At 39.2% G+C, this 57,671-nt stretch carries 59 protein-coding genes, 1 tRNA gene, 1 pseudogene and 3 riboswitches (2 of these 64 cut by a window edge); of the genes and pseudogenes, 44 read left to right on the top strand and 17 right to left on the bottom strand.

Going from position 1 to position 57,671, the window contains the following annotated elements:
* Together CIL03_RS05540 and CIL03_RS05535 are read right to left on the bottom strand one after the other, a co-directional pair.
* Positions 1–21: the beginning of an ABC transporter ATP-binding protein gene (locus CIL03_RS05540; protein ID WP_094884310.1), read on the bottom strand. Its footprint begins 1,806 nt before the window's first position; only the first 21 of its 1,827 coding nucleotides appear in the window; the start codon lies at positions 19–21; the stop codon falls past the left edge of the window.
* Positions 11–1,741 carry an ABC transporter ATP-binding protein gene (locus CIL03_RS05535; protein ID WP_094884309.1) on the bottom strand — a complete coding sequence of 577 codons (1,731 nt, stop codon included), beginning with the start codon at positions 1,739–1,741 and terminating at the stop codon, positions 11–13. Before CIL03_RS05535 ends, CIL03_RS05540 begins: the two co-directional genes overlap by 11 nt.
* A gap of 288 nt (positions 1,742–2,029) precedes the next feature.
* Between CIL03_RS05535 and CIL03_RS05530 the strand changes: the two genes are divergently transcribed.
* From CIL03_RS05530 to CIL03_RS05515, 6 genes are all read left to right on the top strand, one after another.
* Positions 2,030–2,102, top strand: a tRNA-Val gene (locus CIL03_RS05530).
* Positions 2,103–2,296: 194 nt separating this feature from the next.
* On the top strand, positions 2,297–2,461 hold the full coding sequence (locus tag CIL03_RS19765; protein WP_165767898.1) for a hypothetical protein: 165 nt from the start codon (positions 2,297–2,299) through the stop codon (positions 2,459–2,461).
* 49 nt (positions 2,462–2,510) lie between these two features.
* On the top strand, positions 2,511–3,536 hold the full coding sequence (locus CIL03_RS05525; RefSeq protein ID WP_240507999.1) for a DUF2332 domain-containing protein: 1,026 nt from the start codon (positions 2,511–2,513) through the stop codon (positions 3,534–3,536).
* A 141-nt stretch (positions 3,537–3,677) separates the two neighbouring features.
* Positions 3,678–3,965, top strand: coding sequence for a transporter associated domain-containing protein (locus tag CIL03_RS20050; protein ID WP_240507998.1), 288 nt, complete (start codon positions 3,678–3,680; stop codon positions 3,963–3,965).
* Positions 3,917–4,036 carry a transporter associated domain-containing protein gene (locus CIL03_RS20045; protein ID WP_338061873.1) on the top strand — a complete coding sequence of 40 codons (120 nt, stop codon included), beginning with the start codon at positions 3,917–3,919 and terminating at the stop codon, positions 4,034–4,036. Before CIL03_RS20050 ends, CIL03_RS20045 begins: the two co-directional genes overlap by 49 nt.
* Before the next feature lie 94 nt (positions 4,037–4,130).
* Complete coding sequence (locus CIL03_RS05515) at positions 4,131–4,805, top strand: serine/threonine protein kinase (RefSeq protein ID WP_094884307.1); 675 nt, start codon at positions 4,131–4,133, stop codon at positions 4,803–4,805.
* Positions 4,806–4,966: 161 nt separating this feature from the next.
* Here the strand turns inward: CIL03_RS05515 and CIL03_RS20365 are convergent.
* Positions 4,967–5,077, bottom strand: a pseudogene (locus CIL03_RS20365) (hypothetical protein); the annotation flags it as partial.
* A gap of 80 nt (positions 5,078–5,157) precedes the next feature.
* On the bottom strand, positions 5,158–5,826 hold the full coding sequence (locus tag CIL03_RS05505; RefSeq protein WP_094884306.1) for an RluA family pseudouridine synthase: 669 nt from the start codon (positions 5,824–5,826) through the stop codon (positions 5,158–5,160).
* 281 nt (positions 5,827–6,107) lie between these two features.
* Here CIL03_RS05505 and CIL03_RS05500 point away from each other — a divergent pair, with 281 nt between their 5' ends.
* From CIL03_RS05500 to CIL03_RS05470, 7 genes are all read left to right on the top strand, one after another.
* Positions 6,108–6,479, top strand: coding sequence for a hypothetical protein (locus CIL03_RS05500; protein WP_094884305.1), 372 nt, complete (start codon positions 6,108–6,110; stop codon positions 6,477–6,479).
* Positions 6,466–6,990 (top strand): RNA polymerase sigma factor, encoded by a 525-nt coding sequence (locus CIL03_RS05495; protein WP_094884304.1) that lies wholly within the window; start codon positions 6,466–6,468, stop codon positions 6,988–6,990. Before CIL03_RS05500 ends, CIL03_RS05495 begins: the two co-directional genes overlap by 14 nt.
* Entirely contained in the window at positions 6,987–7,223 is a 237-nt protein-coding gene (locus CIL03_RS05490; RefSeq protein WP_094884303.1) for a hypothetical protein, read from the top strand. The genes CIL03_RS05495 and CIL03_RS05490 overlap by 4 nt, the downstream gene beginning before the upstream one ends.
* Before the next feature lie 137 nt (positions 7,224–7,360).
* Positions 7,361–7,723 carry a DUF1801 domain-containing protein gene (locus tag CIL03_RS05485; RefSeq protein WP_094884302.1) on the top strand — a complete coding sequence of 121 codons (363 nt, stop codon included), beginning with the start codon at positions 7,361–7,363 and terminating at the stop codon, positions 7,721–7,723.
* A 368-nt stretch (positions 7,724–8,091) separates the two neighbouring features.
* On the top strand, positions 8,092–8,613 hold the full coding sequence (ectA, locus tag CIL03_RS05480; protein ID WP_094884301.1) for a diaminobutyrate acetyltransferase: 522 nt from the start codon (positions 8,092–8,094) through the stop codon (positions 8,611–8,613).
* A 43-nt stretch (positions 8,614–8,656) separates the two neighbouring features.
* The gene (gene ectB, locus CIL03_RS05475; RefSeq protein WP_094884487.1) at positions 8,657–9,901 is read left to right on the top strand and encodes a diaminobutyrate--2-oxoglutarate transaminase; all 1,245 of its coding nucleotides are present in this window, start codon (positions 8,657–8,659) and stop codon (positions 9,899–9,901) included.
* Between the two features lie 52 nt (positions 9,902–9,953).
* Positions 9,954–10,340 (top strand): ectoine synthase, encoded by a 387-nt coding sequence (locus CIL03_RS05470; protein WP_094884300.1) that lies wholly within the window; start codon positions 9,954–9,956, stop codon positions 10,338–10,340.
* Between the two features lie 208 nt (positions 10,341–10,548).
* On the opposite strand, the gene CIL03_RS05465 is transcribed toward CIL03_RS05470, so the two are convergent.
* A complete protein-coding gene (locus CIL03_RS05465; RefSeq protein ID WP_094884299.1) occupies positions 10,549–11,001 on the bottom strand; it encodes an OsmC family protein in 453 nt (150 codons plus the stop codon).
* Between the two features lie 84 nt (positions 11,002–11,085).
* A riboswitch (SAM riboswitch) is annotated at positions 11,086–11,209 on the bottom strand.
* Between the two features lie 315 nt (positions 11,210–11,524).
* Here CIL03_RS05465 and CIL03_RS20330 point away from each other — a divergent pair.
* The 4 genes from CIL03_RS20330 to CIL03_RS05445 all read left to right on the top strand — a co-directional run bounded on the left by CIL03_RS20330 (position 11,525) and on the right by CIL03_RS05445 (position 14,434).
* Complete coding sequence (locus CIL03_RS20330) at positions 11,525–11,821, top strand: helix-turn-helix domain-containing protein (protein WP_094884298.1); 297 nt, start codon at positions 11,525–11,527, stop codon at positions 11,819–11,821.
* Positions 11,746–12,552, top strand: a complete 807-nt coding sequence (locus tag CIL03_RS05455; RefSeq protein WP_165767897.1) for an RNA-guided endonuclease InsQ/TnpB family protein — start codon at positions 11,746–11,748, stop codon at positions 12,550–12,552. The genes CIL03_RS20330 and CIL03_RS05455 overlap by 76 nt, the downstream gene beginning before the upstream one ends.
* Positions 12,533–12,649, top strand: a complete 117-nt coding sequence (locus CIL03_RS20360) for a zinc ribbon domain-containing protein (protein WP_094884485.1) — start codon at positions 12,533–12,535, stop codon at positions 12,647–12,649. The genes CIL03_RS05455 and CIL03_RS20360 overlap by 20 nt, the downstream gene beginning before the upstream one ends.
* 135 nt (positions 12,650–12,784) lie before the next feature.
* Positions 12,785–14,434, top strand: a complete 1,650-nt coding sequence (locus tag CIL03_RS05445) for an efflux RND transporter permease subunit (protein ID WP_094884296.1) — start codon at positions 12,785–12,787, stop codon at positions 14,432–14,434.
* Positions 14,435–14,617: 183 nt separating this feature from the next.
* On the opposite strand, the gene CIL03_RS05440 is transcribed toward CIL03_RS05445, so the two are convergent.
* The gene (locus CIL03_RS05440) at positions 14,618–15,037 is read right to left on the bottom strand and encodes a hypothetical protein (RefSeq protein WP_094884295.1); all 420 of its coding nucleotides are present in this window, start codon (positions 15,035–15,037) and stop codon (positions 14,618–14,620) included.
* Positions 15,038–15,255: 218 nt separating this feature from the next.
* On the opposite strand from CIL03_RS05440, the gene CIL03_RS05435 reads away from it, so the two are divergent.
* Both CIL03_RS05435 and CIL03_RS05430 read left to right on the top strand, forming a co-directional pair.
* Positions 15,256–16,098, top strand: coding sequence for an aldo/keto reductase (locus tag CIL03_RS05435; RefSeq protein WP_094884294.1), 843 nt, complete (start codon positions 15,256–15,258; stop codon positions 16,096–16,098).
* Between the two features lie 242 nt (positions 16,099–16,340).
* Entirely contained in the window at positions 16,341–17,270 is a 930-nt protein-coding gene (locus tag CIL03_RS05430) for a thermonuclease family protein (RefSeq protein ID WP_240507997.1), read from the top strand.
* Positions 17,271–17,386: 116 nt separating this feature from the next.
* On the opposite strand, the gene CIL03_RS05425 is transcribed toward CIL03_RS05430, so the two are convergent.
* Positions 17,387–17,878, bottom strand: a complete 492-nt coding sequence (locus tag CIL03_RS05425; protein ID WP_094884293.1) for a helix-turn-helix domain-containing protein — start codon at positions 17,876–17,878, stop codon at positions 17,387–17,389.
* A gap of 171 nt (positions 17,879–18,049) precedes the next feature.
* On the opposite strand from CIL03_RS05425, the gene CIL03_RS05420 reads away from it, so the two are divergent.
* From CIL03_RS05420 to CIL03_RS05410, 3 genes are all read left to right on the top strand, one after another.
* Positions 18,050–18,484 carry a VWA domain-containing protein gene (locus CIL03_RS05420; protein WP_240507996.1) on the top strand — a complete coding sequence of 145 codons (435 nt, stop codon included), beginning with the start codon at positions 18,050–18,052 and terminating at the stop codon, positions 18,482–18,484.
* Between the two features lie 148 nt (positions 18,485–18,632).
* Positions 18,633–20,216: a BCCT family transporter gene (locus CIL03_RS05415; RefSeq protein WP_094884292.1), complete on the top strand. Its 1,584-nt coding sequence runs from the start codon at positions 18,633–18,635 to the stop codon at positions 20,214–20,216.
* Between the two features lie 156 nt (positions 20,217–20,372).
* Entirely contained in the window at positions 20,373–21,311 is a 939-nt protein-coding gene (locus CIL03_RS05410; protein WP_094884291.1) for a hypothetical protein, read from the top strand.
* 258 nt (positions 21,312–21,569) lie between these two features.
* On the opposite strand, the gene CIL03_RS05405 is transcribed toward CIL03_RS05410, so the two are convergent.
* Complete coding sequence (locus CIL03_RS05405) at positions 21,570–21,947, bottom strand: SLAP domain-containing protein (RefSeq protein WP_094884290.1); 378 nt, start codon at positions 21,945–21,947, stop codon at positions 21,570–21,572.
* 124 nt (positions 21,948–22,071) lie between these two features.
* Between CIL03_RS05405 and CIL03_RS05400 the strand changes: the two genes are divergently transcribed.
* Positions 22,072–22,740 carry a reverse transcriptase-like protein gene (locus CIL03_RS05400; RefSeq protein WP_094884289.1) on the top strand — a complete coding sequence of 223 codons (669 nt, stop codon included), beginning with the start codon at positions 22,072–22,074 and terminating at the stop codon, positions 22,738–22,740.
* A 236-nt stretch (positions 22,741–22,976) separates the two neighbouring features.
* Here CIL03_RS05400 and CIL03_RS05395 read toward each other — a convergent pair whose 3' ends face one another.
* Entirely contained in the window at positions 22,977–23,651 is a 675-nt protein-coding gene (locus CIL03_RS05395) for a uracil-DNA glycosylase (RefSeq protein ID WP_094884288.1), read from the bottom strand.
* 120 nt (positions 23,652–23,771) lie between these two features.
* On the opposite strand from CIL03_RS05395, the gene sspO reads away from it, so the two are divergent.
* Together sspO and dapA are read left to right on the top strand one after the other, a co-directional pair.
* Complete coding sequence (gene sspO / locus CIL03_RS05390) at positions 23,772–23,915, top strand: small acid-soluble spore protein O (protein ID WP_094884287.1); 144 nt, start codon at positions 23,772–23,774, stop codon at positions 23,913–23,915.
* A 96-nt stretch (positions 23,916–24,011) separates the two neighbouring features.
* Positions 24,012–24,190: riboswitch (Lysine riboswitch) on the top strand.
* 101 nt (positions 24,191–24,291) lie between these two features.
* Entirely contained in the window at positions 24,292–25,185 is an 894-nt protein-coding gene (dapA, locus tag CIL03_RS05385) for a 4-hydroxy-tetrahydrodipicolinate synthase (RefSeq protein WP_094884286.1), read from the top strand.
* A 51-nt stretch (positions 25,186–25,236) separates the two neighbouring features.
* On the opposite strand, the gene CIL03_RS05380 is transcribed toward dapA, so the two are convergent.
* Positions 25,237–25,809 carry a sigma-70 family RNA polymerase sigma factor gene (locus CIL03_RS05380; RefSeq protein ID WP_094884481.1) on the bottom strand — a complete coding sequence of 191 codons (573 nt, stop codon included), beginning with the start codon at positions 25,807–25,809 and terminating at the stop codon, positions 25,237–25,239.
* A 163-nt stretch (positions 25,810–25,972) separates the two neighbouring features.
* Between CIL03_RS05380 and CIL03_RS05375 the strand changes: the two genes are divergently transcribed.
* Complete coding sequence (locus tag CIL03_RS05375; RefSeq protein WP_094884285.1) at positions 25,973–26,188, top strand: hypothetical protein; 216 nt, start codon at positions 25,973–25,975, stop codon at positions 26,186–26,188.
* A gap of 2 nt (positions 26,189–26,190) precedes the next feature.
* On the top strand, positions 26,191–26,517 hold the full coding sequence (locus CIL03_RS05370) for a YolD-like family protein (RefSeq protein ID WP_094884284.1): 327 nt from the start codon (positions 26,191–26,193) through the stop codon (positions 26,515–26,517).
* A gap of 161 nt (positions 26,518–26,678) precedes the next feature.
* Here the strand turns inward: CIL03_RS05370 and CIL03_RS05365 are convergent, their stop codons facing one another.
* Complete coding sequence (locus tag CIL03_RS05365; RefSeq protein ID WP_094884283.1) at positions 26,679–28,169, bottom strand: glycine betaine uptake BCCT transporter; 1,491 nt, start codon at positions 28,167–28,169, stop codon at positions 26,679–26,681.
* Positions 28,170–28,419: 250 nt separating this feature from the next.
* Between CIL03_RS05365 and CIL03_RS05360 the strand changes: the two genes are divergently transcribed.
* The 7 genes from CIL03_RS05360 (at position 28,420) to CIL03_RS05330 (ending at position 37,642) form a co-directional block, all read left to right on the top strand.
* Positions 28,420–30,009, top strand: a complete 1,590-nt coding sequence (locus CIL03_RS05360; protein ID WP_094884282.1) for a spore germination protein — start codon at positions 28,420–28,422, stop codon at positions 30,007–30,009.
* Positions 30,010–30,065: 56 nt separating this feature from the next.
* A complete protein-coding gene (locus tag CIL03_RS05355; RefSeq protein WP_206207667.1) occupies positions 30,066–31,163 on the top strand; it encodes a GerAB/ArcD/ProY family transporter in 1,098 nt (365 codons plus the stop codon).
* A 43-nt stretch (positions 31,164–31,206) separates the two neighbouring features.
* Positions 31,207–32,394, top strand: coding sequence for a Ger(x)C family spore germination protein (locus tag CIL03_RS05350; RefSeq protein WP_094884281.1), 1,188 nt, complete (start codon positions 31,207–31,209; stop codon positions 32,392–32,394).
* Positions 32,391–32,606, top strand: coding sequence for a hypothetical protein (locus CIL03_RS05345; RefSeq protein ID WP_240507995.1), 216 nt, complete (start codon positions 32,391–32,393; stop codon positions 32,604–32,606). Before CIL03_RS05350 ends, CIL03_RS05345 begins: the two co-directional genes overlap by 4 nt.
* Positions 32,607–32,796: 190 nt before the next feature.
* Positions 32,797–35,559, top strand: coding sequence for a UPF0182 family membrane protein (locus tag CIL03_RS05340; protein WP_094884280.1), 2,763 nt, complete (start codon positions 32,797–32,799; stop codon positions 35,557–35,559).
* Positions 35,560–35,682: 123 nt separating this feature from the next.
* The gene (locus CIL03_RS05335) at positions 35,683–36,219 is read left to right on the top strand and encodes a DUF1572 domain-containing protein (RefSeq protein ID WP_094884279.1); all 537 of its coding nucleotides are present in this window, start codon (positions 35,683–35,685) and stop codon (positions 36,217–36,219) included.
* A 364-nt stretch (positions 36,220–36,583) separates the two neighbouring features.
* Positions 36,584–37,642, top strand: coding sequence for an FUSC family protein (locus CIL03_RS05330; protein WP_094884278.1), 1,059 nt, complete (start codon positions 36,584–36,586; stop codon positions 37,640–37,642).
* A 181-nt stretch (positions 37,643–37,823) separates the two neighbouring features.
* Here the strand turns inward: CIL03_RS05330 and CIL03_RS05325 are convergent, their stop codons facing one another.
* Complete coding sequence (locus tag CIL03_RS05325) at positions 37,824–39,200, bottom strand: sigma-54 interaction domain-containing protein (protein ID WP_094884277.1); 1,377 nt, start codon at positions 39,198–39,200, stop codon at positions 37,824–37,826.
* A gap of 275 nt (positions 39,201–39,475) precedes the next feature.
* Here CIL03_RS05325 and pruA point away from each other — a divergent pair, with 275 nt between their 5' ends.
* From pruA to CIL03_RS05295, 6 genes are all read left to right on the top strand, one after another.
* Positions 39,476–41,026, top strand: coding sequence for an L-glutamate gamma-semialdehyde dehydrogenase (pruA, locus tag CIL03_RS05320; RefSeq protein WP_094884276.1), 1,551 nt, complete (start codon positions 39,476–39,478; stop codon positions 41,024–41,026).
* A gap of 147 nt (positions 41,027–41,173) precedes the next feature.
* On the top strand, positions 41,174–42,181 hold the full coding sequence (locus CIL03_RS05315) for a proline dehydrogenase family protein (RefSeq protein WP_094884275.1): 1,008 nt from the start codon (positions 41,174–41,176) through the stop codon (positions 42,179–42,181).
* A gap of 157 nt (positions 42,182–42,338) precedes the next feature.
* A complete protein-coding gene (gene putP / locus CIL03_RS05310; protein ID WP_094884274.1) occupies positions 42,339–43,823 on the top strand; it encodes a sodium/proline symporter PutP in 1,485 nt (494 codons plus the stop codon).
* A gap of 388 nt (positions 43,824–44,211) precedes the next feature.
* Positions 44,212–44,319, top strand: a riboswitch (SAM riboswitch).
* Between the two features lie 151 nt (positions 44,320–44,470).
* Positions 44,471–45,010: an NADPH-dependent FMN reductase gene (gene ssuE / locus CIL03_RS05305; RefSeq protein ID WP_094884273.1), complete on the top strand. Its 540-nt coding sequence runs from the start codon at positions 44,471–44,473 to the stop codon at positions 45,008–45,010.
* A 108-nt stretch (positions 45,011–45,118) separates the two neighbouring features.
* On the top strand, positions 45,119–46,495 hold the full coding sequence (locus CIL03_RS05300; RefSeq protein ID WP_094884272.1) for an LLM class flavin-dependent oxidoreductase: 1,377 nt from the start codon (positions 45,119–45,121) through the stop codon (positions 46,493–46,495).
* 177 nt (positions 46,496–46,672) lie between these two features.
* Positions 46,673–47,593 (top strand): DUF4349 domain-containing protein, encoded by a 921-nt coding sequence (locus CIL03_RS05295; protein ID WP_094884271.1) that lies wholly within the window; start codon positions 46,673–46,675, stop codon positions 47,591–47,593.
* A gap of 56 nt (positions 47,594–47,649) precedes the next feature.
* Here CIL03_RS05295 and CIL03_RS19760 read toward each other — a convergent pair whose 3' ends face one another.
* A complete protein-coding gene (locus CIL03_RS19760) occupies positions 47,650–47,817 on the bottom strand; it encodes a hypothetical protein (RefSeq protein WP_165767896.1) in 168 nt (55 codons plus the stop codon).
* 281 nt (positions 47,818–48,098) lie between these two features.
* On the opposite strand from CIL03_RS19760, the gene CIL03_RS05290 reads away from it, so the two are divergent.
* The 3 genes from CIL03_RS05290 (at position 48,099) to CIL03_RS05280 (ending at position 50,165) form a co-directional block, all read left to right on the top strand.
* Complete coding sequence (locus tag CIL03_RS05290; RefSeq protein WP_094884270.1) at positions 48,099–49,004, top strand: hydroxymethylglutaryl-CoA lyase; 906 nt, start codon at positions 48,099–48,101, stop codon at positions 49,002–49,004.
* Between the two features lie 130 nt (positions 49,005–49,134).
* The gene (locus tag CIL03_RS05285) at positions 49,135–49,692 is read left to right on the top strand and encodes a helix-turn-helix domain-containing protein (RefSeq protein WP_276282401.1); all 558 of its coding nucleotides are present in this window, start codon (positions 49,135–49,137) and stop codon (positions 49,690–49,692) included.
* A 29-nt stretch (positions 49,693–49,721) separates the two neighbouring features.
* The gene (locus CIL03_RS05280; RefSeq protein WP_094884266.1) at positions 49,722–50,165 is read left to right on the top strand and encodes a VOC family protein; all 444 of its coding nucleotides are present in this window, start codon (positions 49,722–49,724) and stop codon (positions 50,163–50,165) included.
* 221 nt (positions 50,166–50,386) lie between these two features.
* On the opposite strand, the gene CIL03_RS05275 is transcribed toward CIL03_RS05280, so the two are convergent.
* The 4 genes from CIL03_RS05275 to CIL03_RS05260 all read right to left on the bottom strand — a co-directional run bounded on the left by CIL03_RS05275 (position 50,387) and on the right by CIL03_RS05260 (position 56,228).
* Positions 50,387–51,784: a purine-cytosine permease family protein gene (locus CIL03_RS05275; protein WP_094884264.1), complete on the bottom strand. Its 1,398-nt coding sequence runs from the start codon at positions 51,782–51,784 to the stop codon at positions 50,387–50,389.
* A gap of 392 nt (positions 51,785–52,176) precedes the next feature.
* A complete protein-coding gene (locus CIL03_RS05270) occupies positions 52,177–53,718 on the bottom strand; it encodes a multicopper oxidase family protein (protein WP_094884263.1) in 1,542 nt (513 codons plus the stop codon).
* Between the two features lie 352 nt (positions 53,719–54,070).
* Positions 54,071–55,621, bottom strand: coding sequence for a flotillin family protein (locus CIL03_RS05265; RefSeq protein ID WP_094884262.1), 1,551 nt, complete (start codon positions 55,619–55,621; stop codon positions 54,071–54,073).
* 64 nt (positions 55,622–55,685) lie between these two features.
* Complete coding sequence (locus tag CIL03_RS05260) at positions 55,686–56,228, bottom strand: NfeD family membrane protein (RefSeq protein WP_094884261.1); 543 nt, start codon at positions 56,226–56,228, stop codon at positions 55,686–55,688.
* A gap of 189 nt (positions 56,229–56,417) precedes the next feature.
* On the opposite strand from CIL03_RS05260, the gene CIL03_RS05255 reads away from it, so the two are divergent.
* Positions 56,418–57,671 carry the 5' portion of an elongation factor G gene (locus CIL03_RS05255; protein ID WP_094884259.1) on the top strand. Its footprint extends 699 nt past the window's final position, so the window shows 1,254 of its 1,953 coding nt (coding positions 1–1,254); the start codon lies at positions 56,418–56,420; the stop codon falls past the right edge of the window.

Genomic DNA, 57,671 nt, shown 5'->3' with positions numbered 1-57,671 from the left:
CTTCAGCGACTTATTTGGCATATGCATACTCCTTTCCAAACTGCGACTCGACAATTTGCTGGTAAAGTTCAGATTGCTTCAGCAGCTCTTTATGTGTCCCAACCGCAAGTACTTCTCCATCATCCATGAGCAGAATACGATCCGCATTAATGGCCGTGGAAATTTTTTGTGTAATTATCAGGGTCGTGCAATCATAATGCTGGATTGCATCAAGCAAACGGTCTTCTGTTGCTAAATCGAGTGCACTGGTACTATCGTCAAGCATTAAGACTTTCGGCTTGCGGATCAATGCACGGGCAATGGAAATCCGCTGTTTTTGACCGCCGGATAAGTTAACCCCTTTTTGGCCAACCTTTGTTTCATATTGATGTGACAGATCCATAATCGTGTCATGGATCTGTGCGTCTTTGGCAGACTGGATGATTTCCTCCGTTGTTGCACCATTTTTACCCCAGGCAATATTGTCGGTAATAGAACCTGTGAACAGCAGCGGACTCTGCGGTACATAGCCAATGCTGCCGCGAAGATTATCCAGTGTATAGGAAGCGATCGGTTTATCATCAACAAGAATTTTACCGCCGGTTGTATCATACAGGCGGGGAATCAGCTGGAATAAAGAGGTTTTACCTGCACCGGTTGCACCAATAATTGCAAGTTTTTCCCCAGGATTAATTGTAAATGAAATACCCTTTAAAACTGACTCGTTACTGCTTGGATAATTGAAAAATACATCCTTATATTCAATCTTGCCTTTTGTTATAGCGGATTTCTTATTCGCATCTTCACGGTAAGTCAAATCGACGTCTACAGTCAGTACTTCACTGATTCTTTCTGAAGATGCCTTTGTACGCGAGAATGCCAGGATAATGAAGGTGAACATAGAAATCGCCATCGATACACGAAGTGCATAATTTACAATTGTTACAACTTCACCAACTGATATATTTCCTGCAAGGGACTGGATATTTCCAAACCAGATAATAAAAATCAGACTCAGGTTCATGACAAACAGGAGAATTGGCATGGAAGCCTCTACAAAACGAAAGGTTGATCTTGTTATATTGGCAAGGTCGCTGTTTGCTTTAACGAAGCGACTTTCTTCATGGTCCCGTCTCAAAAATGCTTTGATCAGGCGCATTCCTGCAAGGTTTTCCTGCATGACACGGTTCACATTATCAACATTGCGCTGAACCTTATCAAACAATCTGGTGGCAATCTTTAGCACCCATAAAATGAATCCGATAAGCAGCGGAACCGTAACAAGGAATACGAGTGAAAGCTGCACATTCACAGCAAATGCCATAATGACCCCACCAAGCACGATCAATGGAGCCTTTACCATAATCCGGAGCCCCATGAAAATCGTATTCTGGATCTGCCGTACATCATTGGTAAATCTCGTGATTAGGGCAGAGGTAGGGTACTGATTCAAATTTTTAAAGGAAAATTCCTGGATCTTCTCAAATAATTTCTGCCGGATATCATACCCAAACGCAAAACTAACGTGTGATGAATAAAAGGAATTGAAAATCCCGGCGACAAATCCTGCAAATGCCAGGCCAATCATGATACTGCCCCACATGATGATATTATTTAAATCCTGATTGATTACCCCGTCATTGATCATCAACCCGAGAAAGAAAGGGAGCAGCAGTTCCACTGCCAGTTCAACCAGCATCAGACTATATGCAATGATAATAGGGAATTTATATGGTTTTAAAAAAGAAAAAACATTTCTCACAATGACCCTCCGCATGGCGTTAATAAATACAATTTTACTACTATTATAATGGTAAAGAGAAGTTTATTCCAGTCTTTACTTCGTGTTCCGAAATGAATTTTTGATGTGTTGGGGAGGTAGATTGTGTGGGGATTGGTTGTGGAGCGGATAGATGGTGTTTGGAATTGGACAAATGAGAGTTCAGACCGGACAACTAATGTTTTTCTCACGAAGCCAACTCTAGTATGCAATTTAATGTTGACATAAATTAGCTCTTTCTATATAGTTGAATTATCCTCAATTACATACGATTCCGTAGCTCAGCTGGGAGAGCGCATGCTTGACAGGCATGAGGTCGTTGGTTCGAGCCCAATCGGAATCATTAAAAATAAAGTCTGCATTCCTTGCAAGTCAAGGGGTGCAGACTTTTTAATGTTTTTATGTTTTTGTCGCCAGTCGATAATAAATAGTCTAATTCAAAATGAACAGTTTTATCTAAAGCAGGATAATCTGTAATTTACAAAGAATATAATATTATCAGTTCAAATTAGTGATTTGGAAAGGGAAGACAGCAGAATGAAGAAAAAGATTGGCTGGAAAAAAGGTGAAAGAGCAGGGGCTTCGGTGCAATACATAAAAGAGAAATATAAAATAGATTTGATTTCAACAACGAATCAGTTAGATATTATTAGTAGTGAATTAAAGGGCTTAATTTTGGATATAAGAAAATTGCTTACATAACAGAAAATGGTCAACATCTACTTTTAATGACTAGAAGGAAGGGATGTACGTGGATCTCCCCCAATTATCAAAAAGGTTTAAAGCATTTGCTGAAAAGGAATGTGCAGGTTCGAGTGAACTGTACGAACATTTATCCTTGAAGATAGCCGAAGATAACGAATTGCTTGAATTGAGTTCCTATGTCAGAGAAGGACAGCCTGTTCCCAACCTGCTTTTGGCCGCAATTCATTATCTTCTGCTAAAAGGAACTGTACACAAATTACGTGACTATTACCCAAATTTAACAGAGAGACCTAAATCTCTTAAAAATTCTTTCCCGAATTTCAAAGACTTTTGCTCTAGCCATAGGGACCAGATTATACCTATCCTGGGGGAAAAAATAGTACAAACAAATGAAGTCAAACGCTGTGGGTATCTATATCCAGTTTTCTCTTACATCTATGAAAAAGTACAAAAACCTTTGGCACTGATTGAAATCGGAACAAGTGCTGGGCTTCAGCTTTTATGGGATAAATATGCCTACTCTTATAATTCGGATGAAATATATGGAGATAAGCAGTCAACCGTTCATATTAAATCAGAAATTAAAGGAAAAAATAGGCAACTTTCAAAAAATATTCCTCTGGTAACTGACAGATATGGATTGGACTTGCATATTAATGATCTATCCAATGCAGAAGACAGTTTGTGGTTAAATTCTTTAATCTGGCCAGAACACAAAGAGAGACGAACATTATTCACAAAGGCTGCAGCATGTGTCCGAAATAATAGATATAAGCTACAATTCATTGAGGGGGATGGTGTAGAAAAACTGCCTGGCTTAGCTGAAGAAATACCAGACGCTTCGGCTATATGTATTTATCACACCCATGTTGCCAATCAGATGCCGCCAGGTGTAAAGCATAAACTATTAGCTAATGTTAAACGGATTTCTGAGAGAAGGGATGTCTTTCATATTTATAATAATATTTGGGATGGCTTTCTTCATCTCGACTCTTATATTAATGGCCGAGAAGATAATAAAGTAATTGCTGAGACTGATGGTCATGGAAGCTGGTTTAAATGGATGGTTTAGAACCAATGTTAAAAACCAAAACCAATTGAAATAGAATCAATAGGTTCTGGTTTTTTCTGCTTAATAATTGTCAAATGCTTCGTTTGCTTTCATTTCTTAGGATGCCCCACCGCCTGCAGTAATGAACATATTGCTATTGTATTGGATGAATATGGTGGAACAGAAAGTTTAGTTACCATTGAAGATGTTATTGAAGAAATCGTTGGGGAAATTTTTAGTGAAAGCAATGAACCTGGAGTTACAGAAGAAGAAATAAAAGAAATCGAACCAAATAAATATGAGTTAGAGGGGATTTATCACCTTTGGGAACTTGAAGAAGCCTTTAATACGGAATTTCCTACCGAAGATTTTGATACGGTCAAACGGTCAGTGGATTTCTTATTGACAAAATTGGGCATATTTCTGCTAAAAATGAACGTCCGGTTATAAACTATAATAATTTTATATTTGAGGTAACAGAGGTAGGAGATAATCGAATTGAAAAGGTAGTTTTCAACTAAATGGAAACGAAGATGAGAGCTAGGATTTAGAAAAATGGATTTTGCCATAATATTAGAAGACTGACTTTTTTTAATAAATAATGGGTGGGATTAAATGGAAAATGAATGGGATATAGTGGCTGATTCTCTGTCCAGAATTACTGTTTTTTCAAATGCAAATAACGAGCCTGTAACAATAAGTGGTAGCGCAGATGATTTGAAATGTATAGGTATGGGGACAGATGCGGCCGTTTTTCAATCTTTAAATGCCCCGGCTTTTGCATTTAAAAAATATGCAAAGGAAAAAGCAGCTAAAGTAAAAGTTGAAGCAAATGTTTATCAGTTATTAGAAGAATCACCTTTCTTTTCAACATGTTTTGCTTCTTACGAGGATTATCTCGTTTTAAGCTACGAGGAAGGGAAAACTCTTTTTGACTGCATTCTGCAAGGGATTCACATTCCAAAACAGGTTATAAATGATGTGGAGGATGCAAGAGAATATGTGCGTACTAAGGGGCTTAACCCTCGTGATATCCATTTGAAAAATATTTTACTGCAAAACGGAAGAGCAAAAATACTTGATGTCTCTGAATACGTACTGCCTGGTAATGATTTCAGATGGGAGCATCTAAAAAAAGGATATGAACAACACTATCATTTAATTGACAGTAATTCTGTGCCGTTTTGGTTAGTTGAAACGATACGAAAGTGGTATAACCAGCGGAATAAATATTTTTCTTCATATGAGGAGTTTATGAAAGTTGTTTTAAAGTTTCTGTACAAAAAGTAGGAGACCCGCCCCATTTCACTCAGTTGAAAAATACATAAATATATTATTACAAGCTAGCAGCAATTAAGTAATTCTAAGACTGAGGGAACTAAAACGTTAGATTGAAAATGGAGAACCACTGGGACTGGTTTCTTACACCAGTCCCATGGGCCAAACAAAATTCAGTTCTCTGAATAGGTGCGGACGCGTCCCCGTAGTTCATTGTTACCCCAAATTCCCCTGCGCAGGCCTTCCAATTGAACGATCTGGATATGGTCGACAAAGAGGTTGACATTCGGTCCTTTTTAAATATAAGTTATATCGTTGTTTTTATATAGGGAGTAATTGGTATAGGCTATAACTCCCTGATGATTCACCAAAGATTCCACGGATATTCATTTGGTGGCTGTGATTGTATTTTAATTTCTTCTTTTTTCGTAGGGTGTTCAAAAGCAAGCGTTTGTGACCATAGGGCAATTTGCTGTCCTGGCTGATTCACTTTACTGCCATATTTTTGATCGCCATAAAGTGGACAATTTCGTGAGGCCATCTGGACCCGTATTTGATGGGGCCGACCGGTATGAAGCCGGATTGACAGCAGACTTAAACCTTTTTTTATTCCAATCACTTCATATTCAAGTACTGCTTTCTTTGCATTTCTTTGATTAGGCTTTGCGGTATATACGATATTCTGCCGACGGTCTTTAACAAGGTAATCCTCCAGCACACCGCTTTTTTTCGCAGGCCTTCCCCGCACCACGGCTAAATATCTTTTCTCGACGTCATTTCTCCGGATGGAATCTGAAAGACGGGATGCCGATTTCGATGTTTTCGAAAATACCATCACACCTCCAACAGGTCGGTCCAATCGATGAACAAGCCCAAGATAGACATTGCCGGGTTTCTGATAGCGAATTTTTAAATCTTCCTTTAGATAAGTGAGTAAGTCCTGATCATTTGTTCGATCTTCTTGAACAGGAATATTCACTGGCTTTTCCACAAAAAGTAAATGATTGTCCTCATAGAGAATAGGGACGTTCATATAATAACTCCTTCCATGAGGGAAGCGACAAAGTTTCCACTCTAGTTTATGACACTCATATTAGATAATCACACTGTAATTTAATTTTCAACTAAAGCGGTTATATACTCGATTTTTTAACGGTGCAAGAATTAAGGATTCAAGCGGAGTAATTAAGAAGGATTTTCTTTTTAGATAACGAATTAGTATATGAGAATTTAAAACAAAAATAAAAATCAAGTGAACCTTTTCATCCGTTCAGTTGTATAAGAAGATAAAAGGATGAAAGGAGTCGGTGACAAATGGCTTTAGGCTGGTTAATCAGTACGATTGTAGGGGCTGTTCTTGGAACGACATTTGCATTGCTGATTATGACAATGAATAAAAAGGTTGTTCGGGACAAAAAAGGAGACATTAATTTTAGTAAATCAGATATTTATTTCCACTGGACGAGATGGGATTATGTAATCATAATAGCGGCTGTTTACACATTTTTGTGTATTTCAGGTCTTTTGTTATTTCTGCTTCGGGGCGATAATATTGACAGTCCATGGATCCAATTCTTCATTCATCAAACCTTTATATTTTCATTACTCACATCTGTTTGGTTCATTACAAGAATCGCGTTTGTTTTTAAAGGTATAAAAGAGCGGTGGTCCGATGAATTTAAATAAAGAAACGCTGTCTGCAGATGTTAATAAACGAGAGAATTATTCATTAGAACAATTATTTGCTGCTTATAAAACTCCAATCTATCAGTTTGTCTATCGGTATTGCCAGGATGAACAATTAAGTATTGATATCGTGCAGGATACTTTTGTCAGATTTCACAAATATCAGGAACACTTTGATGCGCAAAAGTCCGGTATGAAAACCTATTTATTCCGTATGGCTTATCAGCTCATGATAAATAGGCTGAAAAGACGAAGCCGCATGAAAAAAATACTGCCTTTCTTATACCAGCAAAGTCAACGAGAAGGATTATCACATGAGGATAGACTTACTGTTCAAGAAGCAATCCAGCAGCTTCCAGACGAACAGCGTGCGGTTATATTATTGACCTATTATCATGATTTGGCACAAAAGGATATTTCTAAAATTCTTGAGATCCCGATAGGTACTGTGAAATCACGGCTCCATGCTTCACATAAAAAATTAAAGGTTTCATTGGAGGGTAATGAATGAGTAGAAAAGAGATTCCAAATGAGCTTCAGAATAGGTTGGAGGAATTTCAGGTGGAAGTGCCGGAATTTCCGGCTAAAAAAAATAAGTCAGAACGAATAGCAAACTGGATTTATGCTCCTGCAAAGAATCCACTTGAAGTGTTGTCTATTAATGGGAATTCCATCACTCGACTTGTAGTGTACCCATTAATTTTTATATTTGCTTTTCTGGTTACACCTATTTTCCTTCTTTGAGGTTTACAGTAATAGAAACGGATGGTGAAAATGAAAAATTTATTCTTTGGAGAGTTATTATTACCCTGATGATTTTAATGCAATAATAAAGAAAAGCTGATAATGAACTAATTACATATGCAAAGGGGTGTCAGTAAATGGAACCAAATAAAAGTCAAAAAGTAGATCAGTATGTTGAAACATTACCAGAGAACATTCGGGAAATAACAACAAACTTGCGTGGCATTATCTTTGTGGCATCTGATAATATCATGGAAGAAATGAAGTGGGGGATGCCATCCTATAATAAAAGCGGTAATGTTTGTTACCTGCAGCCATCCAAAAAACACGTTAATTTAGGGTTTTATTCGGGAGCAAGTCTTAACGACAAAGATAATCTTCTTGAAGGCACAGGCAAAAAAATGCGTCATATTCGAATTAAAAAATTAGAAGAAATACAATCGGAAAAGTTTAAAGCATTAATTCAAGAAGCTATTGAACTGGAAGCTGAACAACATTAGTGCTCAATTATTATTATTTTTCCATAATAAATTGTTTAAATTAGTTCGTGATAGTAAAAGCCTTTAATTAGATATTCTATTGAAGAAGCCGTATCAGTCAAAAATGATACGGTTTCTTCTTGTCTTTACCCCGTGAATTTCACCAATTCTTATAAAAAACCAATTAATTCTTACTATTTGCTAGCTTTTAATAGACAATGGCATTCATATTGTTCTCATTCTGTCTCATCAAGAATAATCACGCTATTCCACACTTTATCCTTTTTGACGTAATTTATGCTTATGTTAATCTTATATAGTATGTTTATTTATTAATTTTCAATAAGTTACCAGGGGGTGAGAGAATCAACACTAGCGGAACCAGTGAAATGACATTACCAACTGATATAAAAACAGATTATCATTTTCGTAAGCCGACTAAAGAAGATGGAGCAGCTGTTTGGGAGCTGATTAAAGGTACAAATGTACTTGATCTTAATTCGTCCTATAGTTATCTAATGTGGTGTGAAATCTTTTCTGACACGTCTATTGTGGTAGAGAGAGAAGGGGACACGGTTGGATTTATTTCCGGGTTTATCAATCCGAATAGTCCGAATGCGCTATTCATATGGCAGGTTGCTGTAAATGCATCCGAGCGTGGAAGAGGCTTGGGAACCAGAATGTTGCGTCAGCTGCTGAATCGCAGAGCATGTGAAGACGTTCAATATGTGGAAGCTACGGTTTCTCCATCAAATAAACCGTCAAAGTCATTATTCAAAGGTCTTGCGAAAAAGCTTGACACCAATTGTCATATCAGTGATTACTTCACTTCAGAAGACTTTCCGAGTGAAGGACATGAAGATGAATTACTGTTTAAGATTGGACCAATTGAAGAAGAAAATAAAAGGTAAAAGGATGATTTAGTTGACAACGGCTGTATTGCACGATACGAAAATGAGAACCTTTGAAGAGCTTGAATCTGCTGTAAGGAGCTACAGTAGAGGCTGGCCGACTGTTTTTACGAAAGCAAAAGGCTATAAGCTATGGGATACTGATGAAAAAGAATACATTGATTTCTTTGCTGGGGCAGGTACATTAAATTACGGTCATAATGACAATGCTATGCAGCAAAAAATGATTGAATATATCCAAAGTGACGGCATTATTCATAGCCTCGATATGGGTACAACTCCAAGAAAGGATTTCCTTGAACGCTTCAAAGAAGTGATCTTAACACCACGTAATCTTGATTATAAAATTATGTTTCCAGGACCAACTGGCACGAATACAGTAGAAAGTGCACTTAAAATTGCAAGAAAGGTAACCGGACGTGAAACGGTAATCAGTTTTACGAATGCCTTTCATGGGATGACAATTGGTTCACTTTCTGTTACAGGTAATTCCTTTAAACGCCGTGGTGCTGGTATTCCACTTCATCACTCGGTTTCTATGCCATTTGATAATTATGTGGATGGGCATGATTCCATTGTATACCTGGAGCGGTTTTTGGAGGATAGCGGCAGTGGTGTTGCATTGCCAGCTGCAATTATTCTTGAAACTGTTCAAGGTGAAGGTGGTATTAATGCTGCTCGCATGGATTGGCTGAAAAAAGTAGAGGAGCTGTGCAAGCGATGGGATATTTTGCTGATTATTGATGATGTGCAGGCGGGAAATGGCCGTACTGGTACATTCTTCAGCTTTGAACCTGCTGGAATAGATCCAGATATCGTTTGCCTTTCCAAGTCTATTGGGGGTATTGGCCTGCCAATGGCTATTACGCTAATCAAACCGGAGCATGACATATGGGGACCAGGTGAGCACAATGGGACCTTCCGCGGAAATAATTTAGCATTTATCACTGCTGCCGAAGCTCTGAAAAATTGGGAAAATGATGAGTTCAGTAAAGCAGTACAAGAAAAAGGAGATTTCCTGAAAAAAGCTGTAGAAATGCTGATTGAAAAATACCCTGAATTAAACGGAGAAGCCAGGGGCAGAGGTTTAATGCAGGGAATTGCAATAGGGAAAGAAGGATTGGCTAGTGATATCTGTGCCGAAGCATTCAAACGTGGTCTGATTGTTGAAACTTCTGGTCCGGATGATGAAGTTGTTAAATTCCTGCCACCACTAATCATTGATGAAGAGGGTCTGGAAAAAGGATTGCAGTTATTAGAAGACAGCATTCAGCACGTCCTTAATTAATCATTAAATACATCAACTAAATATATAGGATAATCTGAGAGGGGAAATAGAAATGATCGTAAAATCATTAGAAGATATTGCTGGAACAGAGGACGAAACTTCTGCTGAAAATTGGGCGAGCCGTCGATTTATTTTGAAAAAGGATGGCGTTGGCTTTAGTATGAATGATACTATTATTAAAGCGGGAACAGATAATTTCTTTTGGTATAAAAACCATATTGAAGCTGTTTATTGCATCGAAGGTGAAGGAGAAATCGAAAAGGTGGAAACTGGTGATGTATACCAGATCAAACCTGGTACGATGTATCTTTTAAATGAAAATGACAAACACCGTCTTCGTGCCCGCACGCAAATGCGGATGGTATGTGTATTCAATCCGCCGCTTGTGGGAACTGAAACTCATAACGAAGAAGGTTATTACCCACTTTTAACTGAATAAAATGATAAAAAAAACACCTGATTGGAGGCTTTCACTCCTGTCAGGTGTTTTTTATTCAAAGAGGACGTTCAAAAACTCACCAAATTATAAGCGGGAATCTCGCCGAATGCTTGTTTCTGAGAAAGAGATGCACATGCGTCCTCAGTAATTTGCTCAATTTAGGTGAAAGCCGTATCAGTCAATGTAATACGGCCTTGTTGTCTCTTTTCTATCTAACTGGGTTCTCGATCACAAATCCTTCTGAAACAACTTCTACTGTGTTGGCAATTGTATCACCGACAGGACAGTGTTTTTCAATAAATGCCACAAATTCTTTCACTCTCTCTTCAGGTGCATTGGTCTCGATATGGTAGGTATAGCGGATGATTGAAAAGCCTGGACGGACATCGCTTTTGCCCAGAAATCCGTCAAGGTCCAGATCACCTTCCAACTCTACAGAAAACGCATCCAATTGGATATCGAATTTTTCCGCATAGGTACGTGCAACGATGGACTGGCAGGCGCCGAGACCGGAAAGAAGTACCTCTACTGGATTCATCCCTTTGTCTGTACCACCAAGATTTTCCGGTTCGTCAATGATCAGTCGATGCCCCCTTGTCTCTGTTTCCACTAATACATTTTCCTTAAGTGTTGCATTTGCCTTAACAGTTTGTACTGCCATTTGTAACCCTCTCCTTTTTATATGGTTACACAAAAAACCCTTCTCCATAGTAGGGAAGGGCGGTAATTTATATATCACGTCCCCTTCCCATCTTCGGAATGCATCCATTCCTCTGAAATTGGCACCGTGTCTCAAAAGGAAAGCTTCCTTTTCAGGACCGGTTGCCGAGAGTTCATAGGGTCAGTCCCTCCCTCTCTCTGGATAAGAAGTAGTTATTTATGTAATTATTATTAACCCTATCAGAATTTATGGAATTGTCAATGGCTTATTGGATAAATTATTTTTGGCCAGATTTGATAAAGAATCTTCAACTTTTATGGAGAATGTATGGACCTAAGCAGGAATGTATTTCGATCTTTGATAAGCAGACATACTTTTTAACAGCTTTTCGAAAGAAGTCTCCCTCTTCAAGCATGTGAAGGGTGTAACCCATGGTAAGGGGGAGATGAATTTCGATTTGCGGTCGCAAAATGCTTGATTATTACAAACGTTTGTTCTAAAATATAAGCAAGAGGTGAAGTTGATGCTGCTGAATCAAAAATATGAAATTTTTCCTTCAAACGAACAAAGGGAAACCTTGGATACCTGGCTTTCTTATTGCCGTCAAGCCTATAATTCAGCTCTTTTAGATAAACAACGGAAATACGAAGAAACCAAGGAATCGTACAGCCGATTTGCAATGCAAACCCAACTGAAACGGGATAAACTGTCCTGGACCTACCTAAAAGAGATGCCTCCCAGCCATTGCAGGAAGTTTTCCGTCGTCTTGACAATGCATTTATTAAATTCTTCCGAAAAGAAGCACGCTACCCGAAGCTAAAGAAATACAAAGACTACAACAGCATGACCTTCCCGCAATTCGGCCACAAACCAAACTCACATCATCGCTACGCAGCATCTTTTGCCACAAATGAAAATTTACAGCTTTCCAAATTAGGCCAAATACCAATACACTTACATCGTCCGATAGATGGAACCATCAAACAACTGATTATCAAACGGCAAGGAACACGCTGGTATGCTATTTTTTGTGTCGAGAGGCAAGTATGCCCAGCACCTATCAACAGAGACCTTGCAGTTGGAATCGATATTGGATTGAATAAATATGCCGTTTTATCTGATGGCAGCTATCGTGAAAACCCAAGATTTCTTCGTCAAACAGAAAAGAAATTGAAAAGAGCACAGCAGAAACTATCCCGTCTGAAGCGAGGATCGGCCAACTATATGAAACAAGTCACCAAAATTCACAAACTCCATGAAAAAGTATTCAATCAACGCAGAGATTTCCTACATAAATTTAGCTTCAACCTGGCCAAAGAGTATTCGGTTATTGCAGTGGAAGACTTGAATATTCGTCAATTGGTAAAAAACAAACGATTATCCAAATCTATTTCCGATGCAGGCTGGGGGATGTTTCGCAGTATGCTTTCCTATAAATGTGGAAGAAATGGCGGAATACTAATCAAAGTCAATCCAGAATTCACAACACAGGATTGTTCGAAATGCGGTAATCGTGTAAAAAAATTTATCGATTCGCACTCATATTTGTAAAGGTTGCGGAACGATCCTTGACCGTGACTATAACGCCAGCTTGAATATTCTGCGGAGGGGACTGGAACAATTGGACGAGTTGCAAATAATAATCTAGTATCAAAGTGACTGTAGGGCAAGGTTGTGTCCGATCAGTATAAACAAAGCCTGTGGAGATCGTGTAAGACATCTTGGAGACCCCAAGATGCATTGGTCTGTGAAACAGGAAGCCCCATCTTCAAGCATTTGAAAAATGATAAGGTGGGGTCATTCACTAAGTTCGGTGATCGTTGCGTTTACGCTGATACCAAGCCTTGCCGAGAAATTTATGAAGGTAAGAAAGCGGAAGAAGAAAAAGGGAATTGGCAATTGGGTTTTGGCAATCTATGAAGGGATGGTCGGCTGGATTATCGAGAAGAAAAGACGCAGCCTTGGAATAATTATGGTATTTGCTGCCTTATTCGTCCTTTCACTCGCACTTATCCCGAAAATTCCAATGAATACAATGCCGGAAATGTTCCAGCGGTATACAGAAATTTTGGTTGAGGTTGATAATGGAATAGCCTCTGATAAAAAAGAAGAATTAGCTATAATGATTGATCAAGAGCTTGGGTCGGTTGAGGATATTGCCTCTAATTATGTACTTGATCAGGGTGATTATTTAATCGCTATCATCAACATGACCAAGGGGGATGAAATTCAACGGGAGCAAAAAGAAGTAACGGAAGAGAGCATGAATAAATTGCGTGGTCTGCAGGATAGTGAACCGATTCGCAGTGTCCAGAGCGCGATGGCTGGAGCTGCTGGCTATCCGGTCCAGCTGCAAATTAGTGGTTCTGATTTTGAAGAGCTGGAGAAGATTACGGAGAATGTTGCGGAAAAGCTGAAGACAATTGACGGAATCGTCGCGGTTACAACAGATATGGACCATACATCAGAAGTGGAGAATATTTCTCTAAAAACAGATGCAATTGATGATGCGGGTCTTTCCCCAATGGAAATCAGGTCATGGCTGGAGCAGGCTATGTTAGAGATGCCACTTGGGGAATTGAGTACTGCTGATGAACAGAAAATTCCTATCAATGCGATATGGAATGATAAAATAGATACAAAACAAGCGATACTTGATTTGGAGATACCAACGTTGGATGGGGAAAAGAAGCTGTCTTCTTTTATGGAATTCGAGATGGAAAAGGTACCTGGAGAGATTTCACATAAGGGTGGAGAAAGATATGTATCTGTATTTGCGGATATAGAAGAAAAAGATTTGGGTACGATAAACCGCGAAGTGCAGGATATTGTTAAAGAAGTGGAGACACCTGCAGGTTATAACGTTGGATTTGGTGGGGATTTGGAAGTACAGCAGGAGCTGTTAACCGATTTGGCCTTTGTGTTTATCATCTCATTGTTTCTAGTATATTTTGTTATGGCCGTCCAATTCAATCATTTTGGCCAGCCATTGATAGTCATGGCTATTATTCCGGTAACATTAATTGGTGTGGTGCTTGGTCTTTTCATTACACAGATGGAACTTAACATCATGTCCGGAATGGGGATTATTATGCTGATTGGAATTGTGTTGAACAACGCAATTTTACTTCTTGATCGGACAAATCAGCTGCTCCGGGCAGGAAAGCCAGTGAAGCAAGCACTTATTGAATCAGGCACGGACAGGATTCGGCCAATTTTCATGACGACATTTACAACGGCTGGTGGGATGCTTCCATTGGCACTTGCATCTGGTCAATCAGCCAATTATCAGGCTCCGCTTTCCACTGTGATTATATCAGGATTGCTCTTTTCAACTTTGATTACGCTGGTGCTTATACCAGCAGTGTTTCGATTGTTTTCCAGGAAATCGAAAAAAGAGAAGAGATATGAGAGAGTAGAAGAAACAGCATAGGTTGGAGGAATGGGGATGACTCGTTTGGGTCGTCCTTTTGTTATGTGTTTTTGCTTGAACATCTCCTGCAGCTTCAAAAATTTAGTCGTGTTGCCATGATTTTGAGAAAGATATCTTCAATTTTCTAATCGTTTTCTGCAGTCATTGCTTTTTGTAAGGTTTGATGGACGGTTCTCACGTATTTCATACCCACTTTTTCACTAAAAGTCCAACAACGATTCCAAACAATGTATGGCCTGCTGTCCAGTAGAACCATGCTGCCACGTCGTTATAAGCGGGAGGTGTTCCGGTTAGGGCGCTGAGGAAAAACAGAACACCACCTCCGATCGTATAAGTCACTACATATGGCAGCACGTTTCGTTTCAAGGCGAGTGGCTTTAAGAAATAAAATAAGACGACGACACTGACAATGCAGGTGATGAAATGAAAAAGAAGTCCAGCTCCGAGAATTTCGTCCCACATTTTCAATAATGGAATATAATCCATGTTGTACAACAAAATGGATGCTGGATTTCCGGTTAACAGCCGGACAATTTTCAAGGAAACTGCAAGTACAGTGCCTGCTATGATGCCTATCAAAACCAGTTTGCTGAAATTCCACATTTTATCACCCGCTTTCGTGTATATTTTTGACTTTCCCTATGATTTTGAAAATAAACTGATTGAGAAGAGGTTGACCAATGGAGAAATATCCGTTCAACCGGTCAGATATCCGTCCGAGACTGAGAATATCCGTGTTCATCCGGGGAAGTCAATCTAATTGAATCCTTCATCCCTTCAATGATAACCTAATAACATCATAGTTGGAGGGGTGATTGTAATTGAATTTATCCATACCGGAAATTACGTTAAATGATGGAACTACACTTCCTGCGATTGGTTTTGGTACCTACAATTTAAATGGAAATGCAGGGGTGAATGCGTTGACGAGTGCAATTGATACTGGATATCGGTTGCTGGATACTGCTTATAATTATGAAAATGAAGGTACAGTAGGGGAGGCTGTCCGGAGGAGTTCCATTCCGAGGGAGCAGCTTAAGATTACATCCAAATTGCCTGGTCGCTATCAGGAATATGATCTTGCTGTAACTGCGATTCAGGAATCTTTATTTCGTGCAGGTTTGGATTATTATGATCTATATCTGATTCATTGGCCAAATCCGAAGCAGGACCATTATGCAGAAGCATGGCAGGCACTGATTGATGCACGAAAATGGGGACTTATCCGGTCTATCGGAGTTTGTAATTTCCTTCCGGAGCATTTGGAACGTCTTGAAAAGGAAACAGGTGTAAAACCAAGTATTAATCAAGTTGAGCTGCATCCATTTTTTAATCAGGAGGAGCGGCGGAAATGGCATCAGGAAAATGACATTCAGACACAATCCTGGAGTCCGCTTGTTAGGGCAAATGAGGTTATGGAGAATGAAACATTAACAAAAATGGCGGAACATCATCAAAAGACAGTTTCACAGGTTATTCTTCGCTGGCATCATCAGCTTGGATCGATTCCTATTCCAAAATCATCCTCCTCCAAACGCCAGCTGGAAAACATCTCTATTTTCGACTTTTTCCTGGATGAAACTGAAATGACTCAGATTTCAGCATTGTCCAGAGCAGATGGGAGAATGAAAGATCAGGATCCTGCTATATATGAAGAGTTTTAATTAAACAGTAAAACTGGGGCGGTTCCTTGCATCGAGGAATCGCCTCTATTTTTCTGGTATAATTACATTTATTCGGTCTCGAGTTAGTTTCGTTCGATCTGAAGCTAGTCTTAATTAATCAAAAACCTATTTTGTCCATTTTCGTGCTGAAATTTGCTAAACAACCTATTTTAAACACACTACAAAATCTCCTGCCAGCCTAGAGATTTACTATTTTCATATTTTTAGGAGGAAGACATCACGTGAAAAAACGATGGGAACAAGTTTCCAGGTCTTGCAGTAATACAACCTGGAAAAAAGTACGAATTAACCAATTTAACAGAAAGCTAGCATTACTTGTTTTTATTGCCTCAATTATTCTGACAGCCTGCACTGCTGAATCTGGAGGCAGTAATCAAGCTGAACAGGAAAATGACCAGAAGGCGGAAGAATCTACTGAAAATAATAAAGATAAAAACGCAGGTGTTACGAAAAAAGAAAAGCCTTCCAGCCAATCAAATGAAGCAGTTCATGCTGAAAGTGCACAGGTTGCAAGAGTAGTAGATGGCGACACCATTAAAGTGACGGTGAACGGAAAAGAAGAGACGGTTCGCATGCTGCTTGTGGATACACCGGAGACGAAGCACCCATCAAAGCCAGTGCAGCCATTCGGTCCGGAGGCGAGCAGTTTTGCAAAGAATAAGCTTTCAGGCAAACAGGTGGAACTCGAGTATGATGGACCAAAATATGATAAGTATGAGAGGCTGCTTGCGTATGTGTGGGTGGATGGAAAAATGTTCAACCAACTGCTCCTGGAAGAAGGGTTGGCACGCCTTGCCTATGTATATGATCCTCCTTATACTCATTTCAAGGAATATATGAAAGCTCAAAATCGTGCCAAAACTGCGGAAATGGGAATCTGGAGTAAAGATGGCTATGTAAGAGATGAAGGGTTTTACTATCAGAATAAATCTGTCTCAAATGGAAGCAGTTCATCTAGTGAAAAGAATACTGCAGATTCTGCATGCAGTGGGTTATTATATGATCCAAATGGGCCTGATCGGGATTGCAGTGATTTTGATACCCAGCAGCAGGCACAGGACTTTTTTGAAGCGGCCGGGGGTCCTGCAAATGATCCTCATCGATTGGATGGTAATGACAATGACGGAAAAGTATGTGAAACATTACCGTAAGCTGCTTCCCATATTCTATTACTAAGATGTGCCTTTTTCTCTATAAAAAAGAAAACCGTTAATTTTGGCAGTAATGCACTTTTCTTTGTACAATTCTCAAACACAGAAAAATCTCTTCACAGGCTGATTAATGGTTTCAAATCAAATTGATCCAATGCCTGATTCACATAATCAATATCATAAATTTCCTGTTCCAGGCAAAATTGAATAATCAAATCGAACGTATCATTATTTGATAAGGAGAAACCGGCAGAGTGTAAAAGCTTTTCGGTTTCTTTTTTATTGAGTTTCAGAGCAATGCTAAGTGAAACAGCGGATGACTTGCTTATCCTATAGGCAGGATTTGTTCGTATTTTAGAAAAATGCTTCCGGTCGATTCCGGCTTTTTTGTAAACATCAGAATCCGTATATCCTTTGTAATCAATGAAACGGAATAATACCTCAGCAAATGAAGCACTGCGTTTAGCGGAAATATAATTTTCCAGATCCTCCTCCTTCATTATATCGGGAGAAAATACAGCTTCGGCTTCTCTTAAACTGAATTCTGTTACCGTTATGTGTTTAGATACATAGTTTTTCAGTTCCTCAAGTATGCGTTTATCAAGCATAATTCTCCCTCCAATTTTGTCGCTTCACAGGTGACCATTTCCGAGCAAAAGTCAGTTATTATTATACCATGATCAATAGAAGGAGTGACATGGAGATGAAGAGGAAACGTACAGAAATTATCTTTTTGCTTGATCGAAGCGGTTCAATGTCAGGACTTGAGAGCGATACGATTGGCGGTTTTAACGGATTTATGGAACGGTGTGAATGCAGAGGATGTGCGGCTGACAGAAAAAGAATACTTTGTTAGGGGAGTGACTGCACTGCTGGATGCAATCGGCAAAACGATTCTTGATGCAGGCAGCAGAATATCTCAGGCAAGTGAAGAAGAAATGCCGGATGAGGTGCTGTTTGTTATAACAACTGATGGACTGGAAAATTCCAGCAGTGAATTTTCATATGATAAAGTGAAAAATTTGATTGATTCTTATCAAAAAAAGCATAATTGGAAGTTCATTTTTCTGGGAGCAAATATAGATGCTTCAGTGGAAGCGAATCGTATCGGCATTGATTCCGAGGATGCCTTTGCCTTTGAGGCTTCTTCGGTGGGAGTTGCAAAAATGTATGATATGGTGCATGAGGAAATAGGAAGACGAAAGGATTTCTGATCTTAAGAATTAAATAGAGTTTCTTCTGGCTTCATTATTAAAACCTGTATTTCCCTGAAAAGCCTTAACCATAGTTTAAGCGCCTGATTTGAGTGGTACTATGGTTGTATACTCAAATATGATTATTTTAAAATGGAGGTTTCTAGGAATGCAGGGAAAGCAAAAAAACAAAATAAAGAAGAGGCTGATTGATTGGAGAATTTTTGCACCTTCTTTACTTATTATCATCGCAATCTGTATCCCTTTTTCATTGTATGAAAATAAATCCCTCGATTTACTTAACAACATCTTCAATAGTATCGTGGAAGGGTTTAGATGGGGATATATTTGGTATGCACTTATCTTGGTGGGTGCGGGTGTGTTTCTGTCTTTTTCCAAATATGGAAAGGTAGTTCTGGGAGATCCTTTGGAAAAACCAAGGTTTAACTTGTTTGAATATGCCTCAATATTGATTGCCATGGGGCTGGGATCTACAATAATGCGAACCGGTATGGTGCAGTGGGCAGTAGTTGCCGGTGATCCGCCGTTTGGTGTGGAGGCGCAGTCTGTAGAATCACTGCTATGGGGTAATTCCTATAGTATGTTTATGTGGAGTGTTCAGGTCTTTGCCATTTTTGTCATGGCAGCACCAGCGATGGGTTACATTTTGCATGTGCGCCAGACACATTTTATGCGTGTTTCCGAAGCATGCCGCGTTATTTTTGGCGACAAATTTACGGATGGCATCGGCGGTAAAATACTGGATGTTATTTTTCTGGTCAGTATTCTATCGGGAGCAGCAGTTACGTTAGGGCTTGGGGCACCTATTATCACCTATAATATTTCTGCATTATTTGATATTGAAATTACTTTTGGACTAACATTGATTGTTACGATTGTATGGGTATTTTTATTCTCAATCAGTGCATATCTTGGAATTGAAAAAGGTATAAAAAGGCTGTCCACATTTAATATGTATCTTGCTGCGGCTTTTGCACTGTTCGTCGTGATTCTCGGTCCGGGAGTATTTATACTTAATTATTTTACAGAGACCATAGGATTTTTATTTTCACATTATATTGATATATCGTTTTATACGAATTCGCTGGATCTTGAGGGTACCACACATATGGAGAGTAACACTGTATTCTGGTTTGCCTATAGTGCAACATGGGCAATGCTTCACAGTGTGTTTGCAGCGAAGATTTCCCGAGGCCGTACAATAAAAGAGATGATTTTAACCTATTTACTGGCACCAACCTTAATTTCCTGGGTGGCAACAGGGGTTCTCGGCGGTTTAGGTGTACACAGGTTTCTGACTGGTCAGGTTGATGCAGTGAATATTGTGAGCGAAGATGAAATGAAACTGATTCCTGAGGTTCTTTCTACATTGCCGTTTGCTTCTATCTTTATTGTAATGTTTATTATTGTAGCAACGATCTTTCTTACTACGACACTGGATTCAACGACATACACCATTGCATCCTACACGGGAACCGAAAATATGAGTAAAGCAGAGCCATCGAGATCATTGCGTATTATTATTGCAGCAGTCATTACCGTGCTTGCTTTACTATTGATGCGGATAGGCGGTCTAGCTCCATTGGAAGTATTATCAGGACTTATGGGAATACCAATTATTGTAATACAGTTCCTGACTATATACGCTGCTAAAAAAATGATGGATGAGGACAAGGCCTGGATAAATAATGTCCGTGAAAGAGACAGAAGGTATTCTAAGAAAAAGTTATAAAAGTTATGAGAAAGCATGGGAGCAAATCCTATGCTTTTTCTTGGGAATGAAGAGAACTTAACTGGTACAGGTTGTCTCATGTAATCCAGGTGAAACTTTTATCTGCAATCCCTCGTATTAAAAGAAGGAAATCTTTTTAAATTTAGGGGGAATTACATGGAACGAGAAATAAACGAACAGCTAGTGCAAACCAAAGAGGCAATACGCAGAAAAGCAAAGTGGGAAAAGCAAATGAAGGATTACCAGAGTGAATTATCGGAGATAGAATCGGCTATCGGAAATCTTGAAGATCAGCTTTCTGAAGAACTCAGGGATGTTAAGAAGCTGGAAGGTGTCAGCCTGACAAGTTTGTTTCAAACTTTTTTCGGTGCCAAAGAAGAAAAGCTGAGAAAAGAAAAACAAGAAGCAGCTGCAGTTCAATTGAAATTAAAGGAAGCTAGAAAAACTGAGAAGGAACTAATAGATTCTATTAACGTTCTGAAAGAAAAAGTAAATAACACAGGGGAACTTGTTAAAAAATATAATGATTTGTTATTACAAAAAGAAGCTATCATCCGGAAAAGTAATTCTTCATCTGCAAATGAACTGTTTCTTCTAGGTGATCAGGAAGGGGATACCCGGGCATACTTAATTGAGCTGAAGGAAGCTATTACGGCAGGCGAGGCAGTTAAAAGTGCCCTTGAAAAAGCAGTTAGCTCACTTGATAGTGCAGAAGGATGGGGAGCTTTGGATATGTTTGGCGGCGGGATGATTTCAGGGTTAGTCAAGCATGATCACATTGATAAATCAACTGGATTTATACATCAGGCTCAAAGCAGAATGCGAACTTTTCAAAAGGAATTACTCGATATTGATCAAGCTGCAGAAATGCATGTGGACATATCCGGAATGCTGAAATTTGCAGACTTTTTCTTTGATGGGCTGTTGACAGACTGGATGGTGCAGGGGCGTATCCAGGATTCTCTGGCACAGGTACGTGATCAGCAAGCAAAGATTGCTGGGATTATTAGAAATCTAAAAATGGAAGTGGAGAAAAATGAGGATTCTTTGGAGGAAATAGAAGTGAAAAAGGAAGCAGTGATTGTAGGCTATTAGGAAAGGGTAATTTTGATGAATTATGAAGGAACTGGCATGGGAAATTCAGTGGTGGATGAGGGGTAGGGTCATAACACTGTGGAGTTGAGAGAAAATGCCGTGAAGTTGAAAGAAAATGTGGCGAACTTGAGAGATAAGTCAGGTATTCTTCATTATCTCTTAACTTCGAGCTGTTTTTTCTCAACTTTAAGAGGTTGTCTCTCAACTTCACACTAATTTCTCTCAACTTCAGGATACTGATTCTAAAATATAAAAATCCTATGATGGAAAACTTAATTCTCCACCCTCAAACGGCTCGTTGCTGACAAAACTTCCTTTTGGAAAAATAAATGTCCAGGGCATACTTGTTTGTTTTTCAACAATGATCGGTGGCGAAAATACATGCTCTGCAAAAGTTTTATCATTAATAAAATAAGTCATTGGCTGATCCAGGAAAGAAAAATCTTCCTGACTTGTATTATGGACAAGAACAGCAACCAATAATTCTCCACGATGATTTTTAGCTTGCCAGAGGGTTGAAAACTGGATATTTCTCCCGCTATCCAAACTTACATTCTCAAAAGCAGTTTTAATTTTTTTTCGGTCCTCTTCTGCAATTGTTTTATCCCATGCAGATTGAAATTTAAGCTTTTGCATTTGACAGCTACCTTCTTTCTTATGGCTTAGTTGTACAGTTTTAATATCATACACATTGTCAGCTTATTATCAGACAGTAAAGTAGGGTAACCTACATAATGTATGTAGAAAGGAGGAACTTTAATTGAACGTCAGAATCGAGGTTATTTATCGAACACCAAAAGGGACAGAGGCCATTTTTAATTCTGAGGAAATGTGTGCCAAGCAGGCGCTGCTGCTGGCAGAGGATCTGGAACGAACCGGTCGCATGAAAAGTATAACATTTATCGATAGTCATGAAAATACATGGAGTTTAAAGGAACTAGCCAGACAAATGGAGGAAATTCAGACTGAACCTCACAACATTACTATTTATTTTGACGGTGGTTTTGATCTGAAAACTAGAAAAGCAGGACTGGGGTGCGTTGTTTATTATGAGCAAAATGGGAAGTCATTTCGGCTCAGAAAAAATGCATTAGTGGATGAGCTGGAATCCAATAATGAGGCAGAGTACGCTTCACTTCATCTTGCCGTACTGGAATTAGAAAATTTGGATGTTCATCATTTACCGGTGACATTTTCAGGTGACTCGAATGTTGTCATTAATCAGCTGAATGAAGAGTGGCCAAGTTATGAAGAAAGTCTGTCACGATGGGCGGATCGGATTGAAAACAAACTTACCCGACTTGGAATCGATGCAGAATTCAATCTGATATCCCGGAAAAATAATCAGGAAGCAGACCGACTGGCATCCCAGGCCTTGAAAGAAATTGAGATTTTAAGTACGAGTGAGGTAAGTGGTGGAGCTGGATAGAGGAGGACGGATAATTTGCTGTGGAATATCTGTGTGCTGGTAGGTGGTATCTGTCTGAGACGTGGAATATCCATGCAACCAGCAAGATATCCGTCCGAGATGAGGAATATCCATGCAACCAGCAAGATATCCGTCCGAGATGAGGAATATCCATGCAACCAGCGAGGTATCCGTCCGAGCCGAGGAACATCCGTCCATCCAGCACAAATATCCATTCAACGGCGGGAACCCCTTACCTACAACGCTCTCCAGTCAATTTCCTCCTGTCCTGATTCCTTTAAAAGCATATTTGCTTTTGAAAATGGTTTGCTTCCAAAGAATCCCCGATGGGCAGATAATGGACTTGGGTGGGGTGACTTAATGATATAGTGTTTGGATGTATCAATCAAATCTTGTTTTTTTTGTGCAGCAGCACCCCATAGAATATAAACAATTGGTTTATCCTTTTCATTCAATATCTCGATAACGCGGTTCGTGAAATTTTCCCAGCCCATTCCGCGGTGGGAATGAGCCTGCCCCTGGCGTACAGTCAGAACGGTATTTAGAAGAAGCACGCCTTGCTTTGCCCAGTTTACTAAATATCCATGATTCGGTGGCGTGCAGCTTATATCATTTTGCAGCTCCTTGAATATATTTCTAAGAGATGGCGGCTGTCCGACTTCCGGGAGTACAGAAAAGCTGAGACCGTGTGCCTGGTTTGGCCCATGATAAGGATCCTGTCCTAAAATCACAGCCTTTACCTGCTGGAATGGGGTGTAATGAAGTGCATTAAAAATATCCTGCATTTTCGGATATATAGTGCGGGAAGCATATTCATTTTTCAGAAATTCCCGAAGTTCTATGTAATAAGGCTTTGTGAATTCGTCTTCCAATAAAGGAGCCCAGTCATTCTCTAAAATTTTTTTAGCCATTCTATCAATCCTTTATTATTTTCTACTATCCTGAGGATAACATATTATAAGTTAACCTCGACACTTAAAATATACATAGAAATTCCAAACTTACACAGAATACCTTATGGAGGTGTTCCTATGGACAAAAAAGTAAAAAACAATTTCAGCGATGAACAGAAAGTAAGAAAGAACCTGTCGAAGGAATTTGATCATGAGTTTGCAAATGAGCCGCTAACTGCTGATGAGAAGTTAAATAATAAAAAAACGAAAAAAAGGCAGTAATATAAATCATTCCAGTTTTTAGCCTTGTTTTTTGTATTTAACTTTGGTAAAGTAAACATAACAAATTAATATTTTCTTATTTTAAGAATTTTTTAAAGTAAGGGTAGAGGTGCGAAAACCATCAGTACTTATGTGGAAGAGAATGAGCTCTTAAGAAACATAAGGAAAGGGGAATTTGCCGAAGTGGAAGGATGCTCATCATCCTGAACCTGGTTCTGTTATTTAATAGATGCAGAATTGTCATATAGGAAACTATATGGAGAGCTATCAAGCTGAGAACGAATTTAAATGTTCTAAAGCAGCAGCGGCTCTCACGCTGCTGCTTTTTTAATTGGCTCTCCACACCAACAAACTAAAAAAGGGTGTGAAGTTGTTTATGAATTTCGGTAATGTATTAACGGCAATGGTGACTCCATTTGATCAAAATGGAGAAGTTGATTTTCGGGCAACAGAAGGTTTAGTAAATTATTTGATAGATAACGGAACGGATGGACTCGTTATTGCAGGTACAACGGGGGAATCCCCGACTCTCTCACATGATGAGAAAATTGACCTTTTTAAAGTTGTTGTAAAAACAGTTAATGGAAGGGTGCCTGTTATTGCAGGTACAGGCTCGAATAATACAAAGGAGTCTGCAGACCTAACGAAAGAGGCAGAAGCAATTGGTGTTGATGGGGTTATGCTTGTAACACCATATTATAATAAACCTTCTCAGGAAGGAATGTTTCAGCACTTTCAAATGATTGCTCAAAGTACCTCACTGCCTGTGATGTTGTATAACATTCCAGGACGGAGTGCAGTTAATCTGGAACCAGATACGATTATTCGTCTTTCCCAGATTAAAAATATTGTCTCTGTCAAAGAAGCGAGTGGTGATCTGGATGCAGCAGCCGAAATTATCAGTAAAACTTCTGATGATTTTACCGTATACAGCGGAGATGACAGTCTGACATTGCCAATGCTGTCCATTGGCGGAACAGGTATTGTATCTGTTGCTTCCCATATTATTGGCAGTGAGATGCAGGAAATGGTTCAGCAATTTAAGAAAGGTGATGTTTCACGGGCAGCTGATCTCCATCGCGAGCATCTGCCATTGATGAAAGCATTATTTACTGCACCAAATCCGACACCGGTTAAAGCTGCACTAAACCGTGTTGGTGTACCGGTTGGAAGTGTACGCCTGCCACTTATTCCATTAAATGAAGCAGAGCGGGCATATTTGTATAAATTAATTACGGTTTCCAAGTTGAAAGAAGCTGCTGGATATTAAAAAAATATAGAAAGGAAGGGAATAAGCTATTTTGCTTGCTCCCTTCCTTTCTTATATATCCACACTCCACCCAATTTTCTCTCTAAATTCCTCTTTTCTTAATTTTGCTCGTGCTTGTTTAGCCCAGCTTTTCACAGCATCCACTGTTACACCTTCCAGGTTAGCAATATCTTTCAATGGCATTCCCTCCAGAATATAGTAATACACCCACTTCCACTGATTAGGGGTCAGATTTTCTCTTAACTGCTCCCATAAGTTATTATCAACTGGTAAAGCTTCTGAAAAATTATTTATTGGTATACTGTTTTCATTTCCCCTACGGTAGTTTCCATCATTGAACTGAGGTTTGTTTTGTGTGATGTAGTTTTCTACCTTTTCGACAGCCTTTGTTTCTTTACGAATTAGATCAATCATTCGATTCCGTATCATGAAATTAAAGTAAGTTGCCATCGGTCCTTTGTCAGGCTGATAGCTTTTATAAGCATTCCATAATGCAAATAACCCTTCCGTGTAGAAGTCCTCATTGGAATCTCGAATATGCAGCCGGTGTATATAGTAATGGATTCGTCGTTCATTTTGTTTGAAGATCTCCTCAAATGTGAATTGAAGATTCTTGTGCGTCATTTTACTGTCCCCTTTTGTATGTATATTTTTCATAAAAAAATATCCTTCTACACCTATAATCGAAAAAAGAAGAGGGAAGGGGGCATGGTTTGAAAACTTTTTTGCATAAATTATTATTTTTATGATAAAATAGGAACAGATGTTCCGTTAAGGAGGAATTATGATGCGAGGATTGCTTATTTGTTCAATGGAAACAAAACAAAAGCTTGAAATTATTTATGTCTCTGCCGAAAACCAGTTATCCCAGAGAGTCATTCGGGTTCTCAAAGTAAAAGATGAAAAAATCCTAGCATATTGTTACTCCAAACGAATGGTCAGAACGTTTACGGTTTCTGGAATATTATCGGCAGGAGCAATTAGAAAAAGGATGGGAGCATAATTATGAGTGCGAATGACAGAGGAACAATTAAATGGGTATCCCTTATGCTGCCTGAGCATGTTCAAATGCTTAATGAAATGTGGGAAGAGGATGAATATAAAGAAAAACCGATCCTCGATGAACAGAAGATAATGGAGATAGATGCCAGTCTGCAATGTGCGATTCACAATGATCTTACAGTGGCTATTAAATTTTTCGAAAATCGCAGTTACCATACAGCAAAAGGAAAGATACTTAAAATTGATTCATTAAATAAAACACTGCAATTAAGGAATCAGGAAGAAACTAAGGTATCTTTGTATAATGTTATTGATGTCTTTATTGATTAAGAGCGGGCTTAGTAAAAAATATGGTATGCCGGAAAGTGGCACTATGTCCAATTGTTATTATGTGGGTTATCCGTCTGGAATGAGAGCATCCGTTCACCCACAACAAACATCTGCCCAACAAAAAAGCCAACCAGGCAATCCTGATTGGCTTTTTCCGGAATTTACATTTTATGTTTTTTCCATTTCACTTCCTGGCCCAATGCCTTAAATAATCCGATGCTCATGAGTATCATGACAAAGGAGAAGGGCAGTGCAGCGACAATGATTGTATTCTGTATGGCCGTTAGTCCGCCGACATAGAGTAAAATCAGTGCTACTGCGGATTGGGCAATACCCCAGACAACTTTTACGTTGTTAGGTGGGGTTAATGATCCGTTTGTTGATTGCATTCCAAGTACGAATGTTGCGGAGTCAGCTGATGTAATAAAGAATGAAGCAATCAGCAAGATAGCAACAATGGACATGAATAAGCCTAAAGGTACATGATCAAACATATTGAACAGTACAAGTTCCGTTGCATATTGTGACAGATCCACGCCACTATTCTGTATATCCCCTGCAGTTGAACCGAATGCGGCAAACCAGATTGAGATGAACAGAGTCGGGATGACAATGACACCGGTTATGAATTGGCGGATTGTTCTGCCACGGGAAATACGCGCGATGAACATTCCTACAAATGGTGCCCAGGAAACCCACCATGCCCAGTAGAAGATTGTCCAGCCATCCAGCCATCCTCTGTTATCACCTTCAAGTGGTGCCGTACGGAAGCTGTTTTGCAATAAGTTCTGCAAATAAAGACCGAACGTTTCTGTAAACATATTAAGAATTAATAGTGTTGGACCAACAATGAGTATAACTATCAGCAATATGATAGCAAGTACCATGTTGGTATTGGATAAATATTTTATCCCTTTACTTAACCCTGACCATGCAGATGCTAGAAAGAGAAGTGTGACGATCACAATTATAAAAAATTGTGCCGTAAAACCAACTTCAACCCCGAATAGATGGGATAGTCCACCATTTATTTGAACTGCTCCAAAGCCGAGAGACGTAGCGACACCGAATACAGTCGCAAATACTGCGAGTACATCTACCACAACACCAAGTGGTCCATTCATTTTGTCACCAAACAGTGGTTTTAATGTTGATGAAATGAGTGCAGGTTCTTCTTTACGAAATTGGAAGTAAGCCAGTGCGAGGGCGGTAACTCCATACATTGCCCATACATGAATTCCCCAATGGAAATAAGAATAGGATAGTGCATCCTTAAATGCTGCTCCAGTTCCTTCCTCTGCCAATGGAGCATCAGAGACATAGTGGAACAATGGCTCGGCAGCACCGTAGAATACAAGCCCAATTCCCATCCCGGCGGAAAACAGCATGGCAATCCAGGAAGCCGTGGAGAAATCTGGTTTTTCATGATCCTTTCCTAAACGAATTCTTCCATATGGACTGACTGCGATAATAATACTAATGATAACCATTGCCGACATTAGCAGCATGTAATACCAGCCGAACGATGTAGCAACAAACGATTTTATATTTCCGGTTATTTCTTCAAAACGTACCGGAAATAGCGCACCTAATACTACGGCGATGATAACTAATACAAGTGTAATGTAAAAAACTTTTGAAACTCTCTTCATGAATCCCCCTTAAAAATGTTATGACATGCAAATAACATTACCAAACTATTAAAATCATTTCAATTAACATGTGTATCGCGGACAGTAAGGTTTTCAGTTCTTTAAAAAACTCTTATATTAAAAAAGCTTGGATAAGAGACAGCAAGATAGCCAGTTTTCTGCCGTTAAAATATCCCTGCTTAGTGCATAATTTCCGTTAAAAAAACCAACCTAAAAAATGGATTCATAACGGAAGGGGATGATGAATGAAATGGGGAAGGAAACTGAGGGATTTACCTCAAAAATTAAATTGCGGAAATCCAAAAAGTCACAGAAAAAAGCAGTGAAGTCCTTGCAATCCCCCCAGGAACAGGAGCTGCTGTCGCAAAGCCTAGAGGATAACGAAAATAAATTCCGCTCCATTTATAAAGACTGTTCCGATGTTGTTATCCGCTCATTTTATATCGGAGGAAAAGATAATGCGATACTTATATACATAGAAGGACTTTCAAATACTCAAGAAGTAGATGATAGCGTACTTTCCCCGCTTATGGAGTCATCTGGGGAGGGGAATGATCAGGTTAAATCGTTAATAAACAAAAAAATCCCGGTGACCAGTGTAAAAGAAGTAAAAACAGTTGCCGAGTGCATTAGTGAAATCTCCTCAGGAAATCCTGTAATCGTCGCAGACAATCAGAAGACAGGGTTGGCAGTAGGACTAGCACAATATGAAAAGCGCTCCATAGATGAACCACAGGCTGAGACGGTAGTCAGGGGCCCGCGTGAAGGTTTTGTGGAAGCTCTATCTGTAAATAACTCCATGCTGCGGAGAAGAATCAGAAGTCCAAAGTTAAAACTGAAATCCATGAAGGCAGGGAAGTATACAGAAACGAAAATTGTAATTGCATATCTCGAAGGGGTAGCAGATCCAACATTAATTGAAGAAATAACAAACAGGGTCAGTAAAATTGATGTTGATGGAATTATGGATAGTGGTGTTTTAGAGGAGTTCATTGAGGATGATCCTTATTCGCCATTTCCTCAGTTTCTGGAAACGGAACGCCCGGATGTAGTAACAGCAAATCTTCTGGAGGGAAGGGCTGCAATCTTGGTTGATGGATCCCCTTTTTCCATCATTGCCCCAATAACCATTTATTCACTGCTGCAGGCAAGTGAGGATTATTATAGCCGTTTTTTAATAGGAACAGCAATTCGCTGGCTTCGTTATGTATTTCTTCTGGTATCCTTGCTGCTTCCTTCCTTATACGTGGCCATACTGACGTTTCATCAGGAAATGATACCAACAACACTAATGATCACAGTTGCGGCTGCCCGGGAGCAGATTCCGTTTCCTGCGCTTGTTGAAGTATTAATGATGGAAATAGCCTTTGAAGCATTGCGTGAAGCTGGTATACGGCTGCCAAAACAGGTTGGTTCAGCAGTAAGTATCGTAGGTGCCCTGATTATAGGGGAAGCAGCAGTTTCTGCAGGGATTGTTTCTGCACCAATGGTTATCGTTGTAGCAATTACAGGTGTTGCTTCATTTACGATTCCGCGCTATTCTGCATCGATCACATTTCGCATGCTCCGTTTCCCTATGATTTTTCTAGCGGGAACGCTTGGACTGCTGGGGGTTATGCTTGGAATCATATTGATTATTGTCCATTTAGCTTCACTGCGTTCTTTCGGTGTACCATACCTGAGTCCAATGGCACCAATGAAATTTAATGAAATTAAAGATGTGCTGGTGCGTGCACCGTGGTGGAAAATGAACACAAGGCCCCACTTTACCGGAGAATATAACAAATCCCGGCAAGCTGATAATCAAAGGCCTCAGCCCTCTAATGGAGGAGATGAATAGAAACCGGCTCTATAATTGTTTTCTTTATTAGATATGCGAAAAAAGAGGTGAAACAAATGATTGAAAAAGGAAGAATCAGCACAGGTCAGATGGTTATTTTACTCTATCCAACTGTAATCGCAACAGCTATACTGCTTGTGCCGGGCATAACCGGAAAATTTGCAGGGAATGATATGTGGCTCTCCCCGATATGGGCATCACTTGCAGGGTGTATTACCATTCTGATAATGGCCCAATTACATAACCGTTTTCCCCGGCAAACGATTATCCAATACAGTGAAGAGATTATTGGAAAAATACCTGGAAAGCTGATTGGTTTTATTATTTTGTTCTTTTTTTTTCACTCCAATGGGTTGGTCTTAAGAGAATATGGTGAGTTTGTTGTTGGGAATTTCCTCCCAACAACCCCGTTGGTTGTCGTTATTGGGAGCATGATATTTGTAAGTGGTCTTGCTGTCAGGGGCGGAATTGAGGTAATGGCAAGAAGCGCTCAGGTATTTGTTCCAATTGTTCTCTTTTTATTTATACTGATTGTTATCTTGCTTATTCCTGACCTGGAACCAGCTAATTTGCTTCCTTTTTTTGAGAAAGGATTGATACCATCATTAAAAGGAGCAATCGTACCAACCACCTGGTTTCTGCAATTGTTTGCAATCACCTTCATCCTGCCAGTTTTGAAAAAAAAAGAGGGAGGCATGAAATGGGGAATGATCACGGTTTTTCTGATTATGGTCACACTGGTGCTGTCAAATTTATTTACAATGCTTTTATTTGGCAAACTAACCCCTACATTTACATATCCAATTATGGAAGCAGCAAGGTATATAAGTATTGCCGATTTTATTCAGCATCTTGAATCAATAGTTATGGCAATCTGGGTTAGCGGAACATTTATTAAAATTTCAGTATTTTATTATGTTATTGCAGTTGGCACTGCACAATTGCTGAATTTGCAGGATTATCGTCCGATTGTATTCCCGATTGGCGGCTTATTGGCAGTGATGGGATTATGGACAGCACCCAATTTACAGCAAATTCAGCATTTTTTAATTACCACTATGCCTTTTTATGCAGTAATCGTCCAGATAATCTTACCCCTCTTATTATTAATAGCCGCTGTTATATTCAAGAAAAACACTAAAAAGATTAACTGATCTTGATCTTCATATGGCTTGACAGTTGGAAAGGGGCAAAAAGATGCGCTGTATTATAAGAAAAAAAACTGTAAAGAGAATGGCTGAATTTTTAATGTGTGTTATTATGCCCCTTATACTTTCAGGCTGCTGGGACAGAATCGAAGTTAATGACTTGGCTATTGTTGTGGCAACAGGTCTTGATAAAACAGAAGAAGGGGAGATAGAATTATCCGTTCAGATTGTTAACCCGAAATCAATGGGATCCAAGAGTGAAGGGGGACAGGGTGGAGGGAAACAGAATACGGTTGAAAAGACTACAGGAAAGACTATCTTTGATGCAAGATCCAAGCTTCAGGAGAAGGTTTCACGCAAGCTGTTCTGGGGGCATAATCATATAATTTTTATTGGGAAAAAGCTGGCGGAGGAAGGGATCCGGAAGCATCTTGACTTTTTTTCGCGCCATCCATTTACTAGACTTCGCGCCTCCGTATTTATGACAAATGAAAAACCTGATGAACTATTGAAAATAGAACCTGATCTGGAGAGAAGCAGTGCAGAGGTTGCAAAAGACCTAGCTATGTTGAAAGTGGGTTTAAGTGTTACTGCAAAAGATCTGCTTGATATGTTATCAGGTGAAAAAAGAGGTGCTGCATTGCCAATGATCCAGATTGAGAGGGAGCCCCCTAATACAGAAGGTTTAAAAATATATGGTGCTGCTATTTTTAATAATGGTAAAATGACAGACCAGCTGGATGATAAGGAGGTAAGAGGACTGTTATGGATCCGGGATGAGATTGATACAGCATCTGTGACTATTAATCCCGAAGAAGGTGAAGAACTTATATCCTTTCATATTTTTGATGCAACTTCCAAATTGATCCCTTCGATAGAAAATGGGAATTGGAAAATAAAGATTGAAATCGTATCAGAAGACGATATTGTGGAAAATGAAACGAAACTCGATATGATGAATCCGAAGATTATTGAGAAACTTAAGGAACAACTGGAAAAACAAATTGTGGAGCGGGTAAAATTAGCATTGGAAATTGTACAAAAGGAAATGAAAGTGGATGTCTTAGGTTTTGAAGAAGCTTTTCATCGCCATTATCCGGATGAGTGGAGAAAAGCGAATTGGGAGGAAGTTTTTCCAGAAATCGAAGTAGAGGTAGTCAGTGAAGTGAAAATCAGAAGACCCGGCAGATCAACTGCACCACAGGGAGTGCCGGAAAATGAGGTGATTGGAAATTGAGTCTGTTTTGGGTTATTGTTGTCACCATTCTTGTTATCCTTTATGAATGGCCGAAAATGGATAAGGAACAAAAGAAAGAAAAATGGGCGTTTGCTGGATTGACAATGGCAGGATTTCTGTTAGCAGTTATGCTCATTTATTTTCCAGACACACCTGGACCTAATCAATTGGTAGGGGAGATATTTCGTCCATTAGGAAAGCTGATGGAGTAGTGACATGGTGTGAAGAGCTATCCCATTAGTTGAATGGATATCCTTATTTTCTAACGGAAGTTCCAGGTTGCGATTAAATAGTATTACCCCCTTACGAAACTTTTTGTCTTCCCATTCGTATACATTAAGAAAGAAACTCTGCCAGTTATCTGCTATCATTAAGGCAGAGAAGAATAAAGGGGGTTAATTTTTGGATTACAAAGATTACAGTAATAAATTGAGTCCAGAACAGCTTCGAAAACTAAAGAAAATCGGTAAAATTGCTGGAACAATTTTTGGGGTGCTGATCGTTTTAGCTATTATATTTCTGCTTTCATTGAATTGGATTACGGATTATATCTGGATGGACTCACTTGGTTTTGAAACTGTGTATACAACGATTCTTGGAAGCAAGGTTATGCTTGGGTTAATCGGATTTCTCCTATTTTTTATATTAACCTATATTACACTGGCATGGATTCGGAAATCGTATTTTAGCCACTTTCACAGTAATCAGCTTCCGCCATTAATCGAAAATCGTAAATCAAGCAGACTTATTATGATGGGTGGAGCCCTGTTTACTGGGTTAATCGGGAGTTCAATTGTACAGGGAGTCGGCTGGGAGCCGTTTCTAAAGCTGACAAACTATGCTTCTTTTGGTCAAACGGATCCTCATTTTAATATGGATATTTCATTTTATTTGTTTGTCCTGCCATTTGTAGAATTTATTATTTATTTACTGCTTGGACTGGCGATCTTTTTCCTCGTTTTGGAGATCGGTGCATATTCAGTATTTAATATCTACAGGATGAGCCGTTCTGCACAGTTACATATGGGGGTTACGCTGGGGATCGTCGGCTTGCTTTTGGCAGGTACCCATTTGCTTGCTCCATTTAAAACACTGCTGAGCAATCAGGTGAACATCTTCCAGGAGAGTGTAGTTTACGGCCTGAGCTACACAGATAACTTGATTAATATACCGGCAGCCTACGTGCTTGCCGCGGCAGCAGTTATAGGAACTATCTGGCTCATAATTTTATTAACCCGCGGGAACATAAATGCGATGGCAACACCGTTTATTGCGTATATTGTCTTGGTGGTATTGGCACAGGGGGCATCCGTTATTGTTCAGAACTTCATCGTTTCACCAAATGAATTTTCCAGGGAAGAGCCTTATCTCGAACATAATCTGAATTTTACCAGAGCTGCTTATGACCTGGATAATATTGATGAAAATGAGCATCCGGGGAATAATTCATTGGATAAGGCGATGCTGGATCGCAATCAATTAACGATTGATAATGTCCGGATTAATGATTCCCGGCCAATTATGGATGTTTACAATCAGCTGCAAACATTTCGTACGTATTATGAATTTAATGATATTGATATCGACCGCTATGAAATTGACGGGGAATATGAACAGGTATTTATTGGAGCACGTGAATTAAGTACTGTGGATTTACCATCACAGGCGCAAACATGGGTAAATCAGAATTTGCGCTACACTCACGGATATGGTGTTGCGATGAGCCATGTAAACAAGATAACATCTCAGGGGCAGCCGGAATATATGCTGCGGAATGTTCCGCCTGAAGGGGTCCTGGATGTAACACGGCCACAAATCTATTTTGGAGAAGAGCCGTATGATAGTGTCATTGTAAATAGTGAAGTGGATGAATTTGATTATCCTTCCGGGGATGAAAATATGACGAGCCGCTTTGAAGAGGATGCGGGGATCCCATTAACAGGAATCAATAGATTGCTGTTTGCCATAAATGATGGATCATTCAGGATGTTTGTATCTGATCAGATAAATTCTGACAGTAAGCTGCTGGAAACCCGCAATATTGTTGAAAGAGTGGAGCGAATCGCACCATTTTTCCAATATGATGAAGATCCTTATATTTTTGTAAGAGATGACGGCAGCCTTGCATGGATTATCGATGCTTACTTGACAGCAGAGAACTATCCATATGCCGAGGCTCACAGAGGACAGGAAAATTACATTCGAAATTCCGTAAAGGTTGTTATTGATGCCTATACTGGTGATACTACTTTTTATACGGTAGATTCAGAGGACCCTTTAATGCAGACCTATCAGGGTATGTTCCCGGATTTGTTTACGGAAGAGGTACCTGAAGATGTTCAGGCACATTTCCGTTATCCAGAAATGCTGTTTAAAATTCAGGCTGCCATGTATGGTACCTATCATATGTCAAACCTGGAAATATTTTATAACCGGGAAGATTTCTGGCAATTCCCGACCGAAAAGTATTTCAACGAGGATACGGAAGTCGAGCCATACTATATAACTATGAAACTGCCTGAGTCCGATCAGGAGGAATTCATTTTAATGACACCATATACTCCGAAAAACAGACAAAATATGATTGCCTGGATGGGGGTCAGAAATGATGGTGAACATTATGGGGAAAAATTTGTTTATCGTTTTCCAAAACAAAAAAATATTTACGGTCCACAGCAAATAGAAAACCGGATTAATCAGGACAGCAACATTTCGCAGCAGCTGAATCTTTGGTCACAGGGCGGTTCAGAAGTCATTCGCGGAAATCTGCTGGCTATACCGATTGAGGATACGGTAATGTATGTGGAACCAATTTATATTGAATCATCAAATGAAACATCGCTGCCGGAAGTGAAGCAGATTATTCTTGCATATGAAGATCATATTGTTATGGAGGAAACCTTTGACAAAGCACTTGACTCCATGCTGCAGTTGATCGATCCGGAAAATGTGGCAGACGAGCCAGAGCAGGAGGAAAAAACTGAAGAAGGCACAGATCAGGAAGAGGAACCGGAACCGCTTATGGGAGCAGAAGAAATGCTGCGCGAGATTTCCGAAATGTTCGATGCCTATCAGGAGGAAGCATCCCAGGGCAACTGGCAGGAAGCCGGAAAAATTATGGAAGAGATTGAAAGTCGATTAGGTGAGATTGAAACAGAAGAATAGAGGGAAATTCCCTAAACTTCACAGAAGAAAATCAGCCGGAATCTTATAGGGATTTCGGCTTTTCTTCTATCCAGAAACGTAACAAAAGCTGTTTAGGAAAGTAAATTTAAAGGAGGAGTGCTGGTGAGTATTGGACATGAGTATCTGAAGGTAATCCAGGAAAGGTTTGGAAGTGTGAAAGAACTAGGGGATAAGTCATTGCGGCAATTGTCTGAAGATGATATGCATTGGGCATTAAATGAAACTTCTAACAGTATTGCAATTATTGTCAAGCATCTGAGTGGTAATATGATTTCAAGGTGGACTGATTTCCTTGGATCTGATGGTGAAAAGCCTGATAGGAATCGGGATCAGGAATTTGAAGAGGATTTATCATCGAAAATAGAAATCATCTCAATCTGGGAAAAGGGCTGGAATGCTCTGTTTGAAGCAATCGATGATTTGGAACAAGGAGACTTGTTGAAAAATATTTATATTCGCGGGGAAAGTCATACCGTAATGGATGCTATCGAAAGACAAATGGCTCACTATGCCTATCATGTTGGGCAAATCGTTTATATAGGAAAACAAAGAAAAGATGGAAAGTGGGAAAGCCTTAGTATTCCTAAAGGGAAGTCAGAGGAGTATTTGCAGGAAATGCTGAAGAAAAACAAGCGATGAAACTTTACCAAATGTCAGGAGGGTGGAATTCATTCTAATTAGCCCGAATAGAAATATATATGTGCATATTTTTTATAAGTAAAGAAAGTATAAAATGATAGGCTCTATATAGTTAACGATAAAATCGGCCACGTCCGGCTCCAGCGCCCAGCGACTAGCGAACTTCCTTCACCTCCGTACGATAAGTCAACATCGGCTCCCTACGGTCGCCGTGTTTCCTTTATCTCCTGCGGTTCAGTCCAGTTCGTACGTCGCTATACGGGCGCTTGCGCCTTTGTTCTAATGTTCGATTCTTGGATAGTATATAAATCATTTCTATACTAGAATAACAGAATTCAAATCGTTGTCATTTGAGGTGCGGAAAATGGAATTTAATATTGGACCGCGTATGGTAAAAACAGGATTAGCGGTAGTTTTGACATTATTGATTACAAATATGATTGGCCTGGAATTACAGCTTGTTGCAGCAATTGCCGCTGTACTTGCAATGCAGCCTTCGATTATGCGGTCTTTTGCATATATTAAAGAGGTTCTGATCTCCAACGGTGTAGGACTTGTATTTGCATTGCTTGGAATTTTGCTGCTTGGTAGTCATCCACTTTCCGTTGGGGTAGTTGTTATTATTTCAATCGCAATCAATATCAAACTTGGCTTGAATAAAACAGTCAGTTTGACGGTATTGACTATTGTTACACTGATGCTGGCAAGCAGTGACGGAGTCAGTTTTATCTATGTCATTGAGCGGCTCTCCTTAGTCGCAATCGGTGTTCTTTCCGCTTTTATTATTAATGTTTTGATTTATCCGCCTGACCATCAAAAAATACTTTTTGCGATGATTAAGGAAGCGAGTGAAAAGACAAACTTTCTGCTGCGGGTAATTCCAAATCAAACAATGAGTCTTCCACAAATGAAAGGGGAGGACAGGGAAACAGAAAAATTGATTAATAAAACAAAGAGCTACTATGAAATTATTTCCGATGAAAAAACCAGTCTGTTTATAAGAAAAAAGATAGATTTTCTGAGGAACATTGTTATTTACAAGCATATGATCAGAGTATTGGAGAAAAAATATACGTTAATTCAAAGTCTGGAGAAAAACCTCGATCATATTGAAACAATTTCAAGTGGAAAATCGCATCTTATTAAGAAACTGGTAAGTGAAATAAACATGTACAGTGAAAATATTCTGCTGATGTATGAGGACAAGGTTATTCTGGATAAGGATCTGCAAAAGGTAGCGAAATCAGCTATGCGTGTGACAATTAATAATCTGATAGAGGAACTGCAAGGGTCGGGATTCGAAAAGTGGACTTACCTTTTTCCTATCGCCAGCAGTATCATCGAACTGTTTTATGAATTGGATAAGCTTGAGAGATTTGTTCGACTGAAGGAATTGAGAGGGAGAAGCAGGGATGGAAAGTAATTAGGGGGTAGATTTCTAGCCAGAGGTATCCGTCCCGAGAACAGGAATATCCGTTCAACCGGGCAGATAGCCATCTTGAAACAAGAATATTCGTCCATGACTGGGAAGCAGTCACGAAAAGACCACAAGAGCCCCTATGAACATCGAACCCAAGTTCCAGGGGGAATCAGAAATTTGCCTCTTATACTTCTATTTTATATCGTTTTAGTTTACTATAAAGGGTCACACGTGATATTCCCAGTCTTCTAGCAGCATCGGATTTATTCCCATTGGTTTGAACCAGTGTTTCCTTAATCAGCTGCTTTTCAATACTTTCCTTTTCCGCAGGGAGGGTGGAACTCACCTCGGCCCTCGAACTTTTCTCCGTTACCTTCATATTTGGAAAGAGATTGTGCAAATCGTGCTTTTCAATGATTGTTTTTTCAGAAAGAATGATGAGTCTTTCCATCATATTGCGCAGCTCTCTGACATTTCCAGGCCAGTCATACTGCAAGAGAATCTGAAATGCTTCGTCGTCCAGTTTTGGCTCGGGAACCTGGTATTTTTCTGCAAATTGTTTCAGAAAAAGACTGGTAAGCTTAGGAATATCATCTATTCTTTCTCGAAGTGGGGGCATTGTCAGCTGGATCACGTTCAGACGGTAAAATAAATCTGTACGGAATTGTTTGTCTTCCATCAGCTGGACAAGGTTCTGATTAGTTGCAGCGATAAAACGGACATTCACTTTTCTTCCTGTGGAGTCACCAATCCGATAAATATTATTCTCCTGCAGCACACGCAGCAGTTTCACCTGCATTTCCAGTGGAAGTTCTCCTACTTCATCCAAAAATAATGTACCGCCATCAGCCATTTCAATTTTACCCGCTTTTCCTTTTTTCTCTGCTCCCGTAAATGATCCACCTTCATAGCCAAATAATTCACTTTCAAATAATGCTTCCGGAATGGCGCCACAATTAACAGGAATGAAGGGAGCATCCTTACGTGGACTTGCTTCATGAATAGCCCTTGCACATACTTCTTTTCCGGTCCCGCTTTCGCCAAGAATCAATGTAGTTGCTTCGGTATTTGCTGCTTTTTGTGCAATTTGTACAGTTTGCTTAAGAGATATACTTCTTCCAGCCAGTTTAGAAAATGGAGAACTGGATTCAGTCGCATAAATTTTTTGTTTTAATTCATTCAGCTCAGCAGATGTTGTTTCCAGATTGTCATTGAGCTTTACAATTTGAGTAATGTCCCTTTCGACAGATACGGCTCCAATGATGTTATCTTCATCATCATAAATCGGAGAAGCATTGACGACTACATGCTTGTCCTCCCGCGGCCGATGATAGACATTATTTACTGCTTCCTTTGTTTTCAGAACCTCCAGCACCATAAGGTCATCTGAATGAAAGAAGTCGGTTATTCTATTATTAGTAATCTCGGATTGACTGATATTGTATGTCTGAACAGCAGCGTCATTCCAAAAAAGTACCATACGCTGATTATTAATGATGGTTATCGCATCATCCTCTGCTTTCAAAACAGCTTTCAAGTGATAAAATAAATCATCAGACACGAATTTAGCCTCCTAGTAATGTAAAGTAATTGTACGTAAATTGTACAACTGCTTTACATAAATGTAAATATGTTTAACAATTATACAAAAATAAATTGACAGTTATCACAAAAAAATAAAATTTATCACGTTTACTGTAAGCGATTTCAACATAAATAGACTTTTATTTAGAAGTGTTGGCACGTTTTTTGCTATAATAATGGTAAGAGAGAAAAGAATTACAATATATCTTTAGCTTCTCTTACAGCAAATTACTTTTTTAGGAGGTTTTATATTTGGTACTACCTTTCAAACATGAACCATTTACAGATTTTACAGACGAAGCCGTCATCAGTGACTTCAAAGCAGCTCTTGATCAAGTTCATGGTGAATTAGGCAAGGAGTATCCATTGGTTATCAATGGAGAGAAAATTTACACCGATGATAAGCTTGAGTCTTTCAATCCTTCCGATAAAGAGCAGCTGGTAGGAAAAGTATCCAAAGCTACAAAAGCGCATGTGGACCAGGCAATGGATTCAGCGCTGGAAGCTTTTAAAACATGGCGCACATGGAAAGCATCAGAACGAGCAGATATCCTTCATAAAGCTGCAGCGATTGTACGCCGCCGCAAGCATGAATTCTCTGCATGGCTGGTATATGATGCTGGAAAACCCTGGAACCAGGCGGATGCAGATATTGCAGAAGGAATTGACTTCCTGGAATATTACGCACGCGAGATGGTTGAACTTGAAAAGGGAAAAGAAATAAACGATCGCCCGAATGAGCAAAATACGTATTTCTATCAGCCAATGGGACCTGGTGTAACGATTCCACCATGGAACTTTGCATTTGCGATAGTTGCTGGTACAGCTGTTGCACCAATTGTTGCGGGTAATCCTGTATTGTTAAAACCATCTGAAAACACACCGGTTATCGCTTATAAACTGGTGGAAGTTCTGGAAGAAGCTGGACTGCCAAAAGGGGTACTCAACTTTGTACCTGGAGATCCCGCTGAAATCGGTGACTATCTTGTCGATCATAAAGATACTCACTTTGTTAACTTCACAGGTTCCCGTGCAACCGGAACACGTATTATGGAACGTGCAGCAAAAATTCAGGAAGGTCAAAACTTTCTTAAGCGTGTTGTTGCAGAAATGGGCGGTAAGGATACAATCATCGTCGATAAAGATGCAGATCTTGACTTAGCTGCAGATTCAATCGTGAATTCTGCGTTTGGCTTCTCAGGTCAAAAATGTTCTGCATGTTCAAGAGCAATCATTCATGAGGACGTTTATGATGAAGTGCTTGATAAATCAATCGCATTGACAAAAGAACTGATTACAGTTGGTAACCCTGCAGATGAAAATGTCTACATGGGAGCTGTTGTTAATCAGAAGCAATTCGATAAAATTAAAGAATATATCGAAATTGGAAAAAATGAAGGCGAACTTGCCTATGGCGGGGAAACAGATGATTCTAAAGGCTATTTCGTACATCCTACTATCTTTAAAGATTTGGATCCAAAAGCAAAAATCATGCAGGAGGAAATCTTTGGTCCGGTTGTTGGATTTGCAAAAGCAGCGAATTTTGACGAATTACTGGAAATTGCCAATAATACCGAATATGGTCTGACTGGTGCAGTAATTTCCAACAATCGTGATCATCTGAATAGAGCAAGATATGATTTCCATGTAGGTAACCTGTACTTTAACCGTGGATGTACTGCTGCAATTGTTGGCTACCATCCATTTGGCGGGTTCAAAATGTCCGGTACAGATTCAAAAGCCGGTGGACCGGATTATCTCCAGCATTTTGTTGAAGCTAAAATGGTTTCTGAAATGTTCTAAATGAAATTTTGGCTGAGGCGGTTTTTATACCTGCCTCAGCTATAAAATATTTTGTGTTTTCTAAATTCCCAATTTATTATACCGTAAATGTGTTTTTCATGGCAGCAGATAAACTGTATGGAACACATATATAAAGGAGCTTGTACTATGGCTAATCTAACAAGAGATTTATTCATCGGTTTATCAAATAATAAATTATTAAATACAAATGCAAAAAAGTGGGGCTTTCGATTGGGTGCCGAAAAGTTTGTTGCCGGAACAAATATTGAAAGCGTTATAGAAGTGGTGAAAGAGCTAAATAGTAAAGGAATCAGTGCGACACTTGATAATCTGGGTGAGTTTGTAGCGGATAAATCTGAGGCTGGGATGGCAAAGGATGAAATCATTCAGCTTCTGGAAACAATTCATAACGAAAATCTGGATTGTCATGTTTCAGTGAAATTAACGCAGCTTGGCCTCGATATCGAGAGAGATTTCTGTATAGAAAACATGAAAGAGATTCTGGATAGAGCATATGAGTATGATATTTTCATTAATATAGATATGGAAAAATATCTTCACTATGAAAAAACATTGGATGTATTACATATTCTACGAAAACAATACACCAATGTCGGTACAGTTATTCAGTCCTACCTTTATCGTGCTGAGGAAGATCTTGAAAAGCTAAAGGATGTCAGAATCCGTTTGGTTAAAGGCGCTTATAAAGAAAGTGAAGATGTAGCTTATCAGTCCAAAGAAGAAATTGACCGCAATTTCATTGTTATGGCGAAAGACCGGCTGCTTGGGGATACATTTACTTCAATTGCTACCCATGATCATAATATTATCAATGAACTGAAGCAGTTTATTGAGGAAAACCAGATAAGCAAAGATAAGTTTGAATTTCAAATGCTATATGGTTTTCGAACAGAGATGCATGATGGCCTGGCAGAGGAAGGCTACAATTTTTGTACGTATATTCCATTCGGCAATGACTGGTTTGGCTATTTTATGCGCAGACTCGCTGAGCGTCCGCAAAATATGAATCTTGTATTAAAAGATACGTTCTACACAAAAGATAATAAACTCAAAAAAGAACCTATTATAGCAGGAATGTTAGCTATTTCAACTGTTATACTTTTGAGTAAATGTAATAAAAAGAAAAAAGATTAATAGGTTTATTTAAAAGGGATAGAAATGAAAAACAAAAAAATATTTCTTTGCTATCCCTATAAATATAAAAGATATTGGGATATTACAACCTCCGATATCTGAAGATTGGCATTTTTATGACAATGGGTAAAAAATTACTTAAAAAAGGGGAGTTAGTATGTCGGGAGATATTTATCAGCTTATAGCCATTATTATTTACATGATTGGAATGTTATTAATTGGGTGGTACGCGTATAAGCGTACAAGTAATTTGTCGGACTATATGCTTGGTGGCCGTTCACTTGGTCCAGCAGTTACAGCGCTTAGTGCCGGGGCATCAGATATGTCAGGATGGCTCTTAATGGGACTTCCAGGTGCAGTCTATGTGTCAGGGTTAGTAGAGGTATGGATTGCAATCGGATTAACTGTCGGTGCTTACTTAAACTGGGTATTTGTTGCACCACGTCTGCGTGCATATACCCAAGTGTCCAATGACTCGATTACAATACCGAGCTTTTTGGATAACAGACTAAAAGAAAATTCCAGAATTCTTCGTATTGTTTCTGGTATCATCATTTTAGTATATTTTACATTCTATGTTTCTTCCGGAATGGTTGCAGGTGGTGTATTCTTCCAAAGCTCATTTGGACTTGATTACCATACAGGTCTGATACTCTGTTCTGCGGTTGTTATCGCATATACGCTTTTCGGAGGATTTCTTGCAGTTAGTTATACAGACTTTGTTCAAGGTCTGATTATGTTCTTAGCACTAATTCTAGTGCCAGTTTTCGGTATATTCATCACGGGGGGGCCTGCTGAAACGTTTGAGTCTATCCGTCAGGTTGATCCAAATTTACTCAGCTTTTTTGCAACTGCGACAGCTGCGGGTGTTATTTCCAGCCTTGCATGGGGCCTTGGTTATTTTGGTCAGCCCCATATCATCGTACGTTTTATGGCGATTAAGTCGGTTAAAGAAACAAAATCGGCAAGACGGATTGGTATTGGCTGGATGGCCCTAAGTCTTATCGGAGCGACATTCACTGCGTTAATCGGGATTGCATATTTCCAGCAAAATCCAGGTGCTTCTCTTACTGATCCAGAAGCAATCTTTATTGATTTAGGCCAGATTATTTTCCATCCGTTTATTGCCGGTATTATGCTGGCTGCGGTATTGGCAGCAATTATGAGTACGATTTCTTCTCAATTGCTTGTTACATCATCCGCATTGGTTGAGGATATTTATAAGGATGTTTTTAATTCAAAAGCAACAGAACAAAGGTATGTTTCACTAGGTCGACTTTCAGTGCTGGTTGTAGCGATTGTAGCAATGATCTTCGCCTGGCAGCAAAATGATACGATCCTGGGACTGGTAGCATTTGCCTGGGCTGGATTCGGGGCATCATTTGGACCAATTATTTTACTATCCATTTATTGGAGGAAAATTACCGGTATCGGTGCATTATCTGGTATGGTTGTAGGGGCAATAACTGTATTTGTCTGGGGAAACACCGAACTCTCAGGTGTATTGTATGAGATTGTTCCTGGTTTTGTATTAAACCTGATTATCACGGTGGTTGTCAGTCTGATGACTTATAAACCAAATGCTGAAGTAGATCGTGAATTTGATGAAACACTTAAAATCATCGAAAATGAAAGTAAATAAGTTAGTATACTTCCTTAACAAGAAAGGTCAGTCCGATATGGGCTGGCTTTTTTTGTACTTCTAAACATGGTGAAACATTTCTATTAAGTGGTAAGGAAAGGGATCAAAAATGGTCTGCGTGCCAAAGCTTGGAGCAATATTATTAGAAAGGGCTTATAGAAGCTTTCAAAAGGATAAAATGAAGACTACTATATTGCTTTCTGCTCTGGGCAGTCGTTTCCGGACAATGATTCAGCTTCTTCTGAAATAAGTCCCTAATCTTTTTGGAAACGAAACAAGCTTATAATGCAGCATCAATCTTTAGAAAACAGTTAATATAAATATATTTTTAAATTCTTACTTGATTTATCGGATTAATTCGAATACACTATACATTAATAATTAAATATTCTTATCAAGAGAAGCAGAGGGTTCTGGCCCTTTGAAGCTTCAGCAACCTCTGACAATGTCAGAAAGGTGCTAATTCCAGCCAAGAATTATTCTTGGGAGATAAGAGCGGAAATATAAATGCCATCACCCTCTTTTCTCAACCAATTGAAAAGGGGGTTTTTCATGTTGGTGAGGAAATATATCTGGTTGAATTAGTTTACTGATTGGGCCGCTGCAAGATGCCAGACTAGCATAATTGAAAAAGAAAGGAAGATTGCATGAGCGAAATTGTAGTTTTATCAGGTAGTCCCTCAGAGCATTCCCGTTCTGAACAGGTATTGAAGTATTTGGGGAAATTACTGAATCAGGAAAATTTTTCAGTTGTTCATATTTCTATTAAGGATGTTCCGCATAGGGATTTGTTCCAGGGGAGGTTTGACAGTCCAGCATTTACGGACATAGCAAATTTACTCCAAAATGCGAAAGGTGTGATTGTCGGTTCACCTGTATATAAAGGCGCTTATTCTGGAGTTCTTAAAGCATTACTTGATGTATTGCCACAGGATGTATTGAGACACACTCCGGTTCTTCCTTTAATGACAGGTGGAAGTATGTCCCATTTACTGGCATTGGAATATTCCTTAAAGCCGGTATTGGCAACATTGAAAGGACATAATTTAAAAGGATTATATTTTCTAGATAGGCAGATTGATAAATATAAAGTGAACCCGATTATTGATGATGCCATCTTAGAACGTACTAAAAAACAGCTATATTATTTTATAGAAATTGTAAACACCCAAAAATTATTAGTTTAAGGAGATGGTTAGTCAATCCATTTATCCCACATGCGACTGGCAAGAATAACCACGCAGGTTATAGATTCACTGATAAAACTAGTGAAATTTAAGAAGGAGGAATAAATTTTGACGAAAAAGAGAATTTACTTAAATGCATTTGATATGAATTGTGCGGGACATCAATCCCCTGGCCTATGGACACATCCCGATGATGAATCCCATAGGTATAAAGATAGCGAGTATTGGATTGAACTGGCTCAGTTATTGGAAAAAGGACGGTTTGATTCGGTGTTTATTGCCGATGTTCTGGGCACCTATGATGTATATAAAGGCTCAAGAGATGCCGCCGTTCGCCAGGGGGCGCAGTATCCGGTTAATGATCCAATGCTGGTCGTTCCGTTAATGTCTGCTGTAACGAAGCACCTGGGCTTTGGCGTGACAGCCTCAGTGACACATGAACACCCCTATCCATTTGCCCGCAGGATGTCAACATTGGACCATTTAACAAAAGGACGTGTGGGCTGGAATATTGTTACATCCTATCTGAAAAGTGCTGCAGTCAATATGGGATTGGAAGATCAATTGAAACATGATGAACGGTATGATCTAGCTGCAGAATATCTGGATGTTTGCTACAAGCTTTGGGAAGAAAGCTGGGAAGAGGATGCAGTTAAGCTGGATAAAGAAAACGGTATCTATACAAATCCTGATAAAGTGCATGATATTCATCATGAAGGTAAATATTTTAAAGTTCCCGGTGCACATCTGACAGAGCCATCATCGCAACGGACCCCAGTTTTATTCCAGGCGGGGGCATCACCAAAAGGACGCGCATTTGCTGCAAATAATGCTGAGCTTGCGTTTATTGGAGCCCCAACAATTAATGTTGCTAAAGAAACTGTAAAAAGATTGCGGGCGGATGTTGCGAAGACAGGAAGATCACAGGATGAATTGAAAATTCTCACGATGTTGACACCAATCGTTGGAAAAACCGAGAAGGAAGCTATAGCGAAATTCAATGATTATAAAAAACATATCAGCCATGAAGGAGCCCTTGCTTTATTTGGCGGCTGGACAGGAATTGATCTATCTGAGTATGATTCAGACCAGGTTATCAGTTATATAGAAAATGATTCGATTCAATCTGCGCTTGAAGGGTTTACTAAAATTGATCCTGATAAGCAATGGACCGTAGAAGAAATTAAAAATTTTGTAGGGATTGGCGGCATGAGTGCATATGCTGTTGGATCTCCCGAACAAATTGCCGATACATTGGTAGAATGGGTGAATGAAGCAGGAGTTGATGGCTTTAATATTGCCTACACGATCACTCCAGGAACATTTAAGGATTTCATCGAATATGTTGTCCCTATTTTACAAGAAAGAGGCTTGGTTCAAAAAGAGTATGAAGGAACTTCACTGAGAGATAATCTATTTGGAAATGGGGATCAACTGCCGGACCATCATCCAGGTAAAAATACAAAAGAGTTGGCAGTGAAATAAATAAGGAGGACAGTCCTTACCGTATTTTAAAAATCCGTTATTTGTTTAAAGGAGTGACGAATAAAAGATAAGTTTTCTTGGAAGTTAAAATTGGGTGAAAATAAAAATAATTCTATCTGTAACTTTTTCCATTAAATTCCGTCTGTATCTAAAAGACAAATAAAGGATGGGGTCAAGATGAAAAAAGTTATATTGCTAATGATATTTATTGCTTTAGTAGTAATGATAACGGCTTGCAGCAATGATTCAGAGAGCAGTGATTCCAGCAATGAGGCTGCAATGGAAGATAGTGCAGGCATGGAAGCGGAAAGGTCTGCAGTTGGAACGGATGAATCCTCAAGTGATCAGCAGAACTCAGAGGATGGGAGTGCTTCATCACAAGAAGGTGAAGTCATCGAGACAAACCGAAAAATTATTTATACTGCATTTCTTCATGTTGAAGTAAAAGATTATCAGCAGGCAGAAAATGACATCCAGGCTCAAACAACAGATTTTGGTGGTTATATTGTAGATTCAACGATGCATGTCGATTCTGAAAGTGGCTCTTCCAATGGTGAGATAACTGTAAGAATTCCACAGGAACAATTCAAAGACTTCGTTCGGCTGGTGGAGGACGGAAGCAGTAAGGTCGTAGAAAGTTCAATTTCTGGGGAAGACGTTACAGAAGAATATGTGGACTTGGAATCCCGGTTGAAATCTAAAAGGGTAGTGGAAGACAGGTTGCTTTCCTTTATGGAGCAGGCCGGAAAAACAGAAGATTTGTTGGCTATCTCCAATGACCTGGCTGCAGTCCAGGAAGAAATCGAACAAATAACCGGCCGGATGAATTATCTTGAGAACAAAGCGGATTTGGCTACGGTTACCATCTATATTCAGGAAAACAATGTTAAACTTTCTGGCATAAATGAAGATGATTTAAATACATGGGAAAAAACAAAACAGCAATTTTTGAAAAGCATTAATTTCCTGCTTTCTGCATTTTCCGGAATCGTTGTATTTTTTATCGGGAATTTGCCGTTACTTGCTATTTTAGCTGGGATTGGGTTGTTTTTGCTTTGGCTATTTAAGAAAAGGATAAGAAATAGACAGCGGGAATAACTGAATAAACCGGCCCTGATATGTCGGGTTTAAAATGAGCCATAATGAATAGAATTCTATTCATTATGGCTATTTAAATCATCTTTTTTAGGTCCTTTTGTCAGGTCTTCACGCAGTTTTTTTAATTCCTTCGTTTGGTTCAGGATATTATTATTTATTTTTCTAAGTGCATCAAAGACCGCAAATATCCCCAAAAAAATTAATAAAAGTAATAGTAACTCCAATTATGAACCTTCTTTCTAAATCAGTATGCATTTCATTCTCTGTACAGTATAACAAATCCTGCATTGACATTGTTTGAATATTTATTATATACTTGATTCAACAAAGTTGAATTATAATAAACTCAGGTGAATACATTATATTATATGGCAGATAAACAGCAAAATTGGGAATAAGCAGAATAGCTCTAAATTTTAAAACTGATTTGAAAACGCATTCATGAATTCTGTTGCATATACTGGAAAATCATTAGTTATTTAACATTGAAAGGAAGGGTGTACACATGGCACGATTGCCTAACTATGTTCAAATAAAGGAAGTTGCCCCTCGTGACGGATTACAAAATGAAAAAAAGTTTATTTCAACCGCTGATAAAGTAGCATGGATCAATATGCTTTCAGAGACAGGAGTCAGTGAGATTGAATATTCTTCTTTTGTAAACCCGAAATGGATACCTGCACTTAAGGATGCCCGGGATGTAGGTAAACAAATTAAGCGAAATCCAAATGTGTTGTATTCTGCACTCGTTCCGAATATGAAAGGACTGGAATTTGCATTGGAGGCAGGGATAGATAGTGCCAATGTATTTATGTCGGCAAGTGAGTCTCACAACAAAAAGAATATCAATAAATCGATAGATGATACGTACCCAGTGCTGGATGAAGTCATTCAGGAAGCAAAGCAAGCAGGGAAACGTGTAACCGGCTATGTATCAACTGTATTTGACTGCCCATATGAAGGAAAAATAGAACCCGAAGATGTCATCCGTGTCTGTGAAAGGTTATTTAAATCCGGTGTTGATGACATTTCACTTGGGGACACGATTGGTTCAGCAGTTCCAACACAAGTGGAACAGCTATTGACTCCATTATTAACCCGCTACCCGAGTGAAAAACTCATCCTGCATTTCCATGATACAAGAGGAATGGCTATTGCTAACATTATGACTGCGATGCACTATGGAATCAATCGATTTGACAGCTCTGTCGGCGGGCTTGGTGGATGTCCGTATGCCCCAGGAGCGGCTGGAAATGTTGCTACAAATGATGTTCTGTATTTATTGAATGGATTAGGAATTGAGACAGGAATTAATGAGAAGCGAATTCAGGAAGCATCTTTATTTATCCAGAAAAAATTGGGAAAGCTGCTGCCGAGTAGATCTCTGGCTTATTTTGCAAATGCACAATAATCTTTTATTATACCGGTTCTAACGTGTTGATGACACATTAGAACCGGCTTTTTGCTCTTCTTGACTATCATCATACTCTAATCTATGATGAAAATACTAGATTGGAATTTTTGGAAAGGGATGAGTTTCCATAGAGCTTGGAAGTATCGGGAAAAAAGTTAAAGAAATGCGTTTAAGAAGAAAAAAAACACAGCAGCAAATTGCTGATCAATGCGGGATTTCCAAAAGTCTATTATCAAAAATAGAAAATGGACAAACCGCTTCAGCTGTTGCGACGTTGTCAAAAATCAGCGAAGCACTGGATGTCCCATTAGCCTGGGTGCTTGATGATAAGATGGAACAGGAACTTGTGCTGCTAAAGAAGGAAAACAGACAATCCCAGGTTGGAGATGCGAGTATGGGTTATTCTTATGAATTGCTCGCAAATAGATCTCAATATAGTGGCATCGAACCTACCATTGTTCATGTAAATCCTAAAGATGTTAATCAGCGAACGGAACCCTTTACCCATTCGCAGGATGAATTTATTTATATTATCAAAGGCTCGATCTACCTGTATTATGATGGAAATAAACATTATATGGAAACAGGGGACAGTGCATATTTTCAAGGGTCAAAACCACATCTGTTCATGCCGGTAAGCAATGAGGAAGCGCAAGTTCTGACCTGTTTTATCGATCGAACATAAATAATACATATATCTTAAGGAGATGGAGAATGAACCGGTTAAATTTAATCACATTAGGTGTAAAGAATATGGCAGAATCATTAAAATTTTATCGTGATGGACTCGGGTTTGAAGTGTATGTGTATGGCAGTGAGACAGATCCTGACGTGATTTTCTTCAACAATGCCGGGACAAAAATTTCACTATTTCAAGTCGACCAATTAGCAAAGGATATCAACGAAGAAAATCCTCCGGCACTTGGCCAGGGCTTTAGTGGAATTACACTTGCATATAATGGCAAGTCAAAAGAAGAAGTGGATGAAGTATTTGCATTAGCCAAAAAAGCCGGTGGAAAAATCGTGAAAAATCCCGAAAAAGTATTTTGGGGAGGATATAGTGGTTATTTTCAGGACCCAAATGGGTTTTACTGGGAAGTTGCATATGGAGAGAATTGGAAATTTGATGAAAATGGTATGCTGATTATTGGTGAATAATCAGTTGATAATGGAAAATGAAAGCAATTTTGCTCACAATCCAGATATGTAAATAAAAGAGCCTAATCCCTATTTTAGGGATTAGGCTCTTCGGCGGGGAGAATAGTGAGAATGTGAATCGAATTTTAAATTATAGTGATATAATTGAGGTTTGCTTAGAAGGAAAGGTGATTAAAGCTGAACAAAATTCTAAGCTGCTTTGTCAGTTACCCTTCAAAATACTATGCGATGTAATCCTCCTCACAGACTTCGCTGGATTCTTTTTTGATATAATAATTTCCTTTTGTATACACTGCCAAAATCACTGTAAGAATAGACGCTAGAATTGCTGCGAAAAATGCTGCAGTACTTTGTAAGAATGTACCCATAAAACCGAGTGCAGCTATTGTTCCTAAACCACTTGCTGCAACTAAAGCGGTAACTCCAACGGGATTCCATTTAAATAAGTTTTCCTGTTTGGCTTCGTAATAAGCAGGACCAATTTTCAATAACTTTTTCACAATGAGTGCATCAGTGACTAAAATTGATGCCCATGTCATTAGGAAAACTCCTTGGAAAGTCATTACTGCAGTCAGATAATCAACAATTCCTGTAAGCATTAAAATCATTGCAGATACTCCAGTTACAGCAACCCAGAATCTTCTGCCTGGTTTAAATTTAAAAATATTTTCAAAGAAATTAGACAATGATAATGATCCACTGTATATATTGGTAATATTAATTCTAACCTGTGTAAGCATGGTAAATAATGCACCACCAATACCGAGGAGCAATACAATATAAACTCCCGGATTAGGTTCACCCAGACGTACGCCAAACCAAATACCTAGACCGCCCATAACTCCAAAACAGAAAATCTGTGGTATGAAACCGATAGCAAATGAACCTATTTTAAGATCCTTTGGTTTAAGAAAACGTGCATAGTCTGAAGCAAGAAGGGGAGTAAGACCCATAATCCCATGTTGCATTCCGATACAAAGCAGTAATGCCGTTCCGCCTACCTGTACTCCTTCAGGCATAAATGTCCAGAAACTTCCGCCGTACTCGGAAGGTGTATAGAAGGCTACAACGATTGCTGCAATTAAAAACACAAAAAATATTGGCAAAGACCATTTTTGTAATTTATCTAATTGCTTTATACCAAACCAATTTAAGGGGATAACGATCGTACCGAAGAAAACGATTAATACCCACTCTGGTATAACGGGGAAAAAAGTGTGTACAGCAGAAACTAATATTAAGCCTTCCAATGCACAATACATAATAAAGTTTGTTGCGTAAATAAACGAGGTTAATGATGCGCCGATATAACCAAATCCGCCCCCTCTGGATAATAGGTTTACGTTCATACCGGATTTTGCTGATAAATAGGCAATGAATGTACCAAGTATGCCTGCAACAATTATGGCGTAAACAGCTGATATGATAGCATTTATTGCTCCGAACTGAAGTGCCATGACACTTCCCATTTGAAAATAAAAAATAGCGGTTGCTATTCCAAATGTAATATTTGTAATTGTCAACCATCCCATGTTTCTTTCTTCACGAGGTACCTTATCTAATGAATAATCATCACTTGTTTGTTCAACTTTGTGATCTGCAGTTTTAACAGATCCCATAGTTATCATCTCCTTTTATTTGTTCATCGATTCACAATATCTACCCCGCCTTTTTGTGAGAGATTCACAATCTAGTCCGTCAATAAGCTTATCAATTTAATTAAGAGTAAGCAAACATGGTTATGCCATGTATACTGTTATAAATACAAGAAAATCCTCTTCTATCTTTCAATTCCTACTAATTTCATGGAAATAATAATGCTATCTGATAAGTAGAGATAATGTAGCAGCGGTTTTAATTGAATGGTGGAGTCGGGACATAAGTTAAAAACTAATTAATATTAATACAATACAAATAGTGAAAATAAAACCGGAAGAAGTCAAGGTTTTTAAATTCGACTTCATCCGGTTTATTCATTTTAAAAGGGTTTTTTCTTTTCACTAGCTGCAAGCTAATCATCCCGGTGGTCATTTGGATCAATCACCGAAAATGGTCTCATCATGTCATAATCCTCATGCTCCAGTATGTGGCAGTGCCATACATAATCTCCTGTATATGGCCCGAATTTTGCTATAACACGGGTTATCTGAGCAGATGGAGCTGCAATTGTATCCTTCCATCCTCTTTCATTTGGTTTCGGAGCAGTGGCTGGACTAGTGAATACAACACTACCATCCTTATTATATTGATCAAGATCAAATGGCTGTCTGTCGAGAACCTGAAACTGTATTAGGTGGATGTGCATAGGATGAGTGAATCCTGTGATATTCATAAAAGACCAGATTTCAGTTGACCCTAACTTTGGTTTCTCAGTGATGGGGTCCATCCATTTTTTATTATCGAGTAAAAGCAGTGGGCGCCCGTAGTTATCCTCAGAACCAACTAATTTTAAATTCCGTATTGTCTGTACCCTACCCTGCTTTAATGGAGTTATGCGTGAAAGATATGAGGGGAGGCTGCTTTTGTCCTTACCAGAAAGTGGCAGGCTTACTCTGAATTGGATGATATCATCTGTTTCATCTTCAGGGTCAGCGTCTGGTCCAAGATCATTTTTTAAAATGATTTCTTCGTTGGAATACTGAGAAAAGTCTACGATTACATCAACCCTTTCGGCAGGCTCCAGGGCAATTTTATCCAGTTTAACTGTCCGCTGCATCAGTCCCCCATCTGAACCAATTTGATAAATGGGTTGACCAGAATCGAAATATAACTGATATGTTCTTGTATTTGAAGCATTTAATAGCCGAAGACGATATTTCCGCGGCTCAACTTTGAAATAGGGCCAAATTTTTCCGTTAACTACAATTTTGTCGCCGAGAAAAAAGGGGGTAATGGAAGGGTCTGGCAGGTTTTCAGAAGCATCGTCCGGCTGACTTGGATAAAAGAGAGACCCATCTTCGTTCAATGTCCTATCCTGAATTGCAAGTGCCACCTCATACTTACCTGAAGGAAGATTAAGCTGCTTCTCCTGTTCGTTCCGAATAATATACATCCCCGCAAGCCCTGCATATACATTTAGTCTCGTAATACCCATCGCATGATCGTGGTACCAGAGCAAAGCAGCCCTTTGATGATTTGGATATTCGTACACCTTTCTCTCGAAGAATGATCCAACTTCTTTAAAGCCTTTCGTATACCAAGCGTCTGGATAACCGTCGCTTGAAGCCTTTGTTTCACTTCCATGCAGATGGGTAACTGTACGGACTTCTGGCTGATGCCCCACGTCGTGTATTGAGCGGTCAATAGGAAGTAAATGTCTGGATGGCAGATTGTTTATCCATTTTACTTGAATTGGCTCACCTTGATTGATATCAAACGTAGGACCTGGGAACTGGCGATTATATCCCCAGAGCGTTGTTGGTCTTAAGTCTCGATGGAGCTTCTGTTTGAATTCCTCCATCTGAACTTCATAATAAGAGAGTCCTTTATTTTTACGCTTTGGTTTTATCGTATCTATAATAGGAAGGGGATCTGCAAACTTCTTAAGTTCCATTCTGTTCACTCCTAAATTTAGGTGTTAATACAGTAAATGATAACGGGAGTAAGATGGAATGGGCAGATTGATTAATTATAGGGTTTTTTAAATTATTAATCAGTAGGATGTGTAAAAATTGTTTGGATTGAGGGCTTATTTTTTTATATTTCAATATAAAAAACTGTATTTGGTTTTATTCGATTTAGGCTTAGAAAGACGTTCTATACGCCCGTTAGCGCAGATTTAAGTAACATTTAGTCGTAGAGAGAGTTTTTATATACGGTGGATTCAAATTCATTTATTCGAAACGTGAGTAAAAACAGAAAAAACAGAGGGATTTCATATCCCTCTGTTAGTCGTTGAACCCTTATTAATTATTACTCTCCATTTCACTTGTAACGAGCTGATCATTTTCTTTCTTTTCATATCTCAATCGATCAAGGTCAAGGTCATCTGGCAGACTGTTCTTACCAGTGATATTTTCCAGTAATTCTTTTACGTCAATCCCTGATGAGGCTTTTAATGATTCCTGAAGGGTGGACATCAAATTCGTTGCATAGCCTGATACTTTGTTCGCCCCGCCTTCACCATTACTGCTTCCTGTATCAACAACAGTAATTTTATCGATATTGCCTAGTGGGCTTGCAACTTCCTTCGCATATTCAGGAAGCATTTTCATAACCATATCGAGTACGGCAGCCTGACCGAATTGCTCGAATGCTTCGGCAATTTTTTCTTTGGCTTCTGCTTCTGCCAAACCTTTCAAACGTATAACCTCAGCTTCTGATTCCCCTTGAGCTCTTTCCGCATCGGCCTTGGCCAGACCATCCACACGTACTCTTTCTGCATCAGCTTTTGCTTGTGACTCAATACGGTATTGGTTGGCATCTGCATCAGCAATCTGTTTTGCTTTGTCCGCAACAGCAGCCTGCTCAACAGCGTAACGGTCAGCATCGGCTTTCTTCTTAACCTCAGAGTCGTACTGTCTTTCACGGCGGAGAATTTCTTTTTCTTCCAATTCAATTTGCTTTTGACGCTCGATGATTTTGATTTGCATTTCCTGCTCTGTAACTTCCTGTTTAGACCGAGCGGTTTCCAAATCATATGCCTGGTCCGCACGTGCTTTTGCAACATCCTGCTCACGGCGATAGTCAGCAGTTTTCATCTGATTTTCTTTTTCCGCTTCCGCAATTTCAGTTGCACGCTCGAGTTCAGCCCTTTGTGCATCCTTGGCAGCTTCAGCACGGAAAATTCGTGTTTCCTTATCTGCTTCAGCTGTAGCGATATCTGCATCGCGCTTTACTTGTGCGATTCGTGGTTTACCTAATGAATCCAGGTAACCATTTTTATCTTTTACATCTTTAATCGTAAAGGATACGATAATTAATCCCATTTTTGCTAAGTCCTGTGACGCAACCCGCTGGACTTCCTGTGAAAATTTATCCCTGTTTTTATAGATTTCCTCAACGGTCATCGAACCGAGTATGGAACGAAGGTGCCCCTCTAAAACCTCTTTTGCCTCATTCTCACGGTCTTCCTTTGATTTGCCTAAAAATTGTTCGGCCGCAGTAGCAATTTCACTGATGGATCCTCCGATTTTTATAATGGCAGTACCGTCGGCCATTACAGGAACACCTTGCTCTGTATAGACTTCCGGTGTTGTAACTTCCAGTTTGCTAGATAATAGACTCAGCGGCTCTGCCTGCTGGAAGACCGGCAGCACAAATGTACCGCCACCGCGTATTATTTTCACTTTGTTACCGGATTCATCCGTATGTACATTTTTCCCGCCAAGATAGCTTCCTGTTACAATCAGTGCTTCATCTGGCCCTGCTGTACGGTATTTTGAAACAAATACGCCGATAAGTGCAAGAACTAAGAATACTGCGATTGCAATAATAATCCAAATACCTTCAAACATTCGTTTTCCCCCTTTGATTATTATAAAATTATATTAAAATACCTATCCTGAGAGGATGAGTAGATTAAACAGTATGCTCGGCATCCAGGTTATTCTCATATGGGACAACATACAGAACCCCTTTTTTTACCTCGATAACCAAGACTTGCTTACCTTCTGCAATAACTTCATTTTCATATCCTTTTGCCGGCTTTGAAATCATGCCACTCTTCGCTTCAATAACGATCTCGCCGAAGCCGTCTTCCGGTATTGGAATAATAATTTTGCCGACCCTTCCTTTAAGTGATTCCTCAGTATATGTAAGTGATTCTTCTGCGGAAGCAAGTGGAATTAGAACGAAAATATTAAGTAGTGTGTCCAGCAGCAATGCAATGAAAATCGAAGCAATTATAATAATGATGCTTGAAATGGATGTGACAGATTCAAGTGCATAGCCTGAGGCTGAGAAAAAAGTGATAAACGCTAATATGAGAGCGGGGTTCAATCCAATTGCCTCACCAAAACCTTCCAGTATATCACCAAAGAAAATATATAAAATAGTTATGCTACCAGCAACAATAAGTGCCGTTAAATAGATACTTTCCATTGATGTACCGAAGAGTGTCATGGAGATCACATCCTTATTGTTTATATTCAAAATCATTTGTCTTATAATTTATATACGGATAACCTAGGCAAAAGGTTTCGAAAAATTGAAAAAACCATTTGTGAAATAATTAAAGTCATACATATAAACTATATTCGAATAATTTTAAAAAATCAACGACTTTTTGAGAATATAGTAGAGGGGGATCAGATGAATAAAACAATCGGTATTCTGGCGCATGTTGATGCAGGAAAAACAACTTTCTCGGAACAACTGCTGTACCATGCAAAAAGTATTAAACAAAGAGGCAGAGTAGATCATAAAGCGGCCTTTCTGGACAGTCATTACATAGAAAAAGACAGAGGCATAACTATTTTTGCTGATCAGGGAATGTTCTCTTATAATGATTCAACTTATTTTCTAATAGATACACCGGGTCATGTCGATTTTTCACCGGAAATGGAGCGGGCAGTCCAAGTGATGGATTATGCAATCATTATTATAAGTGCGGTTGAAGGAGTAGAAGGATTTACGGAAACGATCTGGCAGCTGCTTAGAAAGCATGGTGTTCCTGTTTTTTTCTTTATTAATAAAATAGATAGAGAAGGTGCTGATGTTGTGCAGGTGCTTGATGAGATCCGCAGCAATATAACTGGTGATGCTTGTGATATAACAGCCTCGTTTTCCAATGGAGAAATGGATGAGGATTTGATTGAGTTCATCGCAGAGAGGGATGAATTGCTCTTTGAGAAGTACATGGATTCAGGATATGACAGAAGAATATGGCTGGAGACTTGGAAGGAAATGGTTGAAGCTGGCCGAATTTTTCCTTGCTGCAGTGGTTCTGCATTACAGGATACCGGGATCCGGGAATTTTTCGCTAAACTGGATCAATTAACGGAAACGGCTTACAAAACAGAAGGGGATTTTGCTGGTCAGGCTTATAAAATTCGCTATGATGAGGATGGAAACAGGGTTACGTTTATGAAAGCATTAGAAGGCAAATTGCATGTTCGTGAAGCCCTAAGCTATGGAAATAAGGACGAAAGCAATCCTGAAAAGGTAACACAGCTGAGAATATATAATGGAAATAATTATAGAACAGTGGACCATGTAGAAGCTGGCCAGCTTTTTGCAGTTACAGGATTATCATCTGCTTCTGCAGGAGACGGAGCAGGTGTGTTCAGAAAGAAAGCAGAATATGAAATAATTCCGGCATTAAAATCAAAGGTGGTCTATAATTCATCTTATCATGTGAAAGATGTATTGAAATTTTTTAAGATGCTCGATGCGGAAGAACCTTCTTTAAATGTGATGTGGGATGAAAAATTCCAGGAAATTTATATCCACGTGATTGGTGTGATTCAGCTGGAGGTTCTTGAACAGATTGTGCGGCAAAGATTTGGAATCGAGGTAACTTTTGATGAACCGCAAATATTGTATAGGGAAACTGTCGAGACGGCT

The organism is Virgibacillus indicus (assembly GCF_002266285.1).
Lineage (GTDB): Bacteria > Bacillota > Bacilli > Bacillales > Amphibacillaceae > Virgibacillus_K > Virgibacillus_K indicus.
Note: the sequence above shows the minus strand (reverse complement) of the source record. Positions and strands in the feature narration are given on the sequence as shown.

What these genes read in the sequence shown, in the direction of transcription:
- CIL03_RS19765 (WP_165767898.1), top strand. Translation starts at nt 2,297, where the DNA reads ATGAAGAAAAAGATTGGCTGGAAAAAAGGTGAAAGAGCAGGGGCTTCG.
- CIL03_RS05515 (WP_094884307.1), top strand. Translation starts at nt 4,131, where the DNA reads ATGGAAAATGAATGGGATATAGTGGCTGATTCTCTGTCCAGAATTACT.
- CIL03_RS05505 (WP_094884306.1), bottom strand. Translation starts at nt 5,826, where the DNA reads ATGAACGTCCCTATTCTCTATGAGGACAATCATTTACTTTTTGTGGAA.
- CIL03_RS05500 (WP_094884305.1), top strand. Translation starts at nt 6,108, where the DNA reads ATGGCTTTAGGCTGGTTAATCAGTACGATTGTAGGGGCTGTTCTTGGA.
- CIL03_RS05495 (WP_094884304.1), top strand. Translation starts at nt 6,466, where the DNA reads ATGAATTTAAATAAAGAAACGCTGTCTGCAGATGTTAATAAACGAGAG.
- CIL03_RS05490 (WP_094884303.1), top strand. Translation starts at nt 6,987, where the DNA reads ATGAGTAGAAAAGAGATTCCAAATGAGCTTCAGAATAGGTTGGAGGAA.
- CIL03_RS05485 (WP_094884302.1), top strand. Translation starts at nt 7,361, where the DNA reads ATGGAACCAAATAAAAGTCAAAAAGTAGATCAGTATGTTGAAACATTA.
- ectA (WP_094884301.1), top strand. Translation starts at nt 8,092, where the DNA reads ATGACATTACCAACTGATATAAAAACAGATTATCATTTTCGTAAGCCG.
- ectB (WP_094884487.1), top strand. Translation starts at nt 8,657, where the DNA reads ATGAGAACCTTTGAAGAGCTTGAATCTGCTGTAAGGAGCTACAGTAGA.
- CIL03_RS05470 (WP_094884300.1), top strand. Translation starts at nt 9,954, where the DNA reads ATGATCGTAAAATCATTAGAAGATATTGCTGGAACAGAGGACGAAACT.
- CIL03_RS05465 (WP_094884299.1), bottom strand. Translation starts at nt 11,001, where the DNA reads ATGGCAGTACAAACTGTTAAGGCAAATGCAACACTTAAGGAAAATGTA.
- CIL03_RS20330 (WP_094884298.1), top strand. Translation starts at nt 11,525, where the DNA reads ATGCTGCTGAATCAAAAATATGAAATTTTTCCTTCAAACGAACAAAGG.
- CIL03_RS05445 (WP_094884296.1), top strand. Translation starts at nt 12,785, where the DNA reads ATGATAAGGTGGGGTCATTCACTAAGTTCGGTGATCGTTGCGTTTACG.
- CIL03_RS05440 (WP_094884295.1), bottom strand. Translation starts at nt 15,037, where the DNA reads ATGTGGAATTTCAGCAAACTGGTTTTGATAGGCATCATAGCAGGCACT.
- CIL03_RS05425 (WP_094884293.1), bottom strand. Translation starts at nt 17,878, where the DNA reads ATGCTTGATAAACGCATACTTGAGGAACTGAAAAACTATGTATCTAAA.
- CIL03_RS05415 (WP_094884292.1), top strand. Translation starts at nt 18,633, where the DNA reads ATGCAGGGAAAGCAAAAAAACAAAATAAAGAAGAGGCTGATTGATTGG.
- CIL03_RS05410 (WP_094884291.1), top strand. Translation starts at nt 20,373, where the DNA reads ATGGAACGAGAAATAAACGAACAGCTAGTGCAAACCAAAGAGGCAATA.
- CIL03_RS05405 (WP_094884290.1), bottom strand. Translation starts at nt 21,947, where the DNA reads ATGCAAAAGCTTAAATTTCAATCTGCATGGGATAAAACAATTGCAGAA.
- CIL03_RS05395 (WP_094884288.1), bottom strand. Translation starts at nt 23,651, where the DNA reads ATGGCTAAAAAAATTTTAGAGAATGACTGGGCTCCTTTATTGGAAGAC.
- sspO (WP_094884287.1), top strand. Translation starts at nt 23,772, where the DNA reads ATGGACAAAAAAGTAAAAAACAATTTCAGCGATGAACAGAAAGTAAGA.
- dapA (WP_094884286.1), top strand. Translation starts at nt 24,292, where the DNA reads ATGAATTTCGGTAATGTATTAACGGCAATGGTGACTCCATTTGATCAA.
- CIL03_RS05380 (WP_094884481.1), bottom strand. Translation starts at nt 25,809, where the DNA reads ATGACGCACAAGAATCTTCAATTCACATTTGAGGAGATCTTCAAACAA.
- CIL03_RS05375 (WP_094884285.1), top strand. Translation starts at nt 25,973, where the DNA reads ATGCGAGGATTGCTTATTTGTTCAATGGAAACAAAACAAAAGCTTGAA.
- CIL03_RS05370 (WP_094884284.1), top strand. Translation starts at nt 26,191, where the DNA reads ATGAGTGCGAATGACAGAGGAACAATTAAATGGGTATCCCTTATGCTG.
- CIL03_RS05365 (WP_094884283.1), bottom strand. Translation starts at nt 28,169, where the DNA reads ATGAAGAGAGTTTCAAAAGTTTTTTACATTACACTTGTATTAGTTATC.
- CIL03_RS05360 (WP_094884282.1), top strand. Translation starts at nt 28,420, where the DNA reads ATGGGGAAGGAAACTGAGGGATTTACCTCAAAAATTAAATTGCGGAAA.
- CIL03_RS05355 (WP_206207667.1), top strand. Translation starts at nt 30,066, where the DNA reads ATGATTGAAAAAGGAAGAATCAGCACAGGTCAGATGGTTATTTTACTC.
- CIL03_RS05350 (WP_094884281.1), top strand. Translation starts at nt 31,207, where the DNA reads ATGCGCTGTATTATAAGAAAAAAAACTGTAAAGAGAATGGCTGAATTT.
- CIL03_RS05330 (WP_094884278.1), top strand. Translation starts at nt 36,584, where the DNA reads ATGGAATTTAATATTGGACCGCGTATGGTAAAAACAGGATTAGCGGTA.
- CIL03_RS05315 (WP_094884275.1), top strand. Translation starts at nt 41,174, where the DNA reads ATGGCTAATCTAACAAGAGATTTATTCATCGGTTTATCAAATAATAAA.
- putP (WP_094884274.1), top strand. Translation starts at nt 42,339, where the DNA reads ATGTCGGGAGATATTTATCAGCTTATAGCCATTATTATTTACATGATT.
- ssuE (WP_094884273.1), top strand. Translation starts at nt 44,471, where the DNA reads ATGAGCGAAATTGTAGTTTTATCAGGTAGTCCCTCAGAGCATTCCCGT.
- CIL03_RS05295 (WP_094884271.1), top strand. Translation starts at nt 46,673, where the DNA reads ATGAAAAAAGTTATATTGCTAATGATATTTATTGCTTTAGTAGTAATG.
- CIL03_RS05290 (WP_094884270.1), top strand. Translation starts at nt 48,099, where the DNA reads ATGGCACGATTGCCTAACTATGTTCAAATAAAGGAAGTTGCCCCTCGT.
- CIL03_RS05280 (WP_094884266.1), top strand. Translation starts at nt 49,722, where the DNA reads ATGAACCGGTTAAATTTAATCACATTAGGTGTAAAGAATATGGCAGAA.
- CIL03_RS05275 (WP_094884264.1), bottom strand. Translation starts at nt 51,784, where the DNA reads ATGGGATCTGTTAAAACTGCAGATCACAAAGTTGAACAAACAAGTGAT.
- CIL03_RS05270 (WP_094884263.1), bottom strand. Translation starts at nt 53,718, where the DNA reads ATGGAACTTAAGAAGTTTGCAGATCCCCTTCCTATTATAGATACGATA.
- CIL03_RS05265 (WP_094884262.1), bottom strand. Translation starts at nt 55,621, where the DNA reads ATGTTTGAAGGTATTTGGATTATTATTGCAATCGCAGTATTCTTAGTT.
- CIL03_RS05260 (WP_094884261.1), bottom strand. Translation starts at nt 56,228, where the DNA reads ATGACACTCTTCGGTACATCAATGGAAAGTATCTATTTAACGGCACTT.